This is a genomic window from Mesotoga sp. Brook.08.YT.4.2.5.2. (assembly GCF_003351125.1).
Taxonomy (GTDB): Bacteria; Thermotogota; Thermotogae; order Petrotogales; family Kosmotogaceae; genus Mesotoga.
In genome coordinates, this window is sequence record NZ_JPGZ01000011.1 from 1 (window position 1) to 56,988 (window position 56,988).

The window sequence follows — 56,988 nt, forward strand, 5'->3', positions numbered from 1 at the left end:
CGCCGTGAACGTGTCGTAACAACCTTTAGTGTCATCAAAACCGGGAGGACCTACTATCCCGGGATAAGTCTGGAGGAAACCTGCTTACTGTCCAGATGGTGACCGGCATACAGGTGGCGTGACCCTGGTACAGGCTTCGATTAGGAACTTGGGAACCTGGATCTGGATGTTAAGGGAAAAGCTGCAAGTGGAAGACCCACGAGGGTGAAAGTACCGATGCCAGATTCAGGGGCGGAACAGTCCGTAGTAGTGATGAAGCTCCTGTAATGGGAGTGGAGCGAAGGGACTGTGTTATCCAGTTTTGTAGGTTAGTCAACCAACTCTGTGCAGACAACCGAAAGGGAGGAACTGTGAACAGAGGGAAGGGAAGTGCTAACAGACAAAATGAGGTCGTATGACATCTCCTTTGTACACTGGACAATGGGGATATTCTATATGGCTGGATAATGGGAGCCGGATGAATCGAGAGGTTCAAGTCCGGTTCTGAGAGAGCCTGGGGGTGAAATCCCCCCGGGCTACTCACCAAGATCCTTGGACCTACCCCAAGAGAGTTAACGGTTCACCGTTGACCGTTCTCCGAAGTGGAAGGAGCAAGTGATTTCGAAAGTTTCCAGAGCATGCGGTTAATGCGTTCGGCACTCTGTTCAATAGTTTCAAGAGTCTCTTTGTCGATATAGCCGAATTCGAACGAAAGTTCCAACTGAGAAACTGTTTCATTGAGAGAGCCTCTGGCCAGGTACAGGAAATGAACGAATTCCTTCCTGTATTGGCGGCCGGCACCTTCAGCAATGTTAGACATAACGGAGACTGCGGCTCTGCGAAGTTGAGAAACCAAAGCGTATCTCTCTTCCTCCGGAAAAGTTGAGGTAACTGAGTAGATATCCCTTGCGAAGTCCTTGCTCAACTTCCAAACCTCGAGGTCCTTGAATCTGAAAGCCATCATCACACCTCCCGATGATGATGATAGCAGAAGAACCTTTAGCAGTCCAAGTTAAGCGGTTTATCGAGAGGAAAAAGAGCGGTTAGGCCATTGACCTGGCTCTTTCGGAGAACGGCGAACCGTTGACTGACAACTATTTCTATGGAGGTTTTCGTATGAATTACATAGAACTTATAAACAACTTCTGGATAGCGAACAAGATACACAAGTTCAACTCTCTCGAGACGTCTCTTTATTTCTTCATACTCGACTATGCGAACAACGCGAGATGGCCCGAGAGTTTCATAGTTCCAAACGGGATAGTTCAGAGTGTGTTCGGCTGCACCAGGGACCAGCTCATAAGGGCGAGGAGAAAACTGTGTAAATTCGGTCTGTTGGCGTATGAAACGGGTGACCGACATAACCCGGGAAAATACACAGTAATTGCGCACCCGACACCTACCCGTGACCTACCCGAGGCCGACACAAGACCTACTCAAGACACACCACCCTGCGCGGTTGCGAAAGCGTCTGTTCATGAACAAGAGAACAGCGTCATTAGAGATGAGACCATACCCGAGACCTACTCTAGGCCTACTGGAGACCTACCGGAGGCCTACCCGACGCCTGCTAGTAATATAAACAAAACTAAACTAAAGAAAAGTAAAGTAAACAAAACAAGAGAAAAAAACATTCTTTCTCCTTACGGAGAAACGAAAGCTTTGCTTTCGCAATCAACGGAAAAAGGGGTTAAGAATGAAGAGAAAGAAGAGATTTCTGAAGTCGCAAAGAAAGTCTCTCTTGTGCAAACAGAGTTGGATAATGATTCGCAAGAGCTCATTTCCGGAGACACTCCTCCCGGCGAAATGGCCGTTTCCGGAATCAAATCGAACGGGAATGAACAATTGCGTCAAGGCGAAGGCGGACCTCCGGAAGAAGTGCAGGCGGAAGGTTGTCTGATTGTTCCGCTGTTCGAGAAGAATGATCCGGACAGGGAAGATGGAGAGCAAGAGGATCTCTCCTATCTCGACTCCTGTTCGAGGTACGAGAGAGACGTTATGGAAACATGGGAGGCGATAATAGGGCCCTTCGAGAGGGAGTGGATTCCTCTCCTGAGAGAAGCCCTCAATAAATGCTATCCCTCCCAGATAAAGACTGCGATCATAGCTATAGACAGATCGAAACACGAAGTACTCGAAGAGATAGGCTTCGAATATCTTATGCAGCCTCTTCTAAGGGGCGCATTCGGAAGGAGAGCGAATAGAAATGGAAGAAAAGATTGGAGCGATTCTGGATCGTTTAGAGATCCTATCGAAAAGTTCAAGAATCCCGCAAGAGAAAGACCCAAAACACTCGAAGAACTCCTCAAATACACGGTATAGCAAAGACGAGGCGATAGAAGAGTGCATGAGGAACTGTTCCGGTCCGGAGAAGTGCCCTTACGGGGGATATATCATTTACGCGAGCGAAGACCCACAGTACAGCGACCTCATGTACGAGTGCTCGATATACAGGGAATTCAGAAGGGTAAAGGAGAACATGGAGAGGCTGATAAAAGTTCTTCCCAAGGGACTTTGGGAGAGAAGACTGGACAACTTCATCGCTGAAGATGAAGTGACTGAAAGGGCGCTCGACCTCTCGAAGAAGTACGTGAGACACAGGGCGTGGAAGATAGGATCGAACTTCGTCCTTTTGGGAGGCTACGGAACCGGAAAGACTCACCTCGCGGCGGGCATAGCGATAGAAGCGGTGAATATGGGAGATACGGTAGCCTTCATAACGGCTCCGTCTCTGAAGATCGGAGACTTCAAGACGATCTCCGAGAAGATACAGGAGTGTTCGGGGGTTGACCTTCTCGTTATTGACGACCTCAGCAACGAGACGGAAAACAAGATGACCACAGACAAGATATTCGAACTGATAAACCACAGGTATGAACAGGGAGCGGGAACTATAATAACCTCCAACCTGAACTTAACTGATTTCGATGGAACCGTTGGAGCCAGGATCTTCAGCAGACTGGGCGAGAGGACCGCGATCATGCGGCTAGAAGGAGTCAAGTCCTACCGCGAGAAGAAGAGGGAGAGGTATGTGGCATGGACGAGAGATGAGTTCCAAGATGCAAGTTCCAAATTGCAAGAAGAGCGAAGGAAAGAGGAGTGATGCAATGGAAGACAGAATAACCAAGACGATGGCTCTGCTTCTGGATGGAAGTTGGAAAGAAGCGGGCAAGCTTTATCGCGAGATAATAAACGATCTCTCAAAGAAGGAGAGTGTTTCAGAAACAGTTCTAAATGGAGAAAGTAGTCAATGCGCTTCTGAGGCTGAGAAGGGCGTATCAGTTGCGAGCGAATTCGAAAGGTGGGTAACTCTGAACGAGGAAGAGCTGTGGGATCTCGGACATATCGCTTATCTCTTCGATGACACAGAGACTGCAGAGTCGCTTATTGAAGAGCATTATTCCAGGAAACCGAATGACATAGAAGGAATGGTCTTCCTCGGAAAGATCTACAAGAAGCGAAAGAAGCCTTACAAATCCGAACTTATGTTCAGGGCCGCACTTTCGGAAGATAAAGATAACATGAAAGCTGTGGAAGAGCTTGTTTATCTTTATCTCGAAACCGACAGGCCTCTCGATGCCCTCGCATGGGCTCAGAAGCTGCTGAGGCTCGATCCCAGGACTCCGAAAAGCTACTTTCTCGCAGGCAAGGCACTCGAGAGCCTCGACAAGCCAGAGCAAAGCAGAAGATACATAATAGCAGGTATGATCCTCGATCTCTCCGGCTCCAGAGGATCAAGCTTTCAGAACTTCTACGAAGACAAACTCGGCGAATCGATCACCATTGCTGATCTATTCGAGGGGAAGGAGATTATTGAGGAATGGGTGGGAAAAAATCAGCACACCATTGCAGGTACGCAGCAGGTGACCGAAGCAAATCCTATTCAATAGATGCTTTCCGGAGAATAGCAAACAGTCAAAGGGTAACATGATTCGTTTGCCACTGCATATTCACATAGCTGAACCGAAGCCGGGCGCCCGCCCGGCTACTTCAATTATCTATCATTGGGACAAACGTCTTCAGTTCAGAACGATCTCTTCTTGGTAAAGAAATTCGACAACAGTTTATGAAATGTATATCTGACATCGTTGGGATTTATTCCGTAAGTCGTAGGCAGGTTTTGGTTCTGCTGATGAATTCTCATGTGAACTGAGGCGAACTATGCCCGTCTGCTTAAACAACTTTCGATAGTAAGAGAAAGTAGATCAACTGGCCCGGCTACAGATATTAACTTGCGAATATCTCGCAATAAGAAAGTGCTTTGTGCTTGTTGCAATCAATGGAACTTAGTGAATATTCAAGGTTTCTCGCGAAGAGAAAACCAGTTGCAGAGGAAATGTTGAAGTCCAACTTACCAATTATTCTACATCCAGAGATCAACTCAAGAGGATTACTTAAACCATCCCGAAAGCTCATGGAAATCATTCGATATCGCGAGCAATGCCTTATTAATTGACCCAGGATGGTTGTAACGAGTAATAATCGTTACGGATCGTTCTTACAATAATACAACTTATAAGTTATAAATAGAGGTAAGATGGAGAGAAAGATCGATGTCTTATCCGGCGAAAGAATGCAGAGGGAATTTGACAAGTACGTAGAAAAGAATCCCTCCAGAAAGAAGGATCTGATAAAGAATAGGTTTTTGCTCACCGAGCTGCTGGAGAAGGCGGGGGAGAAATATCTGAAAACGGAACTTGCAAAACCGCGAAGATCTTCCCGCCTGGAGGTTTTGAGACGTACGAAGACCAGCTATTCGATATATTCTCTTCATCTTACGGAGACGAAGAGGAATGATCCAGGAAACGCAAGGATTCTTTTCTGCTTCTTCAATGATAAGAAGATTATTGTTTATCTTGTCTTCTTTGATGAGCCCGATTAAAAGTACGAGAAGGCGATCGAGAGACTGAAGTCGAGGATTTGTGAATGGACTGGTCGGGGATTTAATGTGTGCAAGTTTTAGGAGGTGTGGTTGTCTATGTTTTCATGGGTTGAAGGCGATAGAAAGAGAAGAATGAATACTGAAAATCCAGAGCCTGTGTTCAAGAGAGACAGCGAACTGTTGTTAGAGTCGGCAGACGATGACACGAGATTTGAGTTGAACTTGATTGGAGTCATGACGGATATTTCTGCAGCTCTTATTAACTATCGGGCGGATAACTCCCTTTCACAAAAGGAGCTGGCAGAAAAACTAGAGTGCAGCCAGGCAATGATCTCGAAGATCGAAAGTGGCGACTATAACTTCACAATAAGAAAGCTTTTTGACGTTGTCAACAAACTCGGAGGTCGTGTATCTCTTGAGATTGACTTCAAAGATGATACTTCGATTCCAGATTCTTCTGAAGAGCGAGTCTCAATATGGGAGTACGTTGGCAATCAAAGCATCAAAGGGATGAAGAATAGTGCCTGAGCCAGTGAATGCCGAGTTCCGTTTCTTGGCGCACAGAATTTCTGATTTTTCGTTTACTCTCCAGGAGGGGGTCAAAAACATGTCAATTTCGCTGGACCTGCATGATCCAGAGCTTGAATATGGGCGTGCCGATAACGGTTGCCTCCTCGGCTTGTTGTCTCTCTCAGTCAAAGTCAGGGGTCGAAGCGGAAGAAAGATGGCTTTGAAGCTCGATGCAACAATCAAGGGTAGGTTTGAAGCTCCCGAGAATATGGAAGACAAAACATTCGAAGACTTTTGCATGATTAGCGGGACCGCAACTCTGATCCCTCTTCTTAGGGCCGCTATTATCTCTTTCACTTCGCAGGCTGGAATGAATCCCCCTATAAGAATACCTTTGATCAATGTGCCTCAGTCACTCTCAAAAAACACCTTGTCAGAGAAAAAAGAAAAGAATAGGGAATAATCTGATCAGTATTCTTCTGTGGTCATATCAGCTAGCTCGCCTTCATCGAACATCTAGATTGATCATATGATATAGCCAGAGGATATTTGTATTGAAGAAAGCAGCTGCTAGCGCGAGGCTTCCCGGAGAAAACCGCTCGAAATCAGCGTGGAATCCTATGATAATTACTGCTGATTAGGGACTCGTCTACTTGAGACCGTCTTTCGCCAGAATATGGCGACACTGAAAATCAAACCCCGCTGTACAGGGCAGCCGCCAGTAGAGGCCCTTCTTTCAGAAGGATTTCATTTTTCTCATGAGACAATAAACAGAACCCACAAAAGAACACTCCAAATCGAGTGTGGGGCCATTGAGATACTTAACGAATCAAGCACGTGGTGATTTGAAAATGCGGTGGTACGTCCTCCCTTCTTTTCCATTTAACACTTCTTCAGCGTCTTTCAGAATTTGTGCTGTCAAACTCGATTGTATTCATTACAAGAACAAGGGCCCTTTCGGGCCCTTGCTTTAATGGGTAGGGGTTTTATCTTTTAGAGCTGTGCTGCTTTTCCAAATCCTCTGCCGAGTCCCGGTCCCTTTTCGCCAGAGGCGCCGTGCCTGTAGCCTGTTCCGTCCTGGGCATTCTTCAGTTCTCTTACTCCGTCATTCGGGCAGTTGTCATTTATTCCGTCGCCGTCTGCATCCACAAAGTTCTCACAGGTTGTGGGATCCTGAACTCTCTGCATCGCTTTCGTTCCGTAACCTACTGCCAATGACATTCCACCGATCAGAAGAACTGCTATCGTAATTAACATTATCTTTTTCATCTCTTACACCTCCATATGATTTTTGGTACATTCTCAGTCTACGGCCAGTTTCTTAGAGCCCGCTTAACAAACGCTTAGAGATTGCTTAGAGAACGTGGTTGCGGATAGAGGTAGGGGGTCCGAAAGACCCAAAGATCAGTTGCAAGAAAAAAGAGAGAGGCGAGGCCGACTTCGTCGGGAAGTGATGCTGCTTCGCACGAAGCCTCTCAGGTCAACCGCCATCGGTCCACCGTCCTCCGAGGAAAACTCGTTCTTCGTTCCAGAGCGAGGACCTGTTATTCGTGAAGAACGGTTCTTCGTTCCGACGCTACGCGTCCAGGTTCTTGGTTCTTCGTCTAGGATTCCGTCATTCTCGTGAATTGTCATAAGAGAGAAAGTAGAGAGTATAGAATGAGGGTAGAGGGAGTAGCCAGTCGTCATTCCAAAATGATTCAGAATCCTGCTCCTAAAAATCGCAGTACGCTTAGGAGCAAGGACCCGCTGAAGGCTGTACGCTGGGTAGAGCATGGACCCGCTGGGAAGACAAAAAAGAGCCGCTGAAGGCTGCGCGCTGATGAAAACCACGTTGACCGTCATCGGTTCTCCGTTCTCCGAAATAGATCAGTTGCAAGTGCCAAGATGAAAGTTGCAGCTATAGAGCAAAAAAACTCAAGTTCCGTCTGAACTTCTTTCAGCAGCACGTTTCTTCGATATTAACAGTCGGGAAAGAACATTCTCAAGAGCGTTGCTTCGAGGAAAAAAAGAGAATTCAATAACAACTGTGTTATCGCGTGCAATGCACAGACTGCCACATTTGAGATACATGTTATCGATACGGGGTCGAGCTCGGAACTTGTTTCAGAACAAACACTTCCCACCGCAAGCGGGGATTCAAGATCAAGAGCAAAAGAGAGGTTCATCGTTCCCACGCTTCGCGTCCAGGTCCATGTTGAAGGGGGCAAAAGACGTAAGAGACCGGAGGGAAGAGGTAGAAGAGCAAGTAGATCTTGCCTTTCTAACCTCTAACCTCATTCATGTCATCTCTACGGCGTTTAGTTTCGCAATCAGATTCGAAATGAAAGCCCAAGGCGGAAATGTAGACCGACGAATTTCTGACGTCTATTGTCTTCGATTTTGTTATCATAAGAACAAGGGCCCTTTCGGGCCCTTGACTAGATTGGGTAGGGGTTTTATCTTTTAGAGCTGTGCTGCTTTTCCGAATCCTCTGCCGAGTCCCGGTCCCTTTTCGCCAGAGGCGCCGTGCCTGTAGCCTGTTCCGTCCTGGGCGTTCTTCAGTTCTCTTACTCCGCCATTCGGGCAGTTGTCATTTATTCCGTCGCCGTCTGCATCCACAAAGTTCTCACAGGTTGTGGGATCCTGAACTCTCTGCATCGCTTTCGTTCCGTAACCTACTGCCAATGTCATTCCACCGATCAGAAGAACTGCAATCGTAATTAACATTATCTTTTTCATCTCTTACACCTCCATTTGATTTTTGGTACATTCTCAGTCTACGGCCAGTTTCTTAGAGCCCGCTTAACGGCCGCTTAGAGGTTGCTTAGAGAACGTGGTTGCGGATAGGGGTAGGGGGTCCGAAAGACCCAAAGATCAGTTGCAAGAAAAAAGTGAGAGGCGAGGCCGACTTCGTCGGGAAGTGATGCTGCTTCGCACGAAGCCTCTCAGGTCAACCGTCAACGGTCCACCGTCCTCCGAGGAAAACTCGTTCTTCGTTCCAGAGCGAGGACCTGTTATTCGTGAAGAACGGTTCTTCGTTCCGACGCTACGCGTCCAGGTTCATGGTTCTTCGTCTAGGATTCCGTCATTCTCGTGTATTGTCATAAGAGAGAAAGTAGAGAGTATAGAATGAGGGTAGAGGGAGTAGCCAGTCGTCATTCCAAAATGATTCAGAATTCTGCTCCTAAAAATCGCAGTACGCTTAGGAGCAAGGACCCGCTGAAGGCTGTACGCTGATGATCAGTTGCAGGTTCTCAGTTCCGAGTTGCAAGCTAAAGACCCGAAAGCAAAAACGTCACAGTCGTCATCCGAAATTGATTCAAAATCTCGTTCCTAGGAAGCGTACAGCTGTTCTTAGATGCGAGATCCCGTGCAGACCCCCCAAACAGGAGCATTTTGGGGCAGGCTCTACGGGATGACAAAGTAAGGGATTGACATAAGGAGTACTCGGGATGACGGCCTTAGGTTATTTGGAGAACAACGCATCCCGTCATGCTGAACTTGTTTCAAAATACTGCTCTCAAGGTTTTTGGAACCTGCAACCTCGGTACTTCAAGACCAGATCCCGTGCAGACCCATCACGGGAAGACAGTCCTTCACGTCATCCTGAAGTGCTCCTGTTCAGGATCTGGGCTTGGGTCTGAGCGAAGGACGGGTCCATGATCTGGGACGAGTCACGAAGGACGGTTCTCCACAGCGATCAGCGGGTTCCCCGCTTTTAAGCGCACAGCGGTTCTTACATTCGAGATCCCGATCAGTTTCATATCGGGATGACAAAGTAAGGGATTGACATAAGGAGTACTCGGGATGCAGGCCTTAGGTTATTTGGAGAACATCGCATCCCGTCATGCTGAACTTGTTCGAAAATACTGCTCTCAAGGTTTGTCGAACCTGCAACCTCGGTACTTCAAGACCAGATCCCGTGCAGAAGCATCACGGGATGACCCTGAACAGGAGCATTTCAGGGCAGGCTCATTGGGGCAGGCTTTCTGGGCAGGCTTACGGGTGATGAAGTAAGGAGTTTGTACGAGTGACATGGGGTGATAGTCTTCTTTTGCATCGCGTCATTCTGAGATGATCCTGCTCAGAATCTCGCTCTTCTTGTGAGTGAGCGGTTCTTAGGATCTCTTCGATATGTTTCTCAGCGTCATCTGGTCTCATGATATGTATTTGACCTCGCATAAGACCCGATCTTCATAGTCTTTTCTTAGTGCTTTGCGAGTTACCAGATCGACACGCTTTTCAAGCAATGATGCGAGATCGTTCTTAAGCCTTATGAACTCGAAGAGATCAGGAGTCTGCTCGAAATCGACAAGAATGTCGACGTCGCTGCTTTCAGTCTGTAAATTTCTCGCGTAGGAACCAAAGACTCCTATGGTTTTCACCTTGTACTCCAATTTAAGCTCTGATAGCTTTCCGGAGAGCTTTGAAAGAATATCTTCCAGAGTGTTCATACTGTTCCTCCACGATTAACATTGTTCTAGGCCAATTATAGCATTGGCGGACTTAAGTCCCGCTTCGCGGGGGAAGAGCCGCTGAAGGCTGTGCGCTGATGAAAACCACGTTTCTTCGATACTAACAGTCGGGAAAGAACATTATCGAGAGCGTCGCTTCGAGGAAAAAAGAGAATTCAATAACAAGCGTGTTATCGCGTGCAATGCACAGACTGCCACATTTGAGATACATGTTATCGATACGGGGTCGAGCTCGGAACTTGTTTCAGAACAAACACTTCCCACCGCAAGCGGGGATTCAAGATCAAGAGCAAAAGAGAGGTTCATCGTTCCGACGCTTCGCGTCCAGGTCCTTGTTGAAGGTGGCAAAAGACGTAAGAGACCAGAGGGAAGAGGTAGAAGAGCAAGTAGATCTTGCCTTTCTAACCTCTAACCTCATTCATGTCATCTCTACAGCGTTTAGTTTCGCAATCAGATTCGAAATGACAGCCCAAGCCAGAAACGTAGACCGACGGATTCCTGACGTCTATTGTCTTCGATTTTGTTATCATAAGAACAAGGGCCCTTTCGGGCCCTTGATAGATTGGGTAGGGGTTTTATCTTTTAGAGCTGTGCTGCTTTTCCGAATCCTCTGCCGAGTCCCGGTCCCTTTTCGCCAGAGGCGCCGTGCCTGTAGCCTGTTCCGTCCTGGGCATTCTTCAGTTCTCTTACTCCGTCATTCGGGCAGTTGTCATTTATTCCGTCGCCGTCTGCATCCACAAAGTTCTCACAGGTTGTGGGATCCTGAACTCTCTGCATCGCTTTCGTTCCGTAACCTACTGCCAATGTCATTCCACCGATCAGAAGAACCGCTATCGTAATCAACACTATCTTTTTCATCTCTTACACCTCCATATGATTTTTGGTATATTCTCAGTCTACGGCCCGTTTCTTAGAGCCCGCTTAACAAACGCTTAGAGATTGCTTAGAGATTTGAAGAGCCGTGGCTGCGGGTAGAGCAGATTGGGGGTGGAAAGAGCCAAAGATCAGTGGCAAGAAAAAAGTGAGAGGCGAGGCCGACTTTGTCGGGAAGTGATGCTGCTTCGCACGAAGCCTCTCAGGTCAACCGTCAACGGTCCACCGTTCTCCGAGGAAAACTCGTTCTTCGTTCCAGAGCGAGGACCTGTTATTCGTGAAGAACGGTTCTTCGTTCCGACGCTACGCGTCCAGGTTCTAGGTTCTTCGTCTAGGATTCCGTCATTCTCGTGTATTGTCACAAGAGAGAAAGCAGAGAGTATAGAATGAGGGTAGAAGGAGTAGCCAGTCGTCATTCCAAAATGATTCAGAATCCTGCTCCTAAAAAACGCAGTACGCTTAGGAGCAAGGACCCGCTGGGAAGATCAGAGAGCCGCTGAAGGCTGCGCGCTGATGAAAACCACGTTGACCGTCATCGGTCCACCGTCCTCCGAGGAAAACTCGTTCTTCGTTCCAGAGCGAGGACCTGTTCTTCGTTCTTGGTTAAGCCAAGAAGAAGATCGAAAACTAGATTCAGGATCCGACTCTGAAATGATTGCCTTAGGTTATTTGGAGAACATCGCATCCCGTCATGGTGAACTTGTTTCAAAATACTGCTCACAAGGTTTTTCGAACCTGCAACCTCGGTACTTCAAGACCAGATCCCGTGCAGACCCATCACGGGATGACGGTGTGGGGATATTACGGCATGATACTGAACAGAGCCCCCAAACAGGAGCCCTGAACAGGAAATTTTCAGGGCAGGCTTTCTGGGCAGGCACCACGGGATGCCCGCAGAGTAAATCGTTTTTTCACCACACCCGAGACCCTAGACTCCAGACCCTAATCTAAGCGCGTCATTCTGAGATGATCCTGCTCAGAATCTCGCTCTTCTTGTGAGCGAGCGACCGTCTCTATCAGCTCTTTATCGATGCTTCTTATTGGTCTCGCAAAGCCGAAACTGGTCTGTGTCAACAAACAGGCTCAAAATCGCCTCCTGCCGAAGGCAGCCTTGCGTCCCCGGATGCTTTCCCGGGCATTGCGACCTGGCGAAGCCAGCCTTGCGTCCGCCGATGTTCTTTCGGCGCTTGCGTCTAATTTCAGCAGTGACTGAGACTTTTCACCTGCCTTCTCGTGAGCGCAGCGAACGTCTCTATCAGCTCTTTCTCGAATGATCTTTTCGGAGGACGGGTCCTGGCTCTTGGACAGCCGACGGAGAACCGTATTTCACAGCACTTGGCGCTCAAGTGAAGATTAAGGTACCAGCATTAAAAAACGAAAGATCTCCCTATCGGGAGACCCTTCAACGTACTTTAGGTATCACTTGAGGAACTTAGGGTGGCAGCCCCACGGGGAATCGAACCCCGACCTTCGGACTGAGAATCCGGTGGACTAGCCGTTATCCTATGGGGCCGAACAGAAATAATATTATCATGGTCTCCGGCTTTTGTAAACACCCCTGCTTAAGAGATATAATCATTTTGAGGAGGTGTTTCGGTGTTTATCAGACGGTGGTTTTCTCCAGGGGCTAAGGCGAACGTTGTGTTATGTCATGGAATAGGTGAGCATAGCGGAAGATATGATGGTTTTGCTTCTTATCTAAGCGAAAAGGGATTTGGTGTCTTTGCGACGGACTTTGCCGGCCACGGAATGCAGGCCGGAACACGCGGCTTCATAAAGTCTTTTACAGATTTCATTTCGGCGGTCAGGCAGCTTACTGAAGGAGTGAAAAGGATCCAGCCGGATCTCCCGGTCTTTCTTTTTGGCCATAGTATGGGAGGGCTTATTGCTACCAGGGTTGCCGAGGAGTATCCAAATTCTTACAGAGCTCTGGCTATAAGCGCACCCCATCTCTTTTCAGCGAAGGACTCCGTGAAGAAGTTGCTGCCGTTGATTTCGGTTGTCAGAAGAGTCGCGCCGAAAACGACGTTCAGTAGTTCGTCGCGTTTTACTCCATCGGATCTTTCGCATAATCAAAGGGCCGTGAAGAGATATGTAGATGATCCGTATGTTCATGACAGGGTATCGCCGAATCTCTTCTTTGGGCTTGAAGATAGTATCGATCTGGCAATGGCCAATGCGAACAAAATCAAAATCCCTACTCTGATAGTATATGGTTCTGCAGACAGGGTTGTCGATCCCGCTGGGGCACAGGAGCTCTACAAGAAGATAGAGTCAGAGAAGAGAATAATAGAGATAGCCGGTGGAAAGCACGAGATGTTTGCAGATGAAGAGAGGAAGCCTCAGTTCTTCGAGGCAATCTCATCGTTCTTCTCAGAGCATATCTGAGTGAATTTCGAGCCAGCGCTTTGAGACTTTTACATCATGTCTGATCTGTTCTATCAGGTCGTCGAGGGATTCGAATTTAAGCTCGGGCCTTATGAATTCGAGGAGCTCCAGCTCTAGATTTCTGTCATAGAGGCTGCCCGAGTAATCAAAGAAGTAGATCTCGTACTTCACCTCTTCGGAAGTGTTTATTGTCGGTCTGAATCCAATGTTTAGCAGGCCGAAGTAGTCTCTTGAGTTGATCTGCGACTTGACAATGTAAACTCCCGACTTCGGTGTTACCAGCTTCTCGTCTCCCCTGCTTATGTTTGCTGTGGGAAAACCTATTTTCGAACCGAGCTGTTTGTCCTTGTACACTTTTCCCCGTATAGAGTACTTCTTCCCCAGGAGAGTGTTAGCCAATCCGATATCACCTTTGACAAGGCTCTCCCTTATCCAGCTACTGCTGACTCTTCTTTCGTTATGAAGTGTATCGTGAACTACTACAACGCCGAAATCCATCTCTTTGGAAAGTCTCTCCAAAAGATCGACGTTTCCCTTTGCACCGCTTCCGAATGTGAAGTCTTTACCTACTACAAAGGCTTTTACGCCCTGCTTCACAAGGCCCGAGATGTACTTCTCCGGCTCAAGGTATCTTATATCGGCCATGTTGGCAGTAATTACTCTCTCTATACCTGTTGCCAGGATAAGCTCCAAACGCTGGGCAACAGGATAGATGATGCCGGGAAAATTGGGGAAGTAGTATCCCCAGGGATAGACGATTGATATAGCTGTGCTCTGCATCTTAAGGCTTTCTGAAACATCTACCGTTGTTTTCATGATCGCTCTATGCCCAAGATGTACGCCATCGAAGTTACCTATACAGGCTACATACATTTCATGCACCGAGAACCTTCACGAGTTTGGCCACTCTTTCTTTGGAGTCTTTCGCGATAAGCGTCTTCAAGAATGAGGAGGTGCGCTCGGATTTGGCCACTGCGATAAGCCGCTCGTCGCTTCCAATTATCCTGATAATCTCGTCTTTCTCGAAGTGCCCTAAGATGCCGGCAACTCCGTTAGCATGGATCTGATTACCTAGTAACACCTTGCTGCTTTCGGACTCGCTGAGGAGAAGACCGGGCAAAAAATCCACTGCTTCCTCCATTGGGATTACGGAGATCTGCGAAACATCATCTATACTGTATGAGTTGTCTACCGAAAATCTGCCCTGCGAAATTCGTCGGAGGTTAGTGGTTGTCGCTCCACAGCCAAGCTTGTAGCCAATGTCCATGACTAGCGATCTTATATAAGTCCCCTTCGAGACCCTTGCGGTGAAGGTGACCTTGTTCTGTGAGAGAGTTATGTGTTCTATTGAGTGAACCTTCACAGATTTCGGTGGAAGGTTTATGATCTTCCCCTCTCTAGCTAGTTTGTACAGTCTTTCTCCGTTGTGCTTTTTTGCAGAGTATGCAGGCGGCACCTGCAAATACTCTCCTTCGAACGACTTCAAAACCGAAGTTATGTCGTCAATCGAGATCTCGGGAACTTCTCTCTCTTCAACTGTCTTTCCTGTGATATCGAAGGTGTCGGTTATCCTCCCCAGTTCAAGCTCCGCTCTATATGTCTTATCCATTTCAAGGAAATACTCGAGCAATCTGGTTCCCTTTTTGATTCCGGCAATCAGAAGTCCGCTTGCAAAAGGGTCAAGTGTTCCCGCATGACCGATCTTCTTTGTATTCAGTTTCCTGCGAAGAAGGTTGACAACATCGTGAGAGGTTACACCAACGGGCTTGTCAACGAGTATTATTCCGTCACTCATTATTCGACTCTTTTTTCTCCTTTTCGATCTGTTCAAGCAACTGTGCTACCCTGAGGCTTGCCTCAATTCCAATATCTTCCTTGAAGCGTATTTCGGGAGCTTTGAATAACCTGATATTCTTTGCAATAGCCGTTCTGAAGATCCCCTTGTCTTCATTCAGCTTCTCAACGAGTTTCTTCTTTCTATCGTCAGGACCCATCAAGCTGACGAATATCGTTGCGAATCTCTTGTCCTTGCTGAGTTCTACCCTAACAATGGAAGTCATTCCAAGCGAGTCGTTGTGGCCTGTGTAAGATGATAGAGCTACTGTGAGAACCTTCATTATCTCTGACTCCAGCATCTCTTTTCTGTAAGTGCTTGCCATAGCTCTCACCTCCTTGATAATTATAACCTAGAAAGCGAGTTCGGGAAGATGCCGGATTGAAATGAAAGCATTGCTAAGTTCCCCAGGGACGGAGGCCCGGAGGATCGTCCGGGGAAGTGATGCTCGCTGCACGACGAAGTAAGGCCGACTTCGACAGGAGGAGAGGCCGACACGTCTGGAAGCGTATGACAGTTCACCGTCAATGGGTCTCCGTTTCCGAGTGGACCGTGAATGTAACTACAAGTTTTGAGGTTTAACCTTGTCGATTCGTAAAGAAGTTATAATCTTTATTGACTAATAATTAGGAGTGGTTCCATGCATTCAAAGAACAGAATAGTACTTCTAATAGTTGTAATGTTGTTAGCCGCTCTTGGTTTCTCGCTAACTATCTGTATCGACCCCGGTCATCAGAAGGAGGCCGATCTGACTCATGAGCCGATCGCTCCCGGTTCCGAGACAACAAAGGCGAAGGTTTCCACGGGGACTCGCGGCGTATCTACGGGAATCCCCGAGTATGTTTTCAATCTGGAATTGTCGTTCATGCTGAGGGACAGGCTTCTTGAGGAAGGGTTCGACGTCGTGATGACAAGAGAGAGCCATGATGTCAATTTGAGCAATATTGAAAGAGCGAAGATCGCAAATGAGGCTAATGCGGACTTATGCATTCGTGTTCATGCAGATTATAGCTCTGATAATACTCTGAAGGGGTTCATGGTGATTATTCCTTCTTCATCGTCCAAATACACTGCACCGATCTACGAAGAGAGCAGGAAGGCCGCCGAGAAGATCCATGCGAGCTTGCTTCAAATAAGCGGGATCAAGTCTCTCGGAATCAGAGTTCGTGACGACATGACGGGGTTCAACTGGTCTGAAGTTCCCGTGCTGATTTTCGAAGCGGGGTTCATGTCAAATCCCGAAGAAGATGTCCTTCTCTCTACCAGTGATTACAGAGAAAAGCTTGTTGAGGCCCTGGTTACGGGAATCGCAGATTATTTCCTCACCAAGTAAGTATCGTTCCTAAAATCGAGGCACTTCGAGCAAGCCCAAAGAAGAAATCTATGCAAATAACCATTATAAATAAAAATTGCTGCCCTTTTCGAGGGCAGCGAAGCGGTCTGAGGGTTACTTCAGCAATTAGATTATACAACTTTCTTTTCGATATTCCAAGTCAAAGGCAGTCCTGTAATCAATTTCGACCCCTTGACAAGCCTCTATTTTCCCCTCCCCATAGTGAGAGCAGTCTCTTTCATCTTTCTGTGAAGGGAGTCGATGTCTCTAGGGAAAGCCAGTACTGCAGTAAGAAGCACCAGTCCGCAAGGAAGCCAGAAGAGCGCGGAAACGTTCATTGCGACTCCCAGCGAGCCTACTGCCGTGGCCAGGGTTCCTGCAAAGAACTGCCCAAATCCCGTTCCGAGAGAATCTGTCAAGTTGAAAACCGAGAATATCCTTCCCCTGTTTTCCGGGGGATTGACATTCATCAGCATGGTCTTCATGTTTGGTCCGGTCATAGACGCTGAAGCGGCAGCAACCATTCCAAGCGCTCCCAGCATTATGAAGCTGCCGGCTCCCTCAACTGGTGGGAAGTTCAGGGCCAGGAGAGCCACGAAAGTGCCGATTATTGTCGTTATTCCACTGAAGAGAGGCATGTATGACGGCTTCTTCTTATACAATAGACCACCGACAAGACCTCCGAAGAATATTCCAAGCACGTTTCCGACTCCAAAGAAAATGAAAATCAAGGTGGCCGATTCCTTTGAGAGGTTTTTCGAGGTTTCGAAGTAGTTCACAAGATAGTACGGTATTGCTCCCCAGGGAATCGTTCCCAAAATACCCTGTATGAAGAGAATCAGATTCGTCTTCACTTTGAAGAGTTCCTTGTAGTCGGACAGTCTAACTTTTCCGATGTAATTTATCCCCTGATCCACGAGTTCGCCGACAGCCACTTCGGCGGCTCCTCTCTTTGGTTCTTCAGCGAACAGGAAGAATAGGAACGCGAGGACAATGTTCGGAAGAGATACGATGATGAAGGGCGTTCTCCAGCCAAGAGATGTGCCGGTGAAGCCGGCAATTACCATCCCTACAATGGCTCCCAAAGATATTGCCGTAGAGAGGAAGGAATTGACCTTTGCTCTCTGAGACTCTTTGAAAGCATCTCCGGCGTACGAAAAGACGACTGGAAAGAGAGCTCCTACCCCGATCCCCGTCAAAGCCCGTGTAATGAAGAGCTGAGGGAAAGTCTGGACGAAGGCAGACAGGAAGCATGGGATCTCGCCCACCAAAACGCTGAATAGCAGAAGGTGTTTTCTACTGTACTTGTCTGCCAGGAAGCCCCATAGAAGTGAAATGAGGGCGCCGACGATAGTGAATGAACCCTGGATGAGGCCAATGTCTGCTTTTGTTATTCCAAATTCGGTCTCGATTTCCCCGATGTTCGGAGACATGACCATCTGGTCCGCGTTTAGAAGGACCATCATGAAGAGCATAAGAAAGAGAACGAAAGTCGCCTTTCCCTTTTTCATTTACATCCCCCCGGTCTACTGAAGTTCGTCTCTTAGGTTTGTGAACTCCTGTATAAAGGAATCTTTATCTCTCCACTTTTCTCTTACCTTGACAAAGAGATCGAGGAAGACTTTCTGGTCGAATATGTATTCGAGATCCGTCCTCGCTTCAGTGCCGATGGTCTTGATCATCGAGCCGCCCTTGCCGAGAATTATCGGTTTCTGACTGCTCCTCTCTACGATTACATCGGCTCTTATTTTCAGTATACTACCTTCGTCTTTGAACTCCCGAACAACAACTCCCACCGAGTGGGGGATCTCCTGTCTGGTGTTCTGCAGAACCTTTTCTCGAATTACTTCCGATGCCATGAATCTGGAAGAACGATCAGTTATCAGGTCTTCGGGGAAAAGCATCTTTCCCTCTGGAAGAAAGTCGAAGACATCTTCAATTATCTCTTTAACACCATCTCCGCTCTTAGCAGAGATCAGGAAAGTCTTTCGAACGTTTTCGAAAAGCTCTTCGGCCTTTGCTTTGAAGTCCTGAATAAGCCTTTCGTTTTTGTATTCATCAATCTTGTTGATGGCGAGAAAGACAGGAATTCGGCTTTGATTAACATGATTGGCAACGAGCCTGTCCGACTCGCGAAGCCCGTCCGTCGGGTCGACTATAACCAGCAGAAGATCCGATCCGGCCAGCGATGAAGTCGCGACTTTTAGAATGTATTGCCCGAGTCTGTGAAGAGGTTTGTGAATTCCGGGCGTGTCGTAGAAGACGATCTGGCCCTCCTCAGTCGTTAGTATTCCGCCGATCCGGTTTCTCGTTGTCTGCGGTTTATCGGAGACGATAGCAATCTTCTCTCCGATAATGGTGTTTATCAATGTGGACTTTCCCACATTGGGCTTTCCCACTAAAGCAACAGTCCCGGACTTCACCGACGCTTCACGCTCTCTCTTCTTCGAGAAGCAGCGAGAGATCGCCTATCTTCAAGAAGAGCTGATCTAGAGATTTGAGGAAGCCTAGTCTGTTGAGGCGGATATCTTCCTGTTCGGCCATAACAAAGACATCGTCGAAGTATCTGTCTATGTGAGGCTTAAGAGATGTCAGTAACAGGAGCGATTTCTCGAAATCGTCGCGCTCGAGCGCTTCCATTACATCGTCGAAGCATTTCAAATAGTTGTTCAGTAAGTCACGTTCGGCCTGCTCGACGAACTTAGAACCGTCAAAAAAGTTGCTCGAATGACCTCTGCTTATATTGTGGACCCTTTGATAAGCTACTAGAAGATCTGTAAAATCCTCCTTCTTTACATACTCTGAGATCGCTTCGGCCGCGCGAACTCCGAGATACGGGAACCTCCACCACACCTTCACCGATCGTGCTATGTTCATCGAGAAGCCCTTCTCAAGAAGGAACGCTTCGAATCTGTTAGAGAAGAAGTCGGTGATGGCATCAAGTGTTTCACTATTCACCCCGGCAAGGGCACTGGAAGCTTCTTCAATCAGACCGAGAAGATCGAGTTTCCATCCGAGATGATGCATTGTCTTGAATATGAAAGAAGTCTTTCTCCTCAGAGCGTACGGATCCTTCGATGCAGAGGGTATGTTCCCTATCATGAAATTACCGACCAAAGTATCTATACGATCGGATATTCCGGTTACGGCACCGGCCAGAGTTGCCGGAACCACATTGTCACGGTAGTGCTCCTCTATTCCAGTACAGACGTCGGGATTCTCGCCGGACAGTTCAGCGTAGATTCTTCCCATTATCCCCTGAAGCTCCGGAAACTCCTGCACGACTCTTGTGGTTTGATCTGCTTTCGCAAGAAGAGAGGTTCTCTTAACCTCCAGCAGTTCTTCTCTCTTGGCTCCGAGTTTCTTAGAGATCGCCTCTGAAAGTGCTATCGTTCTGTCGGTTTTGTCTTTCAGAGTGCCAAGCCCCCGCTGAAAGAGGATTCCTTCCAATCCGTCTACGTAGTTCTCGATCGGTTTCTCTTTGTCTTTCTCGAAGTAGAAGAAGGCGTCTTCGAGCCTTGCGTTTATAACTTCCTCGTACCCTAATCGAATGTTTCCCAGCGGATCATCTGGTCCGTCTTGAAAGGCAACAAAGCCGTTAGTCAGCTTGCCTTCTTTGTAGACCGGGAAAGTTCTCTGATGGTGCTTTATAGTTACGATGATTACTTCAGGCGGGAGTGAGAGGTACTTCTCCATGAAGTTTCCCAGAACTGCCGTTGGGTATTCTGTCAAAGAAACGACTTCGGCAAGCAGTTCTTCATCAACAGGAATCTGGCTATTAATATCCGACTCAATTCTTCTGATTTCAGAGAGAGTTCTTTCTTCTCTGTCGCTCTCTCGAGCGATCACCAGAGCATCTCTCAAATTCTGAAAGTAATTCTCAGGCGATACTTCAACTTCATCGAAGAAGAAACGGTGTCCCCTGGACTTGTTTGACGATCTCTTTCCGAAGAGCTCCATATCGAGGATTTCGGAGTCAAGCATAGCAACTATCCACTTGACCGGCCTCACAAATCTATAAGTTCCGTCTCCCCAACGCATCGGCTTCTTGAAATCCAGCGATCGCAACATATCTGAGAAGATCTGAGGCAAGAGTTCTCTGGCAGTCTTTCCCCTTATATGTCTCTCTACGTATACATATCCGTCTTCAATACTCACTTCGTCAAGCTGAGAGTTACTTCCCCTAAGGAATCCAAGGAGCGCCTTGGTCGGTTCGCCGTCCCTATAGGCGATCTTCTCTGACGGGCCTTTTCTCTTTTCCACAAAGTCCGCCTGACTGGATTCTATGTCTCGAATTAACACTCCGAATCGCCTGCTGGCAACGAAGATCTCGATTCCTCCATAACCCAAACGATTACTCTCGAGAGACTTCTCTATTCTCTCTAAGAGCTGTTTTCTCATTCCTTGAACCTCACTTGAAGGAAGCTCTTCAATTCCGACTTCAAGCAGTGCCTTATGATCATTCATCTGAATTGGCCTCCTTGGCTACATATGCTTCGGCAACTGTTTTTGCCATCTCTCTTATAGATTTGATGTAGCTCTGACGCTGAGATACGCTGATGGCATTCCTGGCGTCAAGAAGATTGAAGGCGTGAGAGCACTTGATCATATAGTCGTAAGAAGGTCTTACAAGTCCGTTTTTCATGCATAGATCGAATTCTTCGCGATAGAATCTGTAGAGATCGAAGAGCCTGGAAGTATTTGCCACATCGAAATTGTAGGCCGAGAACTCTTTCTCGTTCTCCAGGAATACATCTCCATACTTGAACTCTTCATTCCAGTCTATATCGAATATGTTCGCTTTCTTTTGAAGATACATTGTGATTCTTTCGAGTCCATAGGTGATCTCGAGAGAAACGAGGTCTACGTCGATTCCGCCAACCTGCTGGAAATACGTAAACTGACTGACCTCCATTCCATCTAACCAGACCTCCCAGCCCACTCCCCAGGCCCCGAGAGTCGGAGATTCCCAGTTGTCTTCCACGAATCGAATATCATGTTCCACGGGGTTTATTCCGAGGGCTTCAAGAGAACCAAGATAGAGTTCTTGGGAATTCTCAGGGTTGGGCTTGATAATCACCTGATACTGGAAATACCTCTGAACCCTCATCGGGTTTTCGCCGTATCTACCGTCTGTGGGTCTTCTGCTTGGTTGGATGAAGGCGACTTTCCAGGGCTTCTTGCCCAGCGATCTTAGGAATGTCGAGGGATGAAATGTTCCCGCACCCATTTCCAGGTCATACGGCTGGTCGATTATACACCCCTGACCGGACCAGTATGAGTTAAGTTTTACTACTACGTCCTGTAAGTACATCGTTCCCTCCTGAAATGGTAATCTATTCAATTGAAATCAGGTAGTAATAGTATGGCTGTCCACCGCTGTGGATTTCGAATTCAAGATCCGAGAAGTTTCCTGAAAGAGATTCAAGGAGCTTCCCGGCAGTTTCCTCGGAGACTTCCGATCCGTAAAAAATTGTGACCACTTCCTTGTCGGTGTCTTTGCCAAGAGCGATCTTAATCGAGTCATGGACAAGCTTCTCGAGCTTCCTGCCCGAGCTTATCAAGCCTTCTCTTCCTATCGCGATGTATTCACCCTTCTTTATCTTCTTTCCTTTCATGCTTGAGTCACGCACGGCATATGTAATAGAGATCGGAAAAACTGCTTCGGCCGATTCTTTCATCTCGGCAATCAACGACTCGGTTTCCATCTCGTCGTTATAGACGGTCATAGCCGCTATCCCTTCCTGAACGGTGCGTGTAGGGATGATGTAAACCTGCTTTTCGGGGTTGTCGTCGTGAATTGCATTCGCCGCCTCTTTTGCGGTAAGAATTATGTTTGGATTGTTCGGAAGCACTATTACCTTGTTGGCCGTAACTCGGCTGATAGCTTCGTAAAGATCCTTCAAACTCGGATTCATGGTCTGGCCGCCCTTTACTGCAAAATCAACTCCAAGACTCTTAAGAACATCTGCGAGACCGTCTCCAGGCGAGACCACAATGACTCCGTGATGTTTTCCGTTGCCGTACATCTCGGGCCCTCTAGACTGAATGTCAACTATATGTTCATGCTGGACCCTCATGTTATCTATCTTCACCTTCTGAAGAAAACCGATTCCCAGAAACTTCTCGATTACATCTCCGGGATGATCTGTGTGTACGTGAATCTTTATCAATTCATCCTGGTGAACCATGACGATTGAATCGCCCATCTCTTCAAGGTATGCCTTCATTACTTCCGAAGTTTCTTCGGGGTTCTCGGAGTCGTTAAGGTTGACTATCAGTTCTGTACAGTAAGTGAACTTGAGTTCTTCCCTTACGATCTCGACGATTCGTTCAGTTGAAGAACCCATTGCCTGCGGCATTTGCTGAATAGGTCCTTCGAGTTCCAACTCGCCCTTTATTGCCAGCAGGAATCCTTCGAATATGTGAGCCAATCCCTTTGCTCCAGAATCTACTACTCCAGCTTCCTTTAGTTTAGGCAGGAGGGTCGGTGTCTTCTCCACCGTGTCAAAAGCCACTTTGATAAGATTCTCGAAATACTCTTCGAAATCTTCAATGTCTCCGTAATGCTCGTTGGCAGTCTCTGCGGTAACCTTCACAACTGTAAGCATCGTACCTTCAACCGGTTTCATTACGGATCTATAAGCGACTTCTTTTGCTTTTTGCAGGCCCTCGGTAAAGGCCTTTGTGCCAACAAACTTTCTGTTTCCGATTCCCTCGGCGAATCCTCTGAATATTTGAGATAGAATAACACCGGAGTTCCCACGGGCACCCATCAACATGCCGGTCTTGACCGCTTCCAGAACGCTCACCAAATCATCTTTCTTCAATCTATCGAGATACTCGCATGCGTCTATCATAGCGGCCGCCATATTCGATCCAGTATCTCCGTCTGGAACAGGAAAGACATTAAGCGCGTTGATCTCATCTTTATTTGCCAGAAGTCGTTCAGCGGCTTTCTGGAAGGCGGCGACAAAAAACTTGCCGTTGATCCGTTTCATCTCTTTTGCCTCCCATCAATCCTGCAAGCCGACAACGTGAATATTCACCTTTATATTGGTTGCTTCAGTAAGCTCCTTCAGCTTGTGAAATACATTTTCCTGGATGTTTTCAACGACTGTGGGAATTCTTACCCCGTACTCGAGAATCAAATCGATGTCTATCTCAAGCGTGCCGTCGATCTCCTCGGTTACTTTGATTCCCTTTCTGGAATCCTCTCCCGTGCCGAAAAGCTTTGTCAAAAAGCCCGTTTGGGGCGATCCGACGTTCACCGGTCCGTAAGACTCAGATACAACCTTTTTGACTATCGAAGATATCGCCTGAAGAGAAATATCGATCTTACCGAATTCTGTAGTTACTTGCATTCTTTTCACCTCTCAGTTTAGAGATTCTATTCTCTATTCCCCTGGCATCTAGCCCCAGCTCATTCAATACCTCTTCCCTTGTGCCGTGAGAAGAGAAACGGTCCTCAATTGCAATAATATCGATTCTACCATTGTAATTCTGCCTAATAGCTTCAAGTGCTACGTTGGAGCCGAAGCCCCCGCTCATAATTCCCTCTTCAACCGTCACAATCAGGTCGTAATCGGCAAAGATTTGTCCTAGAGCCGCTTTGTCGAACGGCTTTATTGATCGGCAGTTATAGAGTGCATATCCGTTCAAGAGAGCGGCCTCCCTGCTCCTGGAAACCATTGCTCCTGTTGCAAGAATGGCGGCTTCCTTTCCGTCGATCACCTTTTCCCACTTGAACAGCTCTATCTTCCTCAGGTTCGAGAGAATCTCGTCGATGCTCTGGAGTTCCGTCTCTCTCGGATATCTAATCGCAGTGGGATGGTCGATCCATTTCTCAGCGAAGAGAGTGAAGATCATGTTCGCCAGTTCCTTCAGGCTCGAAGGTGCAAGAATTTGCATATTTGGAATCATCGAAAGGAAAGCAATATCGAAGATTCCGTTATGGGTCGGTCCGTCCTGCCCAACTATTCCTGCCCTGTCTACTGCGAATAGTACCGGCAGATCCTGAAGGGCCACATCATGGATCAACTGATCCAAGGCTCTTTGCAAGAAAGTCGAATATACTGCAAAGACCGGCTTCGTCTTCGCTGCTGCCATCCCTGCGGCGAAAGTGGTGCAAAGCTGCTCCGTTATGCCAAGGTCGAACAATCTGGCAGGATATTTCTTCGCAAACTCTGCCAGTCCCGTTCCGTCTGGCATTGCGGCGGTTATTGCCGATATGGAAGGATCTTCCTCCGCAAGCTCTGTCAGGACCTTTCCAAAGACCTCGCTGTAAGAAAGTTCGCCGCTGTTCGAGATCTTCTCTCCACTATCCGGGTCGATCTTGCTGACACTGTGGAACCTGGTAGGGTTGCATTCTGCATACTCAAGACCTTTGCCTTTTTTTGTGACAACATGTACCAGGAAGGGTTCCCTGAGCTGCTTGACTGCCGAAAACACGGCCTCCATCTCCTGGAAGTCGTGGCCTTTAACCGGACCAATGTAGTTTAGCCCCATGTCTTCGAACAAGTTTCCGCCTAGAATTGAGGCCTTCAGGCCGCTCTTGATTTTCGACAGGAACTGCTCCAGGCTTACCAGTTTCATCGCTTCAAGCGTGTTCTTGAGATCGCCCTTCATTTCTCTGTACACAGGATTGAGTCTCAGTTCGGCAAGAGAAGACGAAAGACTCCCCACATTCTTTCCGATACTCATTCCGTTATCGTTAACGATCACCTTTATCTTCGAGCCTATGTCCTTCATCTGATTCAAAGCTTCCAGTGCCATTCCCGAAGTCAAGGCCCCATCTCCGGCAACAACAACGACATTCCTTGAGCTTCGGAATATGTTATCTGCCTGCTCTATACCCATTGCGGCAGGAAGAGCCGTGCCTACATGGCCGGCACCGAAGAAGTCATACGGACTCTCAATCCTGTTAAGGAAACCGCTAACTCCACCCTTCTTCCTCAAGGAGCCAAAGGAACCGTATCTCCCCGTAAGCAGCTTGTGAGTATATGCCTGGTGTCCCGTATCCCATATTAAAACGTCTTCATCGGGATCGAACACTCTATATAACGCAATTGTCAGCTCGACGGTACCCAGGTTGGAAGCCAGATGACCTGTGTTAGAGGAAACTACTCTCGTTATCGTGTCGCGAATTTCGCTGGCAAGAACCTCCAGCTGGGCATAGGAGTAGTCTTTTAGTCGCCTGAATAGTGGCTGTTCATTCATCTGCTAAGACTCCAATCTTTCAAGGGATTTTGTGTAGTGCCTGAACAAGAGCGCCGTCGTTACGCTGCCCACTCCTCCGGGAACAGGGGTTATCGCTGCAGCTATCTGGCTGACTTCATCGAAGTCAACGTCTCCAACCAGCTTGCCGTCAACAAAATTGATTCCCACATCTATTACAATGCTCCCTGGCTTGATCATCTCTCGATGCACGAATTTCGCTATTCCAACGGCACTAACCACTATATCGGCGTTGAAAGTCTTTTCGGAGATGTCCCTGCTCCTCGAGTGGCAAACGGTAACCGTACCGTCTACACCTTTTTTGAGAAGCAGCAGTGCCAGAGGCTTTCCGACCGTGTTTGATCTTCCAACAATAGTTATGTCCCTGCCTTTGACTTCGATTCCGTAGTAACTCAGAATCTCCATCACGGCCTCGGCAGTTGGAGGAGCGAAAAACTCCTCGTCGTTGATTATTCCGCCGAGGTTCGATACCGTCCGACCCTCCAGATCCTTTCCCGGATCGAGAGCGGCCAGAACCGCCTTTTCATCGGCGTTTTTAAGAGGATGCATAACCATTATTCCCGCAACGCTTTTGTCGTTGTTCATCTTCGAGATCTCTTCGATGGGATTGATCCCGCTGTCGTGAACAATGACCTCTATGCCGAGTTTTTCCCCCTGCTTCTTTATTGATCTCATATACGACTTGTTAGAAGCATCGGGCTCATCGCAGAAGAGAACGAGCGAAGGAAGATTTCCCGCTCTCTCTTTGATCTTCTCTTTGACATCAGAATAAATACTCTCTGAAACGATCTTTCCATCAAGTATCATCTTCATCACCTCAAAAGAGCCCGCTGATCTTTCCGTCTGCGTCGATATCTATGTGCTTCGCGTTGGGATCCTTTCCGAGTCCGGGCATCAGCATTATCTTGCCGGCAACCACAACTATGAATCCGGCACCTGCCGATAGATTGAGATCTCGTACTTTGAAAGTGTAGCCTTCCGGCGCTCCAAGCTTTTTATCATCGTCAGAAATTGAGTACTGGGTCTTGGCGACGATTATCGGAAGACGGTCGAGACCCTTCTTCTTAAAGAGCCTGAGTTTGCTCTTAGCCGCTGGTTCAAGATCTACTCTTCCGGCTCTGTAGATTTCCTTTGCAAGTTTTTCCAGCCTTTCCTCAAACGGAGCTTCCATTGGTATCAGGGGCTTGTAGCTATTGGGCTGATCAATGACCTCAAGTAGCTTCTTTGCGAGATCGATTCCACCTGCACCGCCCTCGGCCCACACTTTCGACAATTCGTAAGGTATAGAGTCAGCCTTGCATAGAGCGTCAAACGTTTCCCTTTCCTTCGCCGTATCTGTTGGGAATTCGTTTAGAGCCACAACTACAGGGATCCCATACTTTCTGAGGTTCTCAAAATGAACCTTGAGATTCTTGAACCCATAGTTCAGGCTCTCGATATCTTCTTCCTGGATTTCGTTCTTGGAAGCACCTCCGTTTAGCTTCAGCGCTCTGATCGAAGCAACGAGAACCACTGCGCTTGGATTCAGGTCGCCGACCTGACAGACAAAGTCAAGAAATTTCTGTGCGCCTAGATCCGCTCCAAAGCCTGCCTCGGTAATTACGCAATCGGAAAGCTTGAGAGCCATCTTTGTGGCAGTCAGGGTGTTTGTTCCGTGGGCGATGTTCGCGAACGGGCCTCCGTGAACGAAAGCCGGAGTTCCTTCAAGAGTCTGAACTAGGTTCGGATCAAGAACGTCTTTGAGTAGAGTTGCCATCGCGCCCTGGACGTCCAAATCCTCAACTGTTATGAACTCTCCGTCGTAACTTCTAGCCACAATGATTTTCGAGAGGCGCTCTTTCAGGTCAACGAGGTTCTTCGAAAGGCAAATGATAGCCATGATCTCAGATGCGGCGGTTATTACAAATGAATCTTCTCTGGGATAGCCGTTTGCCGAACCGCCTAGCCCCACGATGATCTGTCTGAGAGCCCGATCGTTCATGTCCATTGTTCTCGGCCAGTATATCTGCGTCGGATCTATTTTCAATTCATTCTTGAAGTTAATATGTGCATCAATAACAGCCGAAAGAAGATTATGTGCCATCGATACCGCGTGAAAATCTCCTGTGAAGTGCAGATTGATTTCTTCCATCGGAAGCACCTGAGAGTAGCCGCCTCCGGCAGCCCCTCCCTTGATTCCCATTATCGGTCCAACGGATGGTTCTCTGAGAGTTACGAAGGTCTTCTTCCCGATCTTGTTTAGTGCCATTGCCAGACCCACAGAAGTTGTCGTCTTTCCTTCACCTGCGCTTGTTGGACTTATGGCCGTAACAAGAACCAGCTTTCCATCGGGTCTATCCTGCAGCTCATTGAGGTATAGGTGAGATATTTTCGCTACGTACTTTCCAAATCTCCTCAAGTGTTTGTCGGGAATCGAAATCGATGAGGCAACTTCGTCAATCTCCCTCAGCTCTGCTTTTTGTGCTATCTCCAGATCGGTCAGCATGGTCTCCTCCTCATAAATGCTTTTTCTCTGTTGATGCGCACTCCCGAGCAATTCTGTCGAGAACGCCGTTTACGAATTTCCCGCCCTGCTCCGAACCGTACTTCTTGGCGATGTCGATCGATTCGTTAAGTGTCACCTCAATTGGTATCTGGGGTTCATAAATGATCTCATACGCTCCAAGCCTAAGGACGTTCTTATCGATCGAGGCAAGTCTCTCGAATGTCCAGTTCATAAGGTGTTTTCGTATCACTTCGTCAATATCGCTTCGATACTTCAAGATGCTCTCGAAGTACTTACGTGTTCTCAACTTCATTTCGTCTTCCATCGAGAAGAAGCTCAACTCCCTTTCAAGGTAATCAGATGAAGTCTCCACGTCTTCGTTGAAGTCATACTGATAGATCGCACTGAAAACAATTTCCCTCATTCTTCGTCTGCTTCTGTTTAGACCTGCCTTCACCTCTTCAAACCTCTTTCTCTTTTTCTTCGTCTTCAGGCTCTTCCGCTTCAGTCGCTTCTGGTTTCATCTCTTCCGGTTCAGGTTTTGCTTCGCTCTTTTCGAGCTCTTCTTCCTCAATAATCACTGGTTTTTGGGCCTCTTCAAAGACATCTTCGATAGTGATGGAAACGTCTTCAACCTTTATGCCGCTGAAGCTTTCAACATCGTTTTTCAGCTTCTCCTGCATCTTTCTGGCATATGAGGGTATAGAGACACCATACTTGATCTTTGTGTTTACCGATATCTTGACAGTCTTCGTACCGTCGACCTTTTCGTCGAGGTCGATATCTACCGTAGACTTGGCTTCTTTTCGTGCTTTGGCTTCCTTAGGATCGAATTTCAGAAATTCAATGTAGGAGTGAATAGCGATATCCCGGATCACTGCCTCCGAGATCTCGATTCTGCCGAGATCAGTCTCTTCAAAATCCATAATTCTCCCTCCTTTCTCCTTATGCTCTCTCGATGTATTCGCCGGTTCTTGTGTCTACTCGAATCAACTCACCGTTTTCGACAAAGAATGGAACCGTCACCTTGAGCCCCGTCTCCAGAACGGCCGGTTTGCCGCTTCCCGAAACCGTGTCGCCTTTGTAAGCGGGAGCGGTGTCTTTCACCTCCAGAACCACAGTGTTCGGAAGAACAATACCTATCGGCCTATCTTCATGGAACTGAAGATCCACCACTTCATTCTCCTTTATGTAGTCCAGGGCATCTCCCATCTCGTCTAAACCGATTGTATACTGCTCAAATGTTTCGAGGTCCATGAAGTGGAACATCTCATCCTCCGAGTAAAGGTACTGCACATGTCTGAATGAAAGCGCCGCTTCCTCCACTTTCTCACTTGCCTGGAACGTGAATTGCCTAACGAGGCCGGTCTTGATGTTCTTCATCCTCGTCCGAATTATCCCGTCTCCTCTTCCCATTGAGTGCTTATTTGCTTCAGTCACGATGTAAATATCTCCATCAATGATAAGAGGCGTTCCCTTTCTAATCTTTCCAACTTCTATCATCTAGAAGCCACCTCCGGATCTCTAAAGAATCTTCAACTCTCTATCTAGATTTGTCAGAACTTCTACTCCGCTTTCACAAAAATAACAATCGTCTTCTATTCTAACCCCAAATTTGCCGGGAAGATAGATGCCCGGCTCTATCGTAATGACCGCTCCGGCCGGGATAGGATTACAGTTCTTAGGAGAAAGCCCCTGGCCATCGTGAGTGTCCATTCCCAGACTGTGGCCCAGGCCGTGACCGAAGTAGTCGCCATAACCCGCCTCTCTAATTATACTTGCTGCAACTTCGTGTATCTGGCTTCCTATAACCCCTGCCTTTGAGGCGTTCTTAGCTTCTGTTTGCGCTTTGAGAACCACTTCATAAACCTTCACCATTTCGTCAGACGGTTCCCCTATACTGTAAGTTCTTGTAATATCCGAGTTGTAGCCGTCTACCCTTGCCCCGTAGTCGATCAAGAGAAAATCGCCTTCCTGGAGTGTTCTATTGGACGGTCTGCCGTGAACTATTGCGCTTCTCGGTCCGCTGCCCACTATCGTCTCGAAGGCAAGGTAGCCTCCTCTCTTCCTGATCTCATATTCGAGTGCCGCACATACTTCTTCCTCAGTCCTTCCCGGACGAATGAAGTTGAAAGTCTCTGTAAGCGCATCTTCGGCGATCTTGACTGCCAGTCTCATCTTCTCGACTTCCTCCGGAGACTTTACCATCCTAAGATCCTTGAGAATACTGTCTACGGGTTCAAGTTCGACGCCTAGCTGGGAGAAGACTCGCTTGTAAAGACCATAGCTGATCGTCTCTTCCTCAAATCCCACACGGCTGGCTCCATCTTTGGCCAGCGTCGCCTGAATTACGTCTTTGAGTTCGTCGCCATTGTTGAAAGGGATCAGCTTGAAGTGCGTTTCAATTTCGGCTTGAGTGAAGTACCTCGAATCAGTCACTATGTACTCGCCCTTCGGGGTCACAATAAGAACTGAGAAAGAGCCGGAAAACCCGGATAGATACCAGGAATTGGAGCGATTGCTGGACTCCATGTTGTAAAGAACAAACCCGTCAAGCTTGCTTTCTCTAAGCTTTTCTCGAAACCTTTCGATTCTCGACATGCCCAACCTCCGGAATGCAGAATGTCTTATCAGCATCAAAATAGAGTGATCTGATTTCTGTTCATCTTTCCTTTCTTTGATTGCCTTATCTCCTTGAGATCTTCGGCTGTCAATACCCTGACCGCTTTGTCCAGGGCAGACTGCTTGGAGATCACCTTCAAAATCTCTTTTGCCCTGGAAAGAACTGCCTCGGGTACTCCTGCAAGCTTGGCAACCTCTATTCCGTGGGATCTGTTTGCAACTCCGTCCACAACTTTGTGGAGAAATACTATTCCTTCTTCGGTTTCAACTATGCGGACAGTCTTGTTCTTGATGCCCGTGTACATATTAGAGAGTTCGGTTAGCTCCGTGAAATGAGTGGCGAATATAGTGTGACATCCCACCGCCTCGTATATGAACTCCGAAACCGCCCATGCTATTGAAATACCGTCAAAGGTGCTTGTTCCCCTGCCCACTTCGTCCAGGATCACCAGGCTGTCTTCCGTCGCCTTGGAGAGGATCGTTGCCGTCTCCATCATCTCTACTAGAAAAGTCGATTTTCCGCTTGCCAGTTCGTCCCTTGCACCGATTCTTGTGAAGACCCTGTCATAGATTGATAGCATCGCATCATCTGCAGGCACAAAGGAGCCGATCTGAGCCATGATCGAGAGCAAGGCAATCTGCCGTATGAAAGTGGATTTTCCGCTCATGTTCGGTCCTGTTACAATGAAGAAATTCTCTGTACGGCTCATGGATATGTCATTAGGCGTGAAGTCAGCCACAAATTTCTCTACAATAGGATGTCTCGAGCTAGAAACCTTCACCTTTCCCTGCTCTGAAAAACGGGGGCGAGAATAGTTGTTTCTTCTTGCTACAGATGCCAGCGACTGAGAAGCGTCGATTTCAGATAATACCAGCGCTACACTCTTGAATCTCTCCAGTGAACTAGCAAGCTGTAAACAGACACTCGAAAAGAGAGTTTTTTCGAGTGTCTCTATCTTTTCGTTTGCGCTCAGTATCTTGTCTTCAAACGACTTGAGCTCCTGTGTAATATATCTCTCGGAGTTCACAAGAGTCTGCTTCCTGGTATAGCTCTCGGGGACCTTGTTAGTCTGACTCTTCGGGACCTCGAGAAAGTAACCGAAGACTTTGTTGAACTTGACCTTCAGAGAAGAGATTCCCGTTGCTTTTCTTTCACTAGCTTCGATCGCCTTCATCCTCTCAACCGAGTTGTCAAGGAGATCTCGAAGGACGTCCAGTTCTTCGTTGAACCCCATTCTGATTACATTTCCTTCTCCAGCTGTTGAGGAGGGTTCATCCATGATGCTGCGCTGAAGAAGATCGAGCTCTTCAGGAAAGAGTTCGACCCGGTCGCTCAGTCTTTCAAGAGCCGGTTCGCCCGAGAGTAGCTCCTTGATAAAGGGTAGCACCGAGAGGGAGGTTCTAAGTGACTGCAGGTCTCTTGGTGCGGCCTTCTCTATTGAAAGTCTGGTGCTTATTCTCTCGATATCGAATACATGCTGCAGATATTCTCTGAGTTCATTTAAAAGCCGGCGATCCGAATTTAGCGCTTGAACAGTGTCCAGCCTTTCCTCGATTCTATTCTTGTCGACAAGGGGCGAAAACAGCCACCGTCTCAGCCTTCTTCTTCCCATTGCAGTAACAGTTTCATCAAGTATCTCGAAGAGCGAACCCTTTCTTTCGAGCTTGAAGAGATTCAGGTTTTCGATAGTGGAAGAATCGAGTTGCATAGAGTCGGACTTTCTGATAACCCTTGGAAGCGAAAGATGTCTCATGGGACCGAGATTGATCGACTCAAGGTACTTGAACAGAGCTCCGAGAACCTCGATCTGAGTATCATCCAGTTCGAGATGATCGATAGCGACTATCGAATAGAACTCTTTGATGTAATTAATGCTCGAAGAAAGTGCAAAATGCCAGTCTTCGACTATCTCTACCATTGCAAACGATGCCGACGAAATCTCCTTCTTCAGGTTCTTCAGACTTTCCTTCAGTAGTATTTGTGACGGCCCGATAGCTGCGATAGAGTCCTTCAACGAGACGATGTCGTCGGCGCTTGACAGGAGTACCTCACCGGTAGATACGTCTGCCGTTGCCAGAACGAAGTTCTCTTCGGCTTTTCCAATAGAGACAATGTAGTTGTTTGCATTTTCGGGTAGTAACTCGTCTTCTACAAGAGTTCCAGGAGTAACTACCCTGGTAACCTCTCTCTTCACGAGTCCCTTCGCAAGCGCGGGATCCTCTGTCTGCTCGCAAATCGCAACCTTGTAACCCGCTTCGACAAGCTTCTTGAGATAGCCGTTAACTGAGTGGTAGGGGACGCCCGCCATCGGCACCCCGTTTCTTGAAGTTAGAACTATCTGCAGTTCATTTGAAACTAGCTTAGCATCATCGAGAAAAGTCTCGTAGAAGTCACCAAGCCTAAAAAGAACCAGACAATCCTTGTAATTCCTCTTGACTTCAAGGTATTGTTTCATCATCGGTGTCATTTCGGCCACTTTATCCACTCCGGATACATCAAAAGCCGGCGCTCAGCGCCGGCCGGTTAATCTCTCTCTATCATTCTTCTGCTTTTTCTTTCGTCTTTTGTTCGATTACCTTGTCTATCATCCCATACTCGACAGCTTCGGCAGAACTCATGAAGAAGTCTCTGTCGGCATCTTTCTCTATCTTCTTTATTGATTGTCCAGTGTGTTTGGCAAGGATTTTATTCAGTTCGTCCCTCAGGTAAAGAATCTCCTTCGCCCGGATTTCGATGTCTTTGGCTACTCCCTCTGCACCACCGAAAGGCTGGTGAATCATTACCCTTGAGTTAGGTAGCGCAAATCTCTTTCCCTTTGTTCCTCCGGCAAGCAATATCGCGCCCATCGAGGCTGCCATCCCAATGCAAATCGTAGAGATGTCGGGCTTTACATACTGCATTGTGTCGTATATCGCCAATCCGGAAGTTATCGAACCACCCGGGGTGTTTATGTATAGACTTATGTCCTTTTCGGGGTCTTGAGATTCAAGGAAGAGGAGTTGAGCCACGACTATATTTGAAACTTCATCATCGATGGGCCACCCGAGAAACACTATTCTTTCTGAAAGCAGTTTAGTGTAAATATCAAAGATTCTTTCACCCCTCCCTCTGTCTTCAACTACGTAAGGGACGAAAGGTGCCATGTTTATGTCCATAAAGCCTCCTAATTATTGAAGAGTTTTTCTATAATTCTCTTTGGCGGAAGAAAGGAGAAAATTACGTGACCGCTGTCTGTTATCAATACGGCCTTCGTTCTCTTTCCGAAAGTCAGGTTGACGATCTTGCCTGTCTCCATGCCGAGCTGCTTAAGACGCCGAACAGCTGAGCTTTCGATAGGAAGAACGGCGAGAATCCTATCCCTTACAACAAAGGACTCGAAACCGACGTTGACAACGTGATCCACTTCTACTTTCCTCCTTTCAATAACAATGTTATTATAACATAATGGAGATACGGCGGAGGTGTTCTAGTGCTAGCTAACGATCAGGAAAGTCTCGTTGACACGGGGCGCATATACGTTAAGGCAGGAGATGGAGGAAATGGTTCAGTTTCCTTCAGAAGAGAGAAGTACATACCCTTTGGAGGTCCTGACGGCGGCGATGGCGGCAGGGGTGGCCATGTCTTTCTCAGATCGACCAATTCAATAAACACGCTCTATGAATTCAAACGCAAGAAGAAATTCATCGCTCAAAGCGGGGAGAGCGGTCACGGTTCAAATATGGCCGGAAAGAAGGGAAAGGATCTGGTTATAAGAGTGCCCGTTGGGACGATTGCATATGATGCGGAGAGTGGAGAGATCATTGCCGACCTTTGCAATCCCGGTCAAATCGTTGCGATTGCCAGAGGCGGAAAGGGTGGAAGGGGCAATGCGAGGTTCGTCTCTTCAACGAATCAGGCGCCCAAGGCAGCAGAAAACGGTGAACCTGGAGAGGAACTCTTTGTTCGGCTGGAGCTGAAGATTCTGGCCGATGTTGCACTGGTCGGGTTCCCAAACGTCGGAAAATCGACGCTCATTTCCGTTATGTCGAATGCTAGACCGAAGATAGCAAATTATCACTTCACAACCCTCTCGCCCAATCTCGGAGTTGTTATGGCGAATGACGAACAGGGATACATAGTGGCAGACGTTCCGGGTTTAATCAAAGGAGCACATCAGGGTGTCGGTCTCGGCCACAGCTTTTTGAGGCATATAGAGAGATGCAAGACTATAGTTCATCTCCTGGACATCTCTGAGAGCGAGGGAAGAGACTTCCTTCAGGATTATGACGATATTCGGTACGAGCTTGAATTCTACAAGAAGGAGCTGGCCGATAAGCCCGAGATAGTAGTTGCAAACAAGTGCGATCTTCTTCCTCAAGAAGAACGTGAAAACAAGCTGGAGATATTCAGGAAGAAGATCGGCAAAGATATTATTCCAATCTCGGCTGCTACTCGCGAGGGAGTCAATGCGTTGAAAGAGACGATCTGGAAAAACGTTGAAAGCGATCATTCCTACTTGTCGTCGATGAAGGTTGAAGAAGAGCTTCCTTTGCCCCAGGTCGAACCGGTTGTGCTTACCGCTCCCTATCCGGAAGACTTCAGAGTTGAGAAAGATTCTGAAGGCAGATATGTTGTTCTTGGACCGGCCGTTGATTTCTACACGAGAAAAATCAGAGCTTTCAAATACAGGGATCGTTTCATAATGGACAAGCTGGAAAAGGGAGGACTCTCTTCAAAACTTAGGAATGCGGGGATTGAGGAAGGAGACACTGTAGTTATTGATGACAAAGAATATGTGTTCAAAGATTAAGATAGGCATCTTCGGAGGTTCTTTCGACCCGGTTCATATGGGACATGTGGCTGTAGCGACTCGGGCGATCGAGAAACTACGGCTTGAGAAGCTTTATGTTATTCCAGCGTACATTCCTCCTCACAAAGTTTCCAGTACGGTTGCACCATACGACCTGAGAAGATCTTGGCTCAAGAAGGTTTTCTGTGAAGTCGAGCAAGCGTGTGTGTCTGATTATGAAAGAGAAAGGGGAGGAATCTCTTATTCACTCTTCACGGTCAGGCACTTCGCAGAGGTTCACGGCTGCAAACCGTTTCTCGTTATCGGCGAGGACAGCTTAGTTACTCTGGAGAGTTGGTATGAATACAAAGCTCTACTGAACGAAGCGACAATAGTGGTTTATCCGAGAAGTGAAGGCAGTGTGGACTTGCCCTCCGTCGAGAAAGTTGTCTGGCTGGACGCACCTCGTTTCGACTTATCATCGACTGAGATTCGGAAGAAGATTGTGGAAGGCAAGTCGATTGAAGGGTTGGTTCCCGATTCGATACTGGACGAGGTAACGACTTACTATGGATAAGCAAATCGGTCTCTCTCCCATGGCTGGATATACGGATGAGGTAATGAGGCAGCTTTCGCTCGAATGGGGAGCGGATTTTGTTTTCAGTGAGATGATTAGCGTAGAAGGTGTCCTAAGGGGATCGGGAAAAACAGACCAGATAATCCCGTCAGCCCCTACGAGAATACAGCTCTTTGGTTCATGCGTATCGAGAATGGCGAAGGCAGCCGCCCGGCTTAACGGCATAGCGACCTGGATCGATATTAACGCCGGCTGTCCTGTAAGAAAAGTAACGAGAAGAGGGGCAGGGAGCGCCTTGCTTAGAACACCTGAAAAAATCGCTGAGATGATTGTCGCCCTGAAAGAGACGGTCGATATTCCTGTTTCAGTCAAGATAAGACTCGGCATCGAAAACATCGAAACGGAAGCGATCATCTACCCGATATTGAAAGCAAAACCCAAAGCGGTCTTCATTCACGGCAGAACCGTATCGCAAGGCTATTCGGGGGCGGCAAATTGGGAAGAGATCGAGCGTCTCACCCAGATTCTTCATTCGGAAGGCATTCTCTCTTACGGTTCTGGCGATATGTATAGCCCTGAGGCGATCGCAAAGGCTTTGAGACAGTATTCGGTAGATGGCGTTGTCGTTGCGAGAGGAGCGATCGGCAATCCCTGGATCTTCAGACAGGCGAGAGACCTCATTGAGTTTGGCTCATACGATAATCTCACGCTTCCCGAAAGACTCAATTACTTTCTTATACACTTTGGAAGGCTTGCCGAGGCTGTTGGTGAAGAACAAGCCGTCAGAGATCTTAGGAAATCATTTGCCGGTTACACACGGAACATAAGGCATGCATCGAATCTCAGAAGTGAATACATGAAGTGCAACTCTCTCTCAGAAGTCAAGGAACTTTTCAGAAATTACATTCCAGAGCGGCAACTTTCCAAATATTGACTCCTTATTCAAGAAATTCAAACGCTTATTGTGTTTCAAGATCCGCTTAGCACCGCAGGCTGCCCGCTTGCAAAGTCGGGATAAGGAGAATTTCACTAGGCAGCGAAGGTTTTCGCCTATGATGCGGCCACTTGTCCGGGAAGATGAATTCAAGGCATTGCTGTTGCGTTGAGTTCTAGAAATGGCGATACTCACTTACTGTCCGTTTTGAGAAAGCGAGAAGAGCTCGGCGGTGAATACGGGTTGGCTGGAATGCGGCCCAAAGTCATCTGTGCTCTGTATGCGATCTGCCTGATAAAGGATTCCCTTGTTCTTAAGCAGCTGTTGTTAGGTTCTCGCTTCTAAACTTCAGCTCGGCTACGAGCATTTCGTTTCCTCGGGTTGTCTAATCGATCTCTCACAACTGATCGTATGCCGGACATCTTCAGAAAGAGTGTTAGTTGTCGAACACAAGCTTTACTAACCTCCAAGGTATGATTTTTTCACAAGGTCGTTGTTAAGCAATTCCTCTCCTTTCCCTTCAAGGACGACCCGCCCCGTTTCAAGTACGTAGGCATAATCGGCCAGCTTCAGTGCACCGAGGGCATTCTGCTCGATCAGGAGAATCGTCTTGCCCTCTTTGTGAACTTTTCGAATTACCTTGAATACTTCGCCGACTATTACTGGAGCGAGTCCAAGCGATGGCTCGTCGAGCATAAGAAGATCCGGTCTAGACATCAGCGCCCTGCCTATGGCAAGCATCTGCTGCTCACCACCCGAGAGAGTTCCGCCCTTTTGATCCTTTCTCTCTCTCAGTATTGGAAAGAGAGTGTTCACCCATTCAAGATCCCTTTCGATTTCTTCAGAGTCTTTTCTTAGAAATGCCCCAAGCATAAGGTTCTCGATTACCGTGAGGTTCGGAAAGATTCTTCTCCCCTCAGGGACCAGAGTCATTCCTGCCCTCACGATTTCATTTGTGGACTTGTTTGTAATACTCCTTGACTTGAAGACTATCTCGCCATCTTTCACTTTCTTGAGGCCGCAGATGCTTCTCAGAGTTGTCGATTTTCCGGCCCCGTTCGCACCGATAAGCGCGACGATCTTCCCTTCCTCAACGTTGAAAGAGATTCCCTTCAGAGCATGGATGCCTCCGTAATATACGTTTAAGTTCTCTACCCTAAGCATACAAATCACCCGTTCCGAGATAGGCGGTTATTACATCAGGATTGTTCTGAATTTCCTCTGGAAGTCCCTTTGCGATTGTGACGCCGTGATCAAGGACGATAATCCGCTCGCATATGGTCATGACAAGGCTCATGTCGTGTTCAATCAACAGAATCGTCTGCTGAAAGTCCTTTCGAATTCTAAGGATCAGAGCCGCCAGGGCAAGCGTCTCTTCCGGGTTCATCCCCGCGGCCGGCTCGTCCAGCAATAACACTCTCGGTTGCGTCGCTAGAGCTCTGGCAATTTCGAGTTTTCTCTGAAGGCCGTAGGGAAGAGATCCGGCCAGGTCTCGCTCATACTTGTCTAGGCCAAGTGTCTTGAGCAGGGCTCTTGCCTTGCCGTGCATCTGCACTTCTTCACTCCTGTATCCCGGCAGCCCAAAGACGGCAGAAATAACAGAGGACTTCAGGCGCAGGTGGCAGGCCGTAAGCACATTCTCCAGAACTGTCAGCTCTCCGAAGAGACGGATGTTTTGGAATGTTCTAGCGATACCGGCTGCGGCGATTCTATCTGTCTTCATTCCGGTGATGTCTTTTCCGTCGAGGAGAATCCTGCCTTCGCTTACGTAATATGTATTTGTTATTAGATTGAACACAGTTGTCTTTCCGGCTCCATTAGGTCCTATAAGTCCTACCAGCTCTCCCTCCTGAAGATCGAGATTAAAATCCGAAACCGCAGTGAGTCCGCCGAATCTCTTAGTTACTTGTTCAAGTTTAAGCAGACTCATCTGCATTCCTCCCTCTTGATCTGAATATCCATTCCCATGTGAACTCTTTGTGGCCAAAAAGGCCTCTTCTGAAGAAGATCACAGTAATTACGAGGATCAGAGCAAAGATCAGCATCCTCATGCCGGAAATCCCGGGTATCGTGAAGCCAAATATCGTCATGGGCGATTCCACGAACCTGAGCAGTTCCATCAAGAAGGCAACCGAAATGCCCATCACAACACTTCCGGTTATGCTTCCAAGCCCTCCTAGAAGGACAATCATAACAATTTGAAAGGTCAAGGAGATGTTGAAAGAATTCGGATCGATTGTCATCAGCAGACTGCCGAGTAGTCCGCCTCCAATTCCAGCGAAGAAAGCGCCGATGACAAAGGCCATAGTTTTGTGTTTGAAGAGATTCACTCCCATTGCTTCCGCCGCAACTTCATCCTCTCTTATTGACTTCAGCGCTCGACCGTAGCTACTGTCCACCAGCTTCTTTATGAAGAAGATCGTGAACAATGCCCAACCCCAGCTCCAGTAAAGATTTGTATAGGTGGGAAGTCCTTTCAGGCCCAGTGGTCCGTTAGTAACACTCTGGAGGTTGTTGAGTATTACGCGAATTATCTCTGCAAAGCCATAGGTTACTATGGCAAGATAATCTCCTCCGACTCGAAGGCACGGAGCTCCAACAGCGAAGCCCGCAATGGCCGCAACAGCACCGCCAACAAGTAGTGCAAAGAAGAAGGGAATCTCTATTTCGCTTAACGGCCATATTATCGGTTGTATGAAGAAGTTCATTGCCTTTAGAGATGGCGACATGTACAGTAATGCCGAGGCGTACGCGCCAAGAGCCATGAAACCCGCGTGGCCCAAAGAGAACTGACCGGTAAAGCCGTTTATAAGGTTGAGACTGACTCCCAGTATCACGTAGATAGCCGCAACATTCAAGATTCTCTTGATGAAAGCATCGATATAGTTCTCGGCAAGCCAGAGCAACATAATGAAGATCAGAAGACTAACTATGGTTAAGACCAACTTCATTCTGCGATCCATATAACTCACCTACTTGTCTTCTCGCCGAACAAACCCGTTGGCTTCACAAGAAGAATCATGACGAGAAGAACGAAGATTATAGCGTCTCTGTAACCTGCCGCCTCGGGGAAAAAGGCGACCAGCAGAATCGTAACCATGCCAAGCATTAATCCACCGACAAGAGCACCCACAATACTTCCAATTCCTCCGATTATCGCTGCAGTGAAGGCCCTCCAGCCAGGGAAGACTCCCATGAAAGGCCATATCTGTGGGTATCTGAGAGCCCAGAGAATTGCACTAAGTGCCGCGAGTGCCGAACCTATCGCAAATGTGAATGCGATTGTTCTGTCTACGTTTATTCCCATTAGCTTGGCTGTCTCAAAGTCTACAGATAGGGCTCTCATAGCCAATCCCATTTTCGTACGCTTGACCAGAAATGTTAGCAGAAGGAGTACTACTATTGAAACCACAATAGTAGTTAAGGTTATCGCCTGAATTCTGACTCCACCGATAATGAATGTCCTGGTCAGTGATGGAGGCACATAGAAGGCCTTCTGCCTTCCGCCGAAGACAACCGTGGCAATGTTCTGGAGAAGAAAGGACATACCTATTGCAGCACAGAGCGATGAGATTCTTGGTGCGTCTCTCAATGGTCTATATGCAACACGCTCTATCCCGACTCCCAGCAAGATAGTCGCGATTATACCGAACAGAACCGCCAGCCACCAGGGCATCATGAACAAAGTGAAGCCGTAGAAGACAAAGAAGGTAGCCATCATGAATACATCTCCGTGAGCAAAGTTAACGAGCTTGACTACTCCATAGACGAGAGTGTAGCCGATAGCTATGAGTCCGAATATGAAACCCAATGAGATTCCGTTAACAAGGTGCTGCAAAAAAACGCTAGAGCTCATCCTGCCACCACCTTTAGCTTAGCTGCCGCCCTTAGTAAGGACGCAGGCATTGGCCTGCGTCCGATACCTCCGATACCTGGGAAATCAATGTCTTGGCCTCATCTATTGGACTGGTTTTACAACACTTACAAACTTGAAGACTCCATCCTCGACTTTTCTAACAATCGCATCCTTAACCGCGTCGCCGTTCTCGTCTATTGTTATGTACCCCGTCACTCCTTCGAAATTCACAGTTGCGCTCAGAGCGTTCTTAATATCCTCAGGAACAGCCGAATTCGCCCTGATAATAGCGTCTACAGCCAGCATGAACGCATCGTATCCCAGAGCGGAAAAGGCGCTCGGTTCGACTCCGTGCTTGGCCTTGAAAGCTTCTATGAACTCGGCGGCTTTTGGCGTCGGTGCTACTGCTACGTCGAAGTGTGTGCTGAAGTAGCTGCCTTCGACGGCTGCACCGCCGACCTGCAGGAATTCGGGGACTTCCCAAGTATCGCCGCCCAAGAACTGAGACTCAATTCCCAGTTCGCGAGCCTGTTTAATGATGAGCGCCGCCTCTCCATAAGAAGCAGCAGGTATGAAGATTACATCTGGGTTTTTACCCTGGGCGTATGCCAGTTGAGCAGTGAAGTCCTGGTCACCCGTCTGATAAGAGATGACACCGCTGATCGATTTGTTGTCTCCAGTAAGCGCCTTGAAGGAATTCTGGAAGTAGTGCGAGAGTCCAACCGAATAGTCTGAAGCGATGTCCTGAATGATCACAGCCGTCTTCGCGTTGAGTTCATCAACAGCGAATTTCGCCATTACACTTCCCTGGAATGGGTCAATGAAACAGACCCTAAAAACATAAGGCTTCCCTAAAGTAACCAGCGGGTTGGTCGGTGAACATCCTATCATCGGTACCTTTGCAGCATTTGCCACTTCACTGCCGGGTATTGCAACGGCACTTCCGTAACTGCCGATGATTACCGATGCCTTGTTGAACTGGATCAGCCTTGAGACGGCGTTTGATGCTTCCACCTTCTCACTCTTGTTGTCGACAAGAACCAGCTCGATCGGCCGGCCAAGAACTTCTTTTACCTGCTCGGCGGCGAGAGTAACGCCTTCCATGGTAAGCTGGCCTCCGGCTGCGTAAGGCCCAGTCATAGGTTCGAAGACGCCAATAACGATCGGGTCAACTGCAAACAACACAAATCCCAGAAGCAGAACTACGGCTAGAACGAGAATTTTCTTCACTTGCCTCACCTCCACAATTATGATCGTCTATAGCCGAAGCTACCCCAGAATAATCGATAGTTACTCAAAGCACAGCTTAAGCATTAACATATTAGACTTGTCAACTATGCAGAATGAGAGCAACAAATGGGTGCGAATCAAGACTGCAGCAGTGGGCTTCATCACAAACCGGTACCCGATCACTAACTCAGGACAGAGTAGGGCATGTAATACTCATTAAGATTAAAATAAAACATAACACTGCACTACTCGAAATGATAATACCATGTGAAGTAATAATGGCCTCTTCTCAAAAAACGCCTTTATTGGTCAATTGGAGCGAAGAAACCTGATAATCGGTTTCTATCTATCTGGAAACCAAAGACAAGCAGTCACAGATCACTAACGTTTTTGTTATGAATCGAGTAAGATAAAGAATTGGGAGAGATTGTTCCGTATTCTTTTTTTGAAGACTGCCGGCAAATAGTTTCAGCAGTCCCTGAACAGAGTTCACTATGATAATGATCGGTCTATTGTCCTTTGTGTTTTTGTCCGGCCTCTTCATCTGGAAGCCATGTTCTCTCATGTTTTCTATTCGGTACGCTATAAGAAGGATTAAACAAGTCGAGCGCCGTCAACATCATCAATTGGTTTTAGATGACCGGCGGTGAGTTTTCTGAAACCCAAACCTTAACTTACAATTGGAATGTAGAGTCATAAATGAAAGGGGGGAATTTTGTTGGAATCGGATACTATGGTTGCAATATTGAAGGAAAGGCGGGAGCCGGGCCTGACGCTGAAAAGGGTTCCGGTCCCGCGTGAACTCGGTCCGCACGACGTACTTGTGAAGGTCAAGCGAGCTTCCATTTGCGGGACCGATCTTCATATTTACGACTGGGACAAATGGTCGCAGGAGAGAATCAGGCCGCCTCAGATAGGAGGGCATGAATTTACCGGAGAGGTCGTAGACATTGGCGGAGAGGTCTCATCAGTTTCTGTCGGGGATTCTGTAGTCTCGGAAACGCATATTCCTTGCCAGAAATGTCTTCAATGTAAGACCGGGAAGATGCATATCTGTAAAGACATGGAGATCCTCGGTGTTCATAGAGATGGGGTATTCGCAGAATATGTTAGGGTACCGGAAGTGGTTTTGTGGAAAGTCGATCCTTCGATTCCTCTGGAGTATGCATCGATTATGGAACCATTTGGAAACGCAATCCACACTGCGCTGGTAACGGATCTCACTGGAAAGAATGTCTTGATCACTGGTGCCGGACCGATAGGCGTTATGGCAGTTGCAGTGGCGAAGGTTTCCGGAGCGGCACAGGTTATTGTGACGGAGATAAAAGAGTTTAGAAAGGGCCTGGCAAGAAAGATGGGAGCGGACACAATAATCGATCCCACAAAGGAAGACGTCCCTTCGAGAGTCAGGTCGATAACCGAAGAAAACGGAGCAGATGTTTTTCTGGAGATGTCCGGCAATTCAACCGCCTTTGAGCAGGGACTTCGAAGTCTTACGAACGGAGGCGTTGTCTCGCTGCTAGGGGTCTTTCCAGGTGATGTGTCATTTGATATAAACGGCCTGTTCACTTTCAAGGGCTTAACTATGTACGGCATAACAGGAAGAAAGATGTTTGAGACCTGGCAGGTGGCGACTCAATTGCTCAAGAACAAGAGGATCGACCTTTCTCCGGTTGTCACACATATTCTTCCGGCCGAGAGATTCGAAGAGGGATTCGACGCGATGAAGAAGGGAATTTCTGGAAAAGTTGTCCTCGAATTCTGATTGGTTTTACGGAGGTGTTTAGATGTTTGACTTTAATGTACTCAAGCAGGAGATGGAAGAGCTAGAAGAAAAGGGTTTGCTGGTGAAGATCAGAACACTGGAATCTCCCCAGGGCGCCTGGCTGAATATCGAGGGGAAAAAGGTCCTCAACATGTGCTCAAACAACTATCTCGGGCTATGTTTTGATGAAGAGCTTAAGGAAGCCGCGATCGACGGTGTCAGAAAATGGGGTGTCGGGCCTGGAGCTGTAAGGTCGATCGCCGGGACACTTCAATTGCACAATGACCTTGAAAAGGAGCTTGCGGCTTTCAAGAGAGTTGAATCTACACTAGTCGTCCAATCCGGTTTCAATGCAAACCAGGCGGTGATTGCCCCGATCGTATCCGAAGAAGATGCGATTCTCTCTGACGAACTTAACCACGCCAGCATAATCGATGGAGTAAGGCTTGCAAAGGCCAAAAGATATGTATGGAAACATAAAGATGTAAATGATCTGGAGACTCAACTGAAAAAGGCCGAGTCCGATGGGGCAAGGAGAAAGCTAGTAATAACTGACGGCGTCTTTTCGATGGACGGTGATCTTGCTCCGCTGCCTGCAATCGTCGAAAAGACGAACAAATACGGTGCGATTCTGATGGTTGACGATGCTCACGGCGAAGGCGTCCTTGGGAGCCACGGGAGAGGAATAGTCGACCACTTCGGATTGCATGAAAGCGTGGATATTGAAGTCGGAACTCTTTCTAAGGCCTTTGGTATAGTCGGAGGATTCGTTGCTGGCAAGAAGACTCTGATCGATTACCTGAAGCAGAAGGCGCGCCCGTTTCTCTTCAGTTCATCCCTCTCTCCGGCCGAAACCGCTGCGGCAATAGCGGCCGTCAGGAAACTCTCTTCATCCGATGAGTTGGTCAGGACTCTCTGGAATAACGCGGATTACTTCAAGGACCAGCTGAAAGCGTTGGGGTTTGATACGGGGCATACCGAGACACCCATAACTCCTGTGATGCTCTACGATGCAAAGCTTTCCGCAGCGTTTTCCAGGAGGCTCTTTGAAGAAGGGATATTCGCAAGTTCTATCGGTTTTCCTACTGTCCCGAAAGGAAAGGCAAGAATAAGAGTCATGATAAGTGCCGCTCACTCAAGAAAGGATCTCGATTTTGCGGTTTCAAAGTTCGAGATGATCGGGAAGGAACTCGCTGTCATAAAGTAAAAACCTTTCCTTCACCGAAACTGAATATAATGGTCTTGTTGCGGCGGCGGATGCCGCTGCTTTTCGTGGAGGTGTGGCCGTTGTTTATAGCCCTACTGATGCTAGCCGCAGGTTTTATTCTGCTGATCAAGGGAGCCGATTTTCTTATAGATGGATCTGTGGCGATTGCCAAGAATCTCGGGATTTCTGAATTGCTTATCGGACTGACCATTGTCGCTCTAGGAACTTCCGCACCGGAGCTTGCGGTGAGCGTTCAGGCAGCCGTCAAGGGCTCCGGAATCGCTCTCGGTAACGTTCTCGGATCTAATATCGCCAACATGGCGCTAATCCTCGGAGTCGCGGCTTTCTTGACGCCTCTTGGTGTAAGCAAGACAACTATGAGCTATGAAATACCATTTGTGATATTGATCACTGTTGCAAGCGGAGCACTGATACTTGGAAATGGCAACGGTCTTCAGCGAAGCGACGGAATAGTGTTGACTACTTTCTTTGTCATCTTTATGATGTATGTGTTCGCAATGGCGAAGAGAGACAGAAAGATCTCCGACATTGTTGAAGTAGAAGGAAAGAGAGACATAGAGCTCTTTGAGAAGTATCCGGTACTTGCCTGGCTGGCAACTATCGGGGGAACGGCCGGTGTAATTATCGGAGGTAATCTTGTGGTTAACGGGGGATCGTCGATAGCTCGCGTTTTCGGAGTCAGCGATATGGTTATAGGAACGACTATTGTTGCCTTTGGGACGTCTCTTCCGGAGCTTGTAACCACTGTTGCGGCGGGAAAGAAGAACCGCAGTGATCTCGCCATAGGAAATGTGGTGGGATCGAATATCTTCAACTTGCTTCTTGTTCTGGGAGTTTCGGCAACGATATCGCCTATATTGGCCCACAGGTCTCTCGTTGTCGAAATCTCTTTTGCACTGGGACTTTCCATAGTTCTGCCGTTGCTTCTGCTCAGAACAAAAAGACTTGACAGGCCAAAAGGTGTTCTGCTGATGATTATCTACTGTGCATTCATCGTATCGACAATAATAAGCGGCTGATGAAGGACTGCTGAGAGATTCGCATACATGATCGGAGGTGCTAACAATCCCGACAACTGCAGACAAGACCAGAAGCGAGAAGATCCTCTAGGACGCTAGCCCTATATAAAGAAGATAGTGGAATTCCATGCGGAACTCGTGGTTATCGATATCTCTATTTGTGTAGCAGGCAGTGTCGAACCCGGTCAGCTCGAATCCATACTTTAGGTAGAAAGAGATCGCGGGAAAGTTGCTGCTTTGAGTTTCCAGTACTAGACGTCTCAATCCCTTTTCTTCTTTTTTGCGGTATTCATAAGTTCCGTGCCAACGCCTGTTCGTCTATACTCCTTCCAGAACCAGATAAGGAGAGAATCGTTCCATTCTCGGAAAGAGCAAAAGCCCCAGCTCCTTACCGTTTTCGTGAGCGCCTAAACAATGGGCGACGCCTTGAATGGTTCTTTTATATTGTGGGCAAAGTCTTTAATGTATTGGGCAGAAAACCTCTTAACGAAGATTTGAATCGTCCATATGCCGCTGTACGTTCTATTGAAAGGTCAAAGTATCTATCACTTTAAATACTCACACCTTACGACTCTCCCGGAGAGTGATTAGGGATTGACTTCTCTTATCTCCATCTCTCCGCACTCCTCCCCATTTGCAAAATCTCTGCTCGGACAAAACGGAATTCATTTGACCATTAAGGACTTGTTAATCGTCGAAAGGTCAGTAGGGGAATACTCTTCTTCTATCCGTCGGCAGCGGCGGGTCTTCGATAGTGGCCTTTGCCAGTTCTGCAAAGTTCTTTATGAGCTTCCAGCCTGGCGGGTTACCGAGGAAACCTGCCTGGGTTTCCGGATGAAATTGAACGCTGTAGATCTCCTTTTCTTTGTGTTTGATCATTTGAATAGGGGTTACGTTCCCCCTGGCAAAGAGTTCGAATTGATCTGGAATCGAGGCGACGGCGTAGGCATGATTCTCCCATACGAGAAGGCTTCCGTCAAAGCCCTCGAGAACCCTGTCCTCTTTCACAAAACTTACTTCGTGCCAGCGGCGCTCCTCACTGTAATATAGAACGGAACCGTACACTCTCGAGACTATCTGATGACCCAGACAAATACCAAGTATCGGGACTTCGCCCCTCAGTATTATTTCTCCGCCCTGATAGACCTTATTGTTCCAGTCGATGTAGTTCCTCATTGAATCGCCGCCTGCAATAATAACGCCTGCGTATTCGTTTTCATCTTCGGGAAGCTCATCGTTGAATATCTTGAAGATCCTGTACCTGATACCCTGTTCCGCAAGCGAACGCTCTATCGGTGATAGCTTGGCTTCATATGCCGGGTCGTTCAGAAAGAGGGCAACGACTCCTCTATTATCGTACGAAGCAGTAAGCATAGTTGGAAAGGAACATGCAAAGATAACCAGTGCAAACAAACGTATAATTGACTGTGCAGTCTCTTCCTTCATTGACTCTTGACACCTCTCACAGCGAATGATAAACTACTATTTGTGCGATGCCGGGGTGGTGAAATTGGCAGACACGCATGATTCAGGTTCATGTGGGCATACCGCCTGTGCGGGTTCAAGTCCCGCCCCCGGCACCAAGAATTCCACGAGAGGACGATTATCCGTCCTCTTTTTTCTGGAATTAGAGTGCAATTAAAACTTTTCATCGATAGTTCCTTCTATGAAAACCAATCTACTTATAGACCGGCCCTCTTAAATAGAAGTTCTCTTACACTTGAAAACTCCGTTCCAAAATAACGATCCTCTCTGTGATCGGGAACGATGCCTGCAATCTCTTCAAACAGCTGCTCTATAACAGAACCGGACTTCTTGGGATGTCGAAACGACAGAGCTCTGAATGCGAGAAGCGCCTCAATAGAGATAAGGGTCGCAACGTTGTCCAGTATCGACCAGAGTTTTCTTGCTCCCCAGGCTCCCATGCTCACATGGTCTTCCTGGAAGCCGGATGTGGGAATCGAGTCGGCAGAGGCCGGATGCGCAAGGGTCTTGTTCTCTGAAGCCAGTGCGGCAGCCGTGTACTGCCAGATCATGTATCCGGAATTGAGACCTTCTTCTCCGTTTGTCAGAAAGGCGGGCAGATCATTTAGCTTTGGATTCACGAGTCTGTCTATTCTTCTCTCAATCATATTACCGAGGTCTGTAAGAGCTATTGAGAGGAAGTCTGCCACTAGAGCGACGGGCTCCCCGTGGAAGTTGCCTCCGGAAATCGCGTCCCCGTTTTCGAATATCAAAGGATTATCGGTCGCCGAGTTGATCTCGGTCTCAAGGACGGTTTCTGCGTATTCGATGGTATCCTTCACCGCTCCGTAAACCTGAGGGATAGTCCTGAGCGTGTATGCGTCCTGAACTCTATCGCAATCGAGATGAGAAGTCCTTATCTCACTTCCCTCGAGAGACTCTCTAAGCTTTTTCGCAACATATGTCTGACCGCGATGAGGTCTTGCTTTGTGAACTCTCTCGTCAAATGGAGAGGTACTGCCCATCAGCGCATCGACGGACATCGCAGCTACAAGGATAGCTTGATCGAGTAGCCTTGAGGCAGTATAGGTTGAGCACCCGGCCAATCCGGCCATCAGGGCGGTTCCATTCAGAAGGCTGAGGCCTTCTTTGGCCTTCAAAACAAGCGGTTCAAGGCATTTGCTGGCAAGAGCCTGTGAGGAAGAAACGAGCTTTCCGTCAACGAGGCAGTCCCCCTCACCAATAAGCGTCATCGCTATATGTGCCAAAGGGGCAAGATCGCCGCTCGCTCCAACGGAACCCTTTGCCGGAACAATCGGTACGATTCCATTATTCAGCAGATCGAGAATTCTCTGAACCACACACTTTCTAACTCCTGAATAGCCCTTCAGGAGTGAATTGGCTCTAACCAACATTACCGCTCTGACGTGTTCCTCCTTCAGTGGTTCGCCCACTCCGGCCGCGTGAGAGAGAACGATATTTCTCTGCAGTGCGTCCAGGTCTTCCGGGGAGATCCGATGATCGGCCATAACTCCAAATCCCGTATTCACGCCGTAAATCGTCTTCTTCATGCTATTTGTTTCCAGAGACTCTCTTCTTTCATCGAGGAGTTTGGCAGAGAGTTCATTGATTGAGCAGAACTCATTTCCGAATGCTACATTGTAGAGACCAGAGAGTGTCAAATGTTCTCCATCGATTTGCACCTACCCACCTCCAGAGAGAGTTATCAAAATTGAAGAGTATGTTCGATCTTTCATCATCAGGCAGTCTCCATCAGAAAAAGACTTACCACAATCGCTCTATCTAACCCACTCAAGGCCCGGAATCTCGACCTTCTTCTCGAGTATGCTGAAAAGCTTTGTGAAGAAGAGAACCACAACGAGATAAATAACGCCAACCACGAGATAGACTTCGAAAAACTGGAAGTTTCTAGAAGCTATGAACTTTGCCTGGGCCATAAGTTCCGGTGCTCCAACTATATAGGCTAGAGAGGTGTATTTCAGGAGGTATATGAACTCATTTGTCCACGCCGGGATAACTCTTCTAAACGCTTGGGGCATAATAATCTGCATTATCGCCTGCCACTTTGTCATTCCAAGGGATCTTGCGGCTTTCATCTGGTTCCCCGCAATGGACTGAATAGAGCCTCGCAAATACTCTGCTTGATAACATCCGCTGTTTATTGCGAAACCGATTATCGCCGCGGTGAAAGGCGTTAGGTTCATTCCAAGGGGCGGAAGGCCGTAGTACAGAATAAACAGCTGAACAAGCAGCGGAGTTCCCCTGATCACTTCAATAATCGCCGTAGAAATAGCATAGAAGAACTTGTTTCCATATACTCTTGCGATTGCAAGAATCACCCCAATTACAAAGCCTATGACCACGGCTATAAGAGTCATTTCCAGCGTTACGCCGAGCCCTTCAAGGAGTTTTGGCCAGTGGTTGACAACGATCTTCCAGATTCTCTCCAATTCATTCACTCCCCGTACAGCTCGTTGAGCTTAAAGAGGAATTCCTTTGTGCGAGGGTTCTTGGGGTTCTTGAACATCTCTTCCGGAGAACTCTGCTCGACTATGTGACCGTGCTCCATGAAGATGATCTCGTCCGAAACGGTTCTGGCAAATCCCATTTCGTGAGTGACTACCAGCATCGTCATGCCGCTTTCAGCCAGATTCTTCATGACTGAGAGGACCTCGCCGATCAGTTCTGGATCGAGTGCAGAAGTCGGTTCGTCGAAGAGGATAATCTTCGGTTGCATGGCAAGCGCACGTGCTATCCCGACTCTCTGCTTCTGACCGCCAGAGAGCTGAGCAGGATACAACTTCGCTTCCTTCTCGAGCCCAACTCTTTTCAGCTCCTCCATTGCAAGGTCCTTTGCTGCGCTCTTTTCCATCTTCTTGACTTTTGTCAGGCCGACCATAACGTTTCTGAGAGCTGTAAGATGATTGAACAAGCCGAAATCCTGGAACACAAACCCTATCTCCTGACGAATCTTGTTTATGTTCTTTGCAGAAGTGATCTCTTCATTTTCAAGCCAAATTCTGCCGTCGTTTGGAGAGACTAGCATGTTGATACAGGCCAGGAGAGTGCTCTTTCCGGTTCCGCTCGGGCCGATTATCACTTTGGTCTCTCCCTCTTTCATTTCGAAAGATACACCCTTAAGGACTTCATTATCGCCAAAGGATTTCTTCAGGTTCTCGACTCTTAGCACGACTTTATCGTTGGTCATCTTACCGTCTCCTTTATATCGAATCCGGGTACTGCAAGGCGTTTTTCCACGCTTCCCAAACTCTTGTTAATAACGATCGTAACGACGAAGTACATTGCGGCCACTGTGAGGTAGATCAACATGGGCTCATACTTCGTGGCAATAATGTATCCTCCCTGACGGAGAAGCTCTGTAACTCCTAGAGCGTATGCCAGCGAGGAGTCCTTCAGTACGATGGTGAACTCGTTTGTCCAGGGTGGAAGAGCGATCCTCACAGCCTGGGGAAGTACGACATTGATGAATCCATTAAAATTGGTCATTCCCAATGATCTCGCAGCTCTCATCTGAGTAGAACTTACGGAGTTTATAGCTCCCCTGAAGATCTGGGACTGATAGGCAGATGATCGGAAGCCAAGCCCGATTACGACCGCGGCAAAGGGAGAGAATCTTATTCCAATTCTAGGAAATCCGTAGAATATGAGAAAGAGGATCACAAGTTCAGGGATGCTCCGCAGAACCTTTTCGTAGACCGCGATGAATACCTTAAGCCATTTATTGCCGTACACTTGACCAAAAGAAATGGGGAGGGCCAGAATCAGGCCCAACCCCAGAGTTAGAAACGTTATTTGAAGTGTTACCCACAATCCTCTCAGAAGTGCGGGCAAAGAATCGACTATTAATCCGAGTTTATCTATGGCTACCTCCGCCCTTCAATCAGAAGTGCTTTAGATTAAGTTCGTTCAGTTTTCCGGATTCTTCGAGCCTGGAAATCCCTTCGTTGATAAGCTCAAGAAGCTCCTTGTTAGCCTTGTTTACTGCTATTCCGTAATCCTCGTAAGTCTTGATTATAGCAACGATTTTCACTGGTCTGACCTCAGCGAAGCTTTCAGCAACCGGTGCGTCCAGGACTATCGCATCCACATTCTTGTTTACAAGGTCAGTCATGGCGAGAACGTAAGTGTCGTACCTCCTGAAATCGCCTGTGAGGATCTTCGTTTCAACAAGATTTTCCTCTACCCAGATGTCTCCGGTCGTACCTGTCTGTACCCCTATGTTGTGTTTGCCAAACAACACAGTGACGCTCATTTCGCTGTCTTCTCGAACGACTACGCTCTGATCTGCCGTCCAGTATGGCTTCGAGAAAGAGACAACCTCTTCTCTTTCATCTGTAATAGTCATTCCGGAGATGACGATATCGAGGTTTCCCGACACGAGCGCGGCAATAAGTGAATCAAAGCTCATGTCTCTGATCTCGACTTCGAAGCCCATCTCTTCTGCAATAGCGTTGATTAGGTCGATGTCGAAGCCTACAAACACCCCGTTTTCCACAGACTCGAAAGGCGCAAAGTCAGCGCTCGTTCCGACAACGTATTTTGCTCCAAAGGCGAAGCCTCCCAAAATCACCAGAGCAAGCATTACTAGCAATGTTTTCTTCATGATACCCCTCCTTAAACTGAAGATGAATTGATTGTATATCCATTAGCTTTCAATACTGAAAACCTGACTTTCTTCTTGCACTATGGGTTCAATACGAAATAGAACCACCGAAGTTGAAAATCGATCGCCCATGCTTTCAAAATCCCTTTTCGAGTTCGACTGTTGTCATCAACGGGTGCCGAAACGGTGCCGAAAATCAGAGTGCGCCGCGGATCGCCCATTGATATTATACTCTTTAGCAACACTTGAGCCAAAAACAGCTGTTAACATAGAGATGGTGATTATCATGAAATTAGGTATAGCATTGAGCGGGGGTGTCGACAGTGCCGTCGCGGCCGCTCGATTAATTAGACAGGGAAACGATGTAATTGGTTATCACATGATCGTTATTCCGGGCAGTTCACTCGATAACCCGGCTGTACAAGAGGCAAAAGGCGTTGCCGAACACCTCGGAATAGAGCTGACGATCGTGGATCTAAGAGAAGAATTCGAATCGATTCTCGAATACTTTGTTTGTTCGTATATGAGCGGAGAGACGCCCAATCCGTGCGTGGTTTGCAACGATTCGATAAAATTCGGGTTGCTGCTGGAGAAAATGAGCTCGTTTGGAGTTGAAAAGATAGCGACCGGTCATTACGCGAGATTGGCCGCGCACGATAATGAGCTATTCATTGCGAGAGCTCTTGATAATTCAAAGGATCAGTCGTATTTCCTCTCGCGAATCAGGAAGAGCAAGCTCGGGAGAATCCTCTTCCCTCTAGGCGACACGACAAAAGTGGAAGTGAGGCAAGAAGCCAGTCGGCTTTCTCTTCCCGTTCATTCTAAGAAGGACTCTCAGGAGATTTGCTTCATACCTCACGGGGATTACAGAAGCTTTCTCAAGTCTCGTGGCGTGAAGGATGAACCGGGGCCTATTGAGGATGAAATGGGTAATCTTCTGGGAAGACATACCGGGCTTTTCGGCTATACGATTGGGCAGCGCAAGGGGATCGGCATTTCGAGCGAGGGACGCTATTACGTGAAGAGGCTCGATACTGATAAGAACAGGCTTGTCCTCTCACAGAGGGAGAGATTAGTGTCCTACTCTCTCATCGGAAGAGATCTTAATTGGTTTGTTGATCCGGCTGAAGCGTTTGATTGCGAGTGCAAGATTCGGAGCTCGATGAGGTCCGTTTCTGCAAGAGTATTCTTAATCGGTGACGATAGAGTCAGGGTAGACTTCCCCGAAGGAGTTTGGGCGGTTACACCGGGACAGCTTGCGGTATTCTATGTTGATGATTTAGTAGCCGGCAGCGCCTTTATCGAGGGAAATAGCGTTCTTGAAAGTGAAGACGACACGTGATAGAATTCTCGAGACAGGAAGTAGTTCAGTTGGTAGAACGCTGGTTTCGGGAACCAGAGGTCCGGGGTTCAAGTCCCCGCTTCCTGACCAGTCACGACACCACGGATTCGATCCGATAACGTTATTGCCACCCGATTCCAGAAACGCAAATGAAAATATGTTAACAGCCGGACTTATATCAAAATGTGGGCGAAAACCGGTGCATATTCGCAAGTTTTTCCTTAAATAGTGTAAAAATTCATACTGACGGACGAAAACTTTTGAATATGACGCGATTAAACGTGAAAAAATGAACCTCCCTTTCGGGAGGCCCTTTCTTGTTTGACTTTCTTAATGATCAATCCTCTTCTTACACAGGCATTTCTGATTGATCTAATCTCGTCGGCTTCGAAATTCTTTGTAAGGTACGAGAAAAGGTCTTTCTCATTCTTGATGGATCCGTCGTAATTCTTGTAGATCGTTACTCCCTTGTCGCCTTCCAGCGGCAGGGGGATTTCCTCATATCTTTCGGCTTCTCAGTTGTTATCTCGAAACGTTCGCAAAGGTTTTCGAGAGTCTCGACTCCCCAAACGAGAGCGAATGCGAGACTTCTAGCGGTCCCGCACGCCTCTCTTATAAAGTCGTTTAGGTGCCTTTGCCTTGAAAGCCCGTTTTGAATCAGCCAGATCTTATACGCTTTTGCGGTGCGGTCATCTACCCAAACACAGATATTTTTCATCTTTTCATCTCCTTTTATACCATCACAGGTGCGTTGAAGAACTTCCGGCATCTCCAAGTCCTGAGGTATTGTGGAAGATATATTGATATATTCCGGGTTGGTTTCCACGAGCCACCTCATCAACCTCAGTTCATTCTCTTTCTTCTCTTCCTTCTTACCGGCCACGTCTATCTTCACCGTTTCAACCTGTCCGTAAGCCGTCTCTTCACTCAACTGAATGGGCTCCCCTGTTTTCTTTACGATCTCTCTTGCCTCTGCCCTAACCTCCTTAGCTGCCTCACTCTTCAAGAAAGCGTTCTTGATCTTCGCCTCGAAGTCGTCTCCGTTGTCAAAACACATCTTTCTGAAAGGGCAGTACCCGCAGGACGTGAAGTTCTGAGGAAAGTCATCTTCGGTTTCCTTCTGGTCAAGCTCGTTATAGACCATGAATAGAATCCGGGCTGGGCCTCCAACTCGTCCTCGCCGATAAAGAAATCAATCACCTCGAGGGAGGCGAGCAGGATAAAGCCGGCTTTGTTTACGTCTTTATCAAACCTATTGAGAGCCATTGAATAGGCGAAGATCTGTCTAGGATCGGGTCTCGACCAGCCAGACTTGTAGTCATACACTTCAAAGCCGGAATCGTTCTTGCAGACTAAATCGATGATCCCACGGAAGAAGCAGTCCTCTGAGTCGAAGCCGGTAGGATTAAGCTCTTTCGTAAGACCGAATTTCAATTCCAGAGCCCTCGGGTTAAAACCCTTGAGAAGGCTCTTTCCTGAAGTGAATCTCCTGAAGGCGGTTTCGTAGTCATCAATGAAATCAATCTTTTCGAGAGCTTTCTCGTTGTCCCCTGTCTTCACCCAAATTTCTAAAGCCTCGTGAACAGCCTTTCCTAAAATCATCGCCGGGGTCTCTGGCGCTTTCTCTCCCAAAACCCTATCGATATAGAACCGTCTGGGGCAGCGGAGATATGTATCAATTCGACTCCCACTTAAAGGAAGCAAGTGGTCTAGCACAACTCTCCCTCCAATCTTGCGATTTGCTCATTGTAGAATGCGATGATTCTTTTCTTGGCCGCCGGATGGTCAACGAGTTCGTGTTCCGGATATTCTGCCGTTCCGTTATTGAAATGAACCATATAGGTGTTTTGGGATTCACCAATTCGAGTCTCCACCACGTCTCCCGGTGTAAAAGAGCCCAGATCGAGCTCCCATTCAAGGTAAACCTTATCGCCCGGGAGAAACATCACGTCAACACTTTTCATCTTGAACCCTCCTTGTGGTATAATTTTTCAGCATGAAACTCAAAGGGTCTCTCTTCGGAGAGGCCTTATCTATACCCTTTGAGTCGCCTAACCTCTCTGTCAAAATCCTTAAGCTCGATCCATTTCTCTTTAAGCAACTCCTCCAATTCCATTCTTTTCTCCTGATCAGCCCCCTTCATTTCTGACAAGATATTTTCCATCTCGTCAATGAGATCTTGTCGCTCTCCCGCAATGCTCAAAACGCCCACCTCATAATTCTCTTGGAATAGCTAACCCTTTTTTCGAGATCCCTTAACCTGACTTTGGTCTTCACTCTCTTTCCTCCTCTTGAGATAGAGTTCCGCTGACCTCTCGGCTACGCGATTCATTTCATCACCCTCATTACGCTATCGACTTTGTTTACGAGCTCACGCAGTCTATCTGGTTGATAGAACTTCACCTTTTCATGAACTGCGTCGGGCTCAATCCTGTATCTTTCGACCAGAGCATGAATGAGCCTCGGATTGATCTTATTCTTCCTTGCAAATGATGTAATAGTCTCCAATACAGCCATTTGATACCTCCTTGCGTTCGCATTAAGTATATGCCTGCACTACGAGTTATTCCGAACCACATTATTTGCAATAAAACATGCACGGAGGAATAACTACGATATACTACGAATCGTTACAGGTTTTGCACTGTAGCTAGCATTATCAGCACGCTTTGATGATGTTTGCATCGTCTCGTTGCTTTATGCTAGAATTCATACGAATTAGTTGATTTCATTTTTAGGGGTGTTCTATGATCATTTCAGGAGCTAAACTCGCGGAGTATTACCGGAATAAATATTACAGCAGGAACAGCTTTGCTGCTGCAATAGGAGTAACTGAAGGTGCAGTGAGGAGGTGGGAAGAGGGTGCGAACGTGAAGAAAGTGCACGTTGACAAAATCTGCGAAGTACTCCAGATAGTTCCTGCCGATCTCAAATTGAAAGAAGTCCTGTTAGTAGGAAAGGGGAGCAGAAAAATTCCTGTGATCGTACTGCCTGCCAAAAGAATGGAGGTAGTTGATTACATGGTCTACGATTTTGAGGGTGTTTCAGTTATCGTCGTTGCGGATTCCAGTATGGAGCCTCTAATTGGAAATGGTGAGCACGTTTTCATTTCGGAAGCGAAAGAACCGGAAAGCGGCATGATTGCGCTCATAGAAGTGGAGGGACAATTATATCTGAGAGAGTGCAGGCTGTTTGATGGCAAGTTCATATATATTGCACTCAATCCTGAAAAAGAGAATTTCAAAGAAGCGAAGATTATTGGAGAAGCTATAAGTAGGACAGTAAGTCTTTAGCGGTCATTTTGGGGAAGCTGCGTACGAGATAATATGGGAGGTACGTAATGAAGAAGAAAAGGGCAAAGGAAAGCGGACTGCCTGAAGTCAAAATCATTACTTACGAACTCAAAGGCACATTCAAAAAACAGTACTACTTCAAGCGCAAGACGATCGAAGAACACATGGCAGTGATGATGGCAGATGGCTATGCCGTTCAATCTCAAGCAAATGATGGCGGAGAGATTCGAATGTTCAAGACTTTCGCAAAAGTTGTGGCCTTCGGT

Annotated in this window: 57 protein-coding genes and 3 tRNA genes (1 of these 60 only partly in view); 19 read left to right on the forward strand and 41 right to left on the reverse strand. The window is 47.6% G+C overall.

What is annotated here, in order from left to right; translation table 11 throughout:
• Positions 1 to 559: 559 nt before the first annotated feature.
• Positions 560 to 940, reverse strand: a complete 381-nt coding sequence (locus Q502_RS04030; RefSeq protein WP_099831062.1) for a four helix bundle protein — start codon at positions 938 to 940, stop codon at positions 560 to 562.
• A gap of 155 nt (positions 941 to 1,095) precedes the next feature.
• On the opposite strand from Q502_RS04030, the gene Q502_RS04035 reads away from it, so the two are divergent.
• The 6 genes from Q502_RS04035 (at position 1,096) to Q502_RS04060 (ending at position 5,834) form a co-directional block, all read left to right on the forward strand.
• Entirely contained in the window at positions 1,096 to 2,301 is a 1,206-nt protein-coding gene (locus Q502_RS04035) for a hypothetical protein (protein WP_099831063.1), read from the forward strand.
• Between the two features lie 25 nt (positions 2,302 to 2,326).
• Positions 2,327 to 3,082 carry an ATP-binding protein gene (locus Q502_RS04040; RefSeq protein WP_102819214.1) on the forward strand — a complete coding sequence of 252 codons (756 nt, stop codon included), beginning with the start codon at positions 2,327 to 2,329 and terminating at the stop codon, positions 3,080 to 3,082.
• 4 nt (positions 3,083 to 3,086) lie between these two features.
• Positions 3,087 to 3,869 (forward strand): M48 family metallopeptidase, encoded by a 783-nt coding sequence (locus Q502_RS04045; RefSeq protein ID WP_112109504.1) that lies wholly within the window; start codon positions 3,087 to 3,089, stop codon positions 3,867 to 3,869.
• Between the two features lie 647 nt (positions 3,870 to 4,516).
• Positions 4,517 to 4,861 carry a hypothetical protein gene (locus Q502_RS04050; protein WP_102819215.1) on the forward strand — a complete coding sequence of 115 codons (345 nt, stop codon included), beginning with the start codon at positions 4,517 to 4,519 and terminating at the stop codon, positions 4,859 to 4,861.
• 96 nt (positions 4,862 to 4,957) lie between these two features.
• On the forward strand, positions 4,958 to 5,389 hold the full coding sequence (locus tag Q502_RS04055) for a helix-turn-helix transcriptional regulator (RefSeq protein ID WP_102819216.1): 432 nt from the start codon (positions 4,958 to 4,960) through the stop codon (positions 5,387 to 5,389).
• A 79-nt stretch (positions 5,390 to 5,468) separates the two neighbouring features.
• The gene (locus Q502_RS04060; RefSeq protein ID WP_099831069.1) at positions 5,469 to 5,834 is read left to right on the forward strand and encodes a protein-export chaperone SecB; all 366 of its coding nucleotides are present in this window, start codon (positions 5,469 to 5,471) and stop codon (positions 5,832 to 5,834) included.
• A gap of 530 nt (positions 5,835 to 6,364) precedes the next feature.
• Here Q502_RS04060 and Q502_RS04065 read toward each other — a convergent pair.
• The 5 genes from Q502_RS04065 to Q502_RS04105 form a co-directional block, all read right to left on the reverse strand.
• Positions 6,365 to 6,640 (reverse strand): hypothetical protein, encoded by a 276-nt coding sequence (locus Q502_RS04065; RefSeq protein ID WP_099831070.1) that lies wholly within the window; start codon positions 6,638 to 6,640, stop codon positions 6,365 to 6,367.
• A 1,176-nt stretch (positions 6,641 to 7,816) separates the two neighbouring features.
• Complete coding sequence (locus Q502_RS04080) at positions 7,817 to 8,092, reverse strand: hypothetical protein (protein ID WP_099831074.1); 276 nt, start codon at positions 8,090 to 8,092, stop codon at positions 7,817 to 7,819.
• Positions 8,093 to 9,510: 1,418 nt separating this feature from the next.
• Complete coding sequence (locus Q502_RS04090) at positions 9,511 to 9,807, reverse strand: nucleotidyltransferase family protein (RefSeq protein ID WP_099831076.1); 297 nt, start codon at positions 9,805 to 9,807, stop codon at positions 9,511 to 9,513.
• Positions 9,808 to 10,410: 603 nt separating this feature from the next.
• A complete protein-coding gene (locus Q502_RS04095) occupies positions 10,411 to 10,686 on the reverse strand; it encodes a hypothetical protein (RefSeq protein ID WP_099831077.1) in 276 nt (91 codons plus the stop codon).
• Between the two features lie 1,453 nt (positions 10,687 to 12,139).
• A tRNA-Glu gene (locus Q502_RS04105) sits at positions 12,140 to 12,214 on the reverse strand.
• 83 nt (positions 12,215 to 12,297) lie between these two features.
• Between Q502_RS04105 and Q502_RS04110 the strand changes: the two genes are divergently transcribed.
• Positions 12,298 to 13,089 carry an alpha/beta hydrolase gene (locus Q502_RS04110; protein WP_099831079.1) on the forward strand — a complete coding sequence of 264 codons (792 nt, stop codon included), beginning with the start codon at positions 12,298 to 12,300 and terminating at the stop codon, positions 13,087 to 13,089.
• On the opposite strand, the gene ribF is transcribed toward Q502_RS04110, so the two are convergent.
• Genes ribF through rbfA form a run of 3 tightly spaced genes read right to left on the reverse strand, consistent with a single transcriptional unit; the run spans position 13,075 to position 15,248 of the window.
• Positions 13,075 to 13,962 (reverse strand): riboflavin biosynthesis protein RibF, encoded by an 888-nt coding sequence (gene ribF / locus Q502_RS04115; RefSeq protein WP_243392466.1) that lies wholly within the window; start codon positions 13,960 to 13,962, stop codon positions 13,075 to 13,077. The two genes, Q502_RS04110 and ribF, sit on opposite strands and share 15 nt — an antisense overlap.
• Before the next feature lies 1 nt (position 13,963).
• The gene (gene truB, locus Q502_RS04120; protein WP_099831081.1) at positions 13,964 to 14,884 is read right to left on the reverse strand and encodes a tRNA pseudouridine(55) synthase TruB; all 921 of its coding nucleotides are present in this window, start codon (positions 14,882 to 14,884) and stop codon (positions 13,964 to 13,966) included.
• Positions 14,877 to 15,248 carry a 30S ribosome-binding factor RbfA gene (gene rbfA / locus Q502_RS04125; protein WP_099831082.1) on the reverse strand — a complete coding sequence of 124 codons (372 nt, stop codon included), beginning with the start codon at positions 15,246 to 15,248 and terminating at the stop codon, positions 14,877 to 14,879. Before rbfA ends, truB begins: the two co-directional genes overlap by 8 nt.
• A gap of 315 nt (positions 15,249 to 15,563) precedes the next feature.
• On the opposite strand from rbfA, the gene Q502_RS04130 reads away from it, so the two are divergent.
• Positions 15,564 to 16,256 (forward strand): N-acetylmuramoyl-L-alanine amidase, encoded by a 693-nt coding sequence (locus Q502_RS04130; RefSeq protein ID WP_099831083.1) that lies wholly within the window; start codon positions 15,564 to 15,566, stop codon positions 16,254 to 16,256.
• 203 nt (positions 16,257 to 16,459) lie between these two features.
• Here Q502_RS04130 and Q502_RS04135 read toward each other — a convergent pair whose 3' ends face one another.
• The 16 genes from Q502_RS04135 to Q502_RS04210 form a co-directional block, all read right to left on the reverse strand.
• On the reverse strand, positions 16,460 to 17,767 hold the full coding sequence (locus Q502_RS04135) for an MFS transporter (protein ID WP_099831084.1): 1,308 nt from the start codon (positions 17,765 to 17,767) through the stop codon (positions 16,460 to 16,462).
• A 15-nt stretch (positions 17,768 to 17,782) separates the two neighbouring features.
• The gene (gene era / locus Q502_RS04140) at positions 17,783 to 18,679 is read right to left on the reverse strand and encodes a GTPase Era (protein WP_099831085.1); all 897 of its coding nucleotides are present in this window, start codon (positions 18,677 to 18,679) and stop codon (positions 17,783 to 17,785) included.
• A 7-nt stretch (positions 18,680 to 18,686) separates the two neighbouring features.
• A complete protein-coding gene (gene glyS / locus Q502_RS04145) occupies positions 18,687 to 20,723 on the reverse strand; it encodes a glycine--tRNA ligase subunit beta (protein WP_099831086.1) in 2,037 nt (678 codons plus the stop codon).
• Positions 20,716 to 21,570: a glycine--tRNA ligase subunit alpha gene (locus Q502_RS04150; RefSeq protein ID WP_099831087.1), complete on the reverse strand. Its 855-nt coding sequence runs from the start codon at positions 21,568 to 21,570 to the stop codon at positions 20,716 to 20,718. Before Q502_RS04150 ends, glyS begins: the two co-directional genes overlap by 8 nt.
• A 22-nt stretch (positions 21,571 to 21,592) precedes the next feature.
• Entirely contained in the window at positions 21,593 to 23,257 is a 1,665-nt protein-coding gene (locus Q502_RS04155) for a DAK2 domain-containing protein (protein WP_099831088.1), read from the reverse strand.
• A gap of 15 nt (positions 23,258 to 23,272) precedes the next feature.
• Positions 23,273 to 23,620: an Asp23/Gls24 family envelope stress response protein gene (locus Q502_RS04160; protein WP_014730630.1), complete on the reverse strand. Its 348-nt coding sequence runs from the start codon at positions 23,618 to 23,620 to the stop codon at positions 23,273 to 23,275.
• Positions 23,595 to 25,475: a 1-deoxy-D-xylulose-5-phosphate synthase gene (gene dxs, locus Q502_RS04165; RefSeq protein WP_099831089.1), complete on the reverse strand. Its 1,881-nt coding sequence runs from the start codon at positions 25,473 to 25,475 to the stop codon at positions 23,595 to 23,597. Before dxs ends, Q502_RS04160 begins: the two co-directional genes overlap by 26 nt.
• Before the next feature lie 3 nt (positions 25,476 to 25,478).
• Positions 25,479 to 26,300, reverse strand: coding sequence for a bifunctional 5,10-methylenetetrahydrofolate dehydrogenase/5,10-methenyltetrahydrofolate cyclohydrolase (locus tag Q502_RS04170; RefSeq protein WP_099831090.1), 822 nt, complete (start codon positions 26,298 to 26,300; stop codon positions 25,479 to 25,481).
• Between the two features lie 10 nt (positions 26,301 to 26,310).
• Positions 26,311 to 27,978, reverse strand: coding sequence for a formate--tetrahydrofolate ligase (locus tag Q502_RS04175; protein ID WP_099831091.1), 1,668 nt, complete (start codon positions 27,976 to 27,978; stop codon positions 26,311 to 26,313).
• A gap of 10 nt (positions 27,979 to 27,988) precedes the next feature.
• Positions 27,989 to 28,435 (reverse strand): transcription antitermination factor NusB, encoded by a 447-nt coding sequence (gene nusB, locus Q502_RS04180; RefSeq protein ID WP_099831092.1) that lies wholly within the window; start codon positions 28,433 to 28,435, stop codon positions 27,989 to 27,991.
• A 4-nt stretch (positions 28,436 to 28,439) separates the two neighbouring features.
• The gene (locus tag Q502_RS04185; RefSeq protein WP_099831093.1) at positions 28,440 to 28,904 is read right to left on the reverse strand and encodes an Asp23/Gls24 family envelope stress response protein; all 465 of its coding nucleotides are present in this window, start codon (positions 28,902 to 28,904) and stop codon (positions 28,440 to 28,442) included.
• A gap of 19 nt (positions 28,905 to 28,923) precedes the next feature.
• Positions 28,924 to 29,481: an elongation factor P gene (gene efp / locus Q502_RS04190; RefSeq protein WP_099831094.1), complete on the reverse strand. Its 558-nt coding sequence runs from the start codon at positions 29,479 to 29,481 to the stop codon at positions 28,924 to 28,926.
• A gap of 21 nt (positions 29,482 to 29,502) precedes the next feature.
• Complete coding sequence (locus Q502_RS04195; RefSeq protein ID WP_099831095.1) at positions 29,503 to 30,579, reverse strand: Xaa-Pro peptidase family protein; 1,077 nt, start codon at positions 30,577 to 30,579, stop codon at positions 29,503 to 29,505.
• A 35-nt stretch (positions 30,580 to 30,614) separates the two neighbouring features.
• Positions 30,615 to 33,068 carry a DNA mismatch repair protein MutS gene (gene mutS / locus Q502_RS04200; protein ID WP_099831133.1) on the reverse strand — a complete coding sequence of 818 codons (2,454 nt, stop codon included), beginning with the start codon at positions 33,066 to 33,068 and terminating at the stop codon, positions 30,615 to 30,617.
• Positions 33,069 to 33,138: 70 nt separating this feature from the next.
• Positions 33,139 to 33,756 (reverse strand): ATP-dependent Clp endopeptidase proteolytic subunit ClpP, encoded by a 618-nt coding sequence (clpP, locus tag Q502_RS04205; protein WP_099831096.1) that lies wholly within the window; start codon positions 33,754 to 33,756, stop codon positions 33,139 to 33,141.
• A gap of 8 nt (positions 33,757 to 33,764) precedes the next feature.
• Positions 33,765 to 34,004 carry a DUF370 domain-containing protein gene (locus tag Q502_RS04210; protein WP_099831097.1) on the reverse strand — a complete coding sequence of 80 codons (240 nt, stop codon included), beginning with the start codon at positions 34,002 to 34,004 and terminating at the stop codon, positions 33,765 to 33,767.
• Between the two features lie 66 nt (positions 34,005 to 34,070).
• On the opposite strand from Q502_RS04210, the gene obgE reads away from it, so the two are divergent.
• From obgE to Q502_RS04225, 3 genes are read left to right on the forward strand one after another with little or no spacing between them, the layout of a single operon-like run.
• Positions 34,071 to 35,390, forward strand: a complete 1,320-nt coding sequence (gene obgE, locus Q502_RS04215; protein WP_099831098.1) for a GTPase ObgE — start codon at positions 34,071 to 34,073, stop codon at positions 35,388 to 35,390.
• A complete protein-coding gene (gene nadD / locus Q502_RS04220; RefSeq protein ID WP_099831099.1) occupies positions 35,362 to 35,946 on the forward strand; it encodes a nicotinate (nicotinamide) nucleotide adenylyltransferase in 585 nt (194 codons plus the stop codon). The genes obgE and nadD overlap by 29 nt, the downstream gene beginning before the upstream one ends.
• Positions 35,939 to 36,880 (forward strand): tRNA-dihydrouridine synthase, encoded by a 942-nt coding sequence (locus tag Q502_RS04225; protein ID WP_102819220.1) that lies wholly within the window; start codon positions 35,939 to 35,941, stop codon positions 36,878 to 36,880. The genes nadD and Q502_RS04225 overlap by 8 nt, the downstream gene beginning before the upstream one ends.
• A 459-nt stretch (positions 36,881 to 37,339) precedes the next feature.
• On the opposite strand, the gene Q502_RS04230 is transcribed toward Q502_RS04225, so the two are convergent.
• From Q502_RS04230 to Q502_RS04250, 5 genes are all read right to left on the reverse strand, one after another.
• On the reverse strand, positions 37,340 to 38,044 hold the full coding sequence (locus tag Q502_RS04230; RefSeq protein WP_102819221.1) for an ABC transporter ATP-binding protein: 705 nt from the start codon (positions 38,042 to 38,044) through the stop codon (positions 37,340 to 37,342).
• Positions 38,037 to 38,810 (reverse strand): ABC transporter ATP-binding protein, encoded by a 774-nt coding sequence (locus Q502_RS04235; RefSeq protein WP_102819222.1) that lies wholly within the window; start codon positions 38,808 to 38,810, stop codon positions 38,037 to 38,039. The genes Q502_RS04230 and Q502_RS04235 overlap by 8 nt, the downstream gene beginning before the upstream one ends.
• Positions 38,797 to 39,843 carry a branched-chain amino acid ABC transporter permease gene (locus Q502_RS04240; protein ID WP_099831103.1) on the reverse strand — a complete coding sequence of 349 codons (1,047 nt, stop codon included), beginning with the start codon at positions 39,841 to 39,843 and terminating at the stop codon, positions 38,797 to 38,799. Before Q502_RS04240 ends, Q502_RS04235 begins: the two co-directional genes overlap by 14 nt.
• Before the next feature lie 5 nt (positions 39,844 to 39,848).
• Positions 39,849 to 40,736 (reverse strand): branched-chain amino acid ABC transporter permease, encoded by an 888-nt coding sequence (locus tag Q502_RS04245; protein ID WP_102819223.1) that lies wholly within the window; start codon positions 40,734 to 40,736, stop codon positions 39,849 to 39,851.
• A gap of 102 nt (positions 40,737 to 40,838) precedes the next feature.
• Positions 40,839 to 41,966, reverse strand: a complete 1,128-nt coding sequence (locus Q502_RS04250) for an ABC transporter substrate-binding protein (RefSeq protein WP_102819224.1) — start codon at positions 41,964 to 41,966, stop codon at positions 40,839 to 40,841.
• 733 nt (positions 41,967 to 42,699) lie between these two features.
• On the opposite strand from Q502_RS04250, the gene tdh reads away from it, so the two are divergent.
• The 3 genes from tdh to Q502_RS04265 all read left to right on the forward strand — a co-directional run bounded on the left by tdh (position 42,700) and on the right by Q502_RS04265 (position 45,978).
• Positions 42,700 to 43,731 carry an L-threonine 3-dehydrogenase gene (tdh, locus tag Q502_RS04255; RefSeq protein WP_180977961.1) on the forward strand — a complete coding sequence of 344 codons (1,032 nt, stop codon included), beginning with the start codon at positions 42,700 to 42,702 and terminating at the stop codon, positions 43,729 to 43,731.
• Positions 43,732 to 43,753: 22 nt separating this feature from the next.
• Entirely contained in the window at positions 43,754 to 44,938 is a 1,185-nt protein-coding gene (locus tag Q502_RS04260; RefSeq protein ID WP_102819226.1) for a glycine C-acetyltransferase, read from the forward strand.
• Positions 44,939 to 45,009: 71 nt separating this feature from the next.
• A complete protein-coding gene (locus Q502_RS04265; protein ID WP_243392467.1) occupies positions 45,010 to 45,978 on the forward strand; it encodes a calcium/sodium antiporter in 969 nt (322 codons plus the stop codon).
• Positions 45,979 to 46,680: 702 nt separating this feature from the next.
• On the opposite strand, the gene Q502_RS04275 is transcribed toward Q502_RS04265, so the two are convergent.
• Positions 46,681 to 47,424, reverse strand: a complete 744-nt coding sequence (locus tag Q502_RS04275; protein ID WP_099831109.1) for a type 1 glutamine amidotransferase — start codon at positions 47,422 to 47,424, stop codon at positions 46,681 to 46,683.
• Between the two features lie 49 nt (positions 47,425 to 47,473).
• Between Q502_RS04275 and Q502_RS04280 the strand changes: the two genes are divergently transcribed.
• Positions 47,474 to 47,561 (forward strand) — tRNA-Leu (locus Q502_RS04280).
• Positions 47,562 to 47,660: 99 nt separating this feature from the next.
• Here the strand turns inward: Q502_RS04280 and hutH are convergent.
• The 5 genes from hutH to Q502_RS04305 form a co-directional block, all read right to left on the reverse strand.
• Positions 47,661 to 49,145 carry a histidine ammonia-lyase gene (gene hutH, locus Q502_RS04285; RefSeq protein ID WP_102819227.1) on the reverse strand — a complete coding sequence of 495 codons (1,485 nt, stop codon included), beginning with the start codon at positions 49,143 to 49,145 and terminating at the stop codon, positions 47,661 to 47,663.
• A 96-nt stretch (positions 49,146 to 49,241) separates the two neighbouring features.
• Positions 49,242 to 49,913: an amino acid ABC transporter permease gene (locus Q502_RS04290; RefSeq protein ID WP_300980089.1), complete on the reverse strand. Its 672-nt coding sequence runs from the start codon at positions 49,911 to 49,913 to the stop codon at positions 49,242 to 49,244.
• A 5-nt stretch (positions 49,914 to 49,918) separates the two neighbouring features.
• Positions 49,919 to 50,671 (reverse strand): amino acid ABC transporter ATP-binding protein, encoded by a 753-nt coding sequence (locus Q502_RS04295; RefSeq protein ID WP_099831111.1) that lies wholly within the window; start codon positions 50,669 to 50,671, stop codon positions 49,919 to 49,921.
• On the reverse strand, positions 50,668 to 51,315 hold the full coding sequence (locus Q502_RS04300) for an amino acid ABC transporter permease (protein WP_099831112.1): 648 nt from the start codon (positions 51,313 to 51,315) through the stop codon (positions 50,668 to 50,670). The genes Q502_RS04295 and Q502_RS04300 overlap by 4 nt, the downstream gene beginning before the upstream one ends.
• 49 nt (positions 51,316 to 51,364) lie before the next feature.
• Positions 51,365 to 52,087 carry a basic amino acid ABC transporter substrate-binding protein gene (locus Q502_RS04305; protein ID WP_102819228.1) on the reverse strand — a complete coding sequence of 241 codons (723 nt, stop codon included), beginning with the start codon at positions 52,085 to 52,087 and terminating at the stop codon, positions 51,365 to 51,367.
• A gap of 220 nt (positions 52,088 to 52,307) precedes the next feature.
• Here Q502_RS04305 and mnmA point away from each other — a divergent pair, with 220 nt between their 5' ends.
• Complete coding sequence (mnmA, locus tag Q502_RS04310) at positions 52,308 to 53,429, forward strand: tRNA 2-thiouridine(34) synthase MnmA (protein WP_258002003.1); 1,122 nt, start codon at positions 52,308 to 52,310, stop codon at positions 53,427 to 53,429.
• A 14-nt stretch (positions 53,430 to 53,443) separates the two neighbouring features.
• Positions 53,444 to 53,519: transfer RNA gene (locus Q502_RS04315), tRNA-Pro, on the forward strand.
• Positions 53,520 to 53,889: 370 nt separating this feature from the next.
• Here Q502_RS04315 and Q502_RS04320 read toward each other — a convergent pair.
• The 5 genes from Q502_RS04320 to Q502_RS04335 all read right to left on the reverse strand — a co-directional run bounded on the left by Q502_RS04320 (position 53,890) and on the right by Q502_RS04335 (position 55,946).
• A complete protein-coding gene (locus Q502_RS04320) occupies positions 53,890 to 54,435 on the reverse strand; it encodes a hypothetical protein (RefSeq protein ID WP_099831114.1) in 546 nt (181 codons plus the stop codon).
• Positions 54,432 to 55,145: a PD-(D/E)XK nuclease family protein gene (locus tag Q502_RS04325; RefSeq protein ID WP_165775409.1), complete on the reverse strand. Its 714-nt coding sequence runs from the start codon at positions 55,143 to 55,145 to the stop codon at positions 54,432 to 54,434. The genes Q502_RS04320 and Q502_RS04325 overlap by 4 nt, the downstream gene beginning before the upstream one ends.
• A complete protein-coding gene (locus tag Q502_RS04330; RefSeq protein ID WP_099831116.1) occupies positions 55,139 to 55,393 on the reverse strand; it encodes a hypothetical protein in 255 nt (84 codons plus the stop codon). Before Q502_RS04330 ends, Q502_RS04325 begins: the two co-directional genes overlap by 7 nt.
• Before the next feature lie 65 nt (positions 55,394 to 55,458).
• The gene (locus Q502_RS14270) at positions 55,459 to 55,632 is read right to left on the reverse strand and encodes a hypothetical protein (RefSeq protein WP_165775410.1); all 174 of its coding nucleotides are present in this window, start codon (positions 55,630 to 55,632) and stop codon (positions 55,459 to 55,461) included.
• Positions 55,633 to 55,757: 125 nt separating this feature from the next.
• Positions 55,758 to 55,946 (reverse strand): hypothetical protein, encoded by a 189-nt coding sequence (locus Q502_RS04335; RefSeq protein ID WP_099831117.1) that lies wholly within the window; start codon positions 55,944 to 55,946, stop codon positions 55,758 to 55,760.
• Positions 55,947 to 56,176: 230 nt separating this feature from the next.
• Between Q502_RS04335 and Q502_RS04340 the strand changes: the two genes are divergently transcribed.
• Both Q502_RS04340 and Q502_RS04345 read left to right on the forward strand, forming a co-directional pair.
• On the forward strand, positions 56,177 to 56,722 hold the full coding sequence (locus Q502_RS04340; RefSeq protein WP_099831118.1) for a S24 family peptidase: 546 nt from the start codon (positions 56,177 to 56,179) through the stop codon (positions 56,720 to 56,722).
• Between the two features lie 47 nt (positions 56,723 to 56,769).
• Positions 56,770 to 56,988, forward strand: partial view of a hypothetical protein gene (locus Q502_RS04345; protein WP_099831119.1) — the 5' portion only. It continues 99 nt past the right edge of the window; only the first 219 of its 318 coding nucleotides appear in the window; its start codon is at positions 56,770 to 56,772; its stop codon lies beyond the right edge, outside the window.

Bases quoted from the DNA above. Each gene is read 5' to 3' on its own strand.
- Q502_RS04330 (WP_099831116.1), bottom strand. From the start codon at position 55,393: ATGAAAAGTGTTGACGTGATGTTTCTCCCGGGCGATAAGGTTTACCTT.
- nadD (WP_099831099.1), top strand. From the start codon at position 35,362: ATGACAAAGAATATGTGTTCAAAGATTAAGATAGGCATCTTCGGAGGT.
- rbfA (WP_099831082.1), bottom strand. From the start codon at position 15,248: ATGGCAAGCACTTACAGAAAAGAGATGCTGGAGTCAGAGATAATGAAG.
- Q502_RS04305 (WP_102819228.1), bottom strand. From the start codon at position 52,087: ATGAAGAAAACATTGCTAGTAATGCTTGCTCTGGTGATTTTGGGAGGC.
- Q502_RS04195 (WP_099831095.1), bottom strand. From the start codon at position 30,579: ATGTCGAGAATCGAAAGGTTTCGAGAAAAGCTTAGAGAAAGCAAGCTT.
- Q502_RS04080 (WP_099831074.1), bottom strand. From the start codon at position 8,092: ATGAAAAAGATAATGTTAATTACGATTGCAGTTCTTCTGATCGGTGGA.
- Q502_RS04260 (WP_102819226.1), top strand. From the start codon at position 43,754: ATGTTTGACTTTAATGTACTCAAGCAGGAGATGGAAGAGCTAGAAGAA.
- Q502_RS04050 (WP_102819215.1), top strand. From the start codon at position 4,517: ATGGAGAGAAAGATCGATGTCTTATCCGGCGAAAGAATGCAGAGGGAA.
- glyS (WP_099831086.1), bottom strand. From the start codon at position 20,723: ATGAATGATCATAAGGCACTGCTTGAAGTCGGAATTGAAGAGCTTCCT.
- mutS (WP_099831133.1), bottom strand. From the start codon at position 33,068: ATGACACCGATGATGAAACAATACCTTGAAGTCAAGAGGAATTACAAG.
- ribF (WP_243392466.1), bottom strand. From the start codon at position 13,962: ATGTATGTAGCCTGTATAGGTAACTTCGATGGCGTACATCTTGGGCAT.
- Q502_RS04245 (WP_102819223.1), bottom strand. From the start codon at position 40,736: ATGAGCTCTAGCGTTTTTTTGCAGCACCTTGTTAACGGAATCTCATTG.
- Q502_RS04065 (WP_099831070.1), bottom strand. From the start codon at position 6,640: ATGAAAAAGATAATGTTAATTACGATAGCAGTTCTTCTGATCGGTGGA.
- Q502_RS04155 (WP_099831088.1), bottom strand. From the start codon at position 23,257: ATGAAACGGATCAACGGCAAGTTTTTTGTCGCCGCCTTCCAGAAAGCC.
- Q502_RS04035 (WP_099831063.1), top strand. From the start codon at position 1,096: ATGAATTACATAGAACTTATAAACAACTTCTGGATAGCGAACAAGATA.
- Q502_RS04060 (WP_099831069.1), top strand. From the start codon at position 5,469: ATGTCAATTTCGCTGGACCTGCATGATCCAGAGCTTGAATATGGGCGT.
- Q502_RS04045 (WP_112109504.1), top strand. From the start codon at position 3,087: ATGGAAGACAGAATAACCAAGACGATGGCTCTGCTTCTGGATGGAAGT.
- Q502_RS04185 (WP_099831093.1), bottom strand. From the start codon at position 28,904: ATGGATTTTGAAGAGACTGATCTCGGCAGAATCGAGATCTCGGAGGCA.
- Q502_RS04055 (WP_102819216.1), top strand. From the start codon at position 4,958: ATGTTTTCATGGGTTGAAGGCGATAGAAAGAGAAGAATGAATACTGAA.
- Q502_RS04090 (WP_099831076.1), bottom strand. From the start codon at position 9,807: ATGAACACTCTGGAAGATATTCTTTCAAAGCTCTCCGGAAAGCTATCA.
- Q502_RS04275 (WP_099831109.1), bottom strand. From the start codon at position 47,424: ATGAAGGAAGAGACTGCACAGTCAATTATACGTTTGTTTGCACTGGTT.
- Q502_RS04235 (WP_102819222.1), bottom strand. From the start codon at position 38,810: ATGAGTCTGCTTAAACTTGAACAAGTAACTAAGAGATTCGGCGGACTC.
- Q502_RS04095 (WP_099831077.1), bottom strand. From the start codon at position 10,686: ATGAAAAAGATAGTGTTGATTACGATAGCGGTTCTTCTGATCGGTGGA.
- Q502_RS04240 (WP_099831103.1), bottom strand. From the start codon at position 39,843: ATGGATCGCAGAATGAAGTTGGTCTTAACCATAGTTAGTCTTCTGATC.
- Q502_RS04135 (WP_099831084.1), bottom strand. From the start codon at position 17,767: ATGAAAAAGGGAAAGGCGACTTTCGTTCTCTTTCTTATGCTCTTCATG.
- Q502_RS04170 (WP_099831090.1), bottom strand. From the start codon at position 26,300: ATGATACTTGATGGAAAGATCGTTTCAGAGAGTATTTATTCTGATGTC.
- Q502_RS04175 (WP_099831091.1), bottom strand. From the start codon at position 27,978: ATGCTGACCGATCTGGAGATAGCACAAAAAGCAGAGCTGAGGGAGATT.
- Q502_RS04225 (WP_102819220.1), top strand. From the start codon at position 35,939: ATGGATAAGCAAATCGGTCTCTCTCCCATGGCTGGATATACGGATGAG.
- Q502_RS04130 (WP_099831083.1), top strand. From the start codon at position 15,564: ATGCATTCAAAGAACAGAATAGTACTTCTAATAGTTGTAATGTTGTTA.
- tdh (WP_180977961.1), top strand. From the start codon at position 42,700: ATGGTTGCAATATTGAAGGAAAGGCGGGAGCCGGGCCTGACGCTGAAA.
- Q502_RS04040 (WP_102819214.1), top strand. From the start codon at position 2,327: ATGAGGAACTGTTCCGGTCCGGAGAAGTGCCCTTACGGGGGATATATC.
- Q502_RS04295 (WP_099831111.1), bottom strand. From the start codon at position 50,671: ATGACCAACGATAAAGTCGTGCTAAGAGTCGAGAACCTGAAGAAATCC.
- clpP (WP_099831096.1), bottom strand. From the start codon at position 33,756: ATGGACATAAACATGGCACCTTTCGTCCCTTACGTAGTTGAAGACAGA.
- Q502_RS04150 (WP_099831087.1), bottom strand. From the start codon at position 21,570: ATGTACTTACAGGACGTAGTAGTAAAACTTAACTCATACTGGTCCGGT.
- dxs (WP_099831089.1), bottom strand. From the start codon at position 25,475: ATGAATGAACAGCCACTATTCAGGCGACTAAAAGACTACTCCTATGCC.
- Q502_RS04230 (WP_102819221.1), bottom strand. From the start codon at position 38,044: ATGCTTAGGGTAGAGAACTTAAACGTATATTACGGAGGCATCCATGCT.
- Q502_RS04340 (WP_099831118.1), top strand. From the start codon at position 56,177: ATGATCATTTCAGGAGCTAAACTCGCGGAGTATTACCGGAATAAATAT.
- efp (WP_099831094.1), bottom strand. From the start codon at position 29,481: ATGATAGAAGTTGGAAAGATTAGAAAGGGAACGCCTCTTATCATTGAT.
- Q502_RS04160 (WP_014730630.1), bottom strand. From the start codon at position 23,620: ATGCAAGTAACTACAGAATTCGGTAAGATCGATATTTCTCTTCAGGCG.
- truB (WP_099831081.1), bottom strand. From the start codon at position 14,884: ATGAGTGACGGAATAATACTCGTTGACAAGCCCGTTGGTGTAACCTCT.
- Q502_RS04335 (WP_099831117.1), bottom strand. From the start codon at position 55,946: ATGGCTGTATTGGAGACTATTACATCATTTGCAAGGAAGAATAAGATC.
- Q502_RS04030 (WP_099831062.1), bottom strand. From the start codon at position 940: ATGGCTTTCAGATTCAAGGACCTCGAGGTTTGGAAGTTGAGCAAGGAC.